General features: G+C 59.3%; 61 protein-coding genes and 2 pseudogenes (1 of these 63 running past the window's edge). 5 read left to right on the forward strand and 58 right to left on the reverse strand.

What is annotated here, in order from left to right:
* Positions 1-519: 519 nt before the first annotated feature.
* From ugpQ to pilM, 13 genes are all read right to left on the reverse strand, one after another.
* Positions 520-1263: a glycerophosphodiester phosphodiesterase gene (gene ugpQ / locus FH08_RS0128030; protein ID WP_031361532.1), complete on the reverse strand. Its 744-nt coding sequence runs from the start codon at positions 1261-1263 to the stop codon at positions 520-522.
* Between the two features lie 23 nt (positions 1264-1286).
* Entirely contained in the window at positions 1287-2369 is a 1083-nt protein-coding gene (locus tag FH08_RS0128035) for a sn-glycerol-3-phosphate import ATP-binding protein UgpC (protein WP_031361533.1), read from the reverse strand.
* A 10-nt stretch (positions 2370-2379) separates the two neighbouring features.
* Positions 2380-2688, reverse strand: a complete 309-nt coding sequence (locus FH08_RS0128040; RefSeq protein WP_031361534.1) for an antibiotic biosynthesis monooxygenase family protein — start codon at positions 2686-2688, stop codon at positions 2380-2382.
* A gap of 14 nt (positions 2689-2702) precedes the next feature.
* Positions 2703-3548 (reverse strand): sn-glycerol-3-phosphate ABC transporter permease UgpE, encoded by an 846-nt coding sequence (ugpE, locus tag FH08_RS0128045; RefSeq protein ID WP_031361535.1) that lies wholly within the window; start codon positions 3546-3548, stop codon positions 2703-2705.
* The gene (gene ugpA / locus FH08_RS0128050) at positions 3545-4429 is read right to left on the reverse strand and encodes a sn-glycerol-3-phosphate ABC transporter permease UgpA (RefSeq protein ID WP_031361536.1); all 885 of its coding nucleotides are present in this window, start codon (positions 4427-4429) and stop codon (positions 3545-3547) included. The genes ugpE and ugpA overlap by 4 nt, the downstream gene beginning before the upstream one ends.
* Before the next feature lie 7 nt (positions 4430-4436).
* Entirely contained in the window at positions 4437-5759 is a 1323-nt protein-coding gene (ugpB, locus tag FH08_RS0128055; protein ID WP_031361537.1) for a sn-glycerol-3-phosphate ABC transporter substrate-binding protein UgpB, read from the reverse strand.
* Between the two features lie 75 nt (positions 5760-5834).
* Positions 5835-7061, reverse strand: coding sequence for a deoxyguanosinetriphosphate triphosphohydrolase (locus FH08_RS0128060; protein ID WP_031361538.1), 1227 nt, complete (start codon positions 7059-7061; stop codon positions 5835-5837).
* Positions 7062-7421: 360 nt separating this feature from the next.
* A complete protein-coding gene (aroB, locus tag FH08_RS0128065) occupies positions 7422-8498 on the reverse strand; it encodes a 3-dehydroquinate synthase (protein WP_081889597.1) in 1077 nt (358 codons plus the stop codon).
* Between the two features lie 8 nt (positions 8499-8506).
* The gene (locus tag FH08_RS0128070; protein WP_419178028.1) at positions 8507-9013 is read right to left on the reverse strand and encodes a shikimate kinase; all 507 of its coding nucleotides are present in this window, start codon (positions 9011-9013) and stop codon (positions 8507-8509) included.
* 152 nt (positions 9014-9165) lie between these two features.
* Positions 9166-10800, reverse strand: coding sequence for a type IV pilus secretin PilQ (locus tag FH08_RS0128075; RefSeq protein ID WP_081889596.1), 1635 nt, complete (start codon positions 10798-10800; stop codon positions 9166-9168).
* Positions 10797-11627 (reverse strand): type 4a pilus biogenesis protein PilO, encoded by an 831-nt coding sequence (gene pilO, locus FH08_RS0128080; protein WP_031361542.1) that lies wholly within the window; start codon positions 11625-11627, stop codon positions 10797-10799. Before pilO ends, FH08_RS0128075 begins: the two co-directional genes overlap by 4 nt.
* Positions 11624-12325, reverse strand: a complete 702-nt coding sequence (locus tag FH08_RS48660; RefSeq protein ID WP_051888604.1) for a hypothetical protein — start codon at positions 12323-12325, stop codon at positions 11624-11626. The genes pilO and FH08_RS48660 overlap by 4 nt, the downstream gene beginning before the upstream one ends.
* Positions 12322-13326 (reverse strand): type IV pilus biogenesis protein PilM, encoded by a 1005-nt coding sequence (gene pilM, locus FH08_RS0128090; RefSeq protein WP_051888605.1) that lies wholly within the window; start codon positions 13324-13326, stop codon positions 12322-12324. The genes FH08_RS48660 and pilM overlap by 4 nt, the downstream gene beginning before the upstream one ends.
* A gap of 324 nt (positions 13327-13650) precedes the next feature.
* On the opposite strand from pilM, the gene FH08_RS0128095 reads away from it, so the two are divergent.
* A complete protein-coding gene (locus FH08_RS0128095) occupies positions 13651-16059 on the forward strand; it encodes a penicillin-binding protein 1A (protein WP_031361545.1) in 2409 nt (802 codons plus the stop codon).
* Between the two features lie 68 nt (positions 16060-16127).
* On the opposite strand, the gene cyaY is transcribed toward FH08_RS0128095, so the two are convergent.
* Positions 16128-16445 carry an iron donor protein CyaY gene (gene cyaY, locus FH08_RS0128100; protein ID WP_031361546.1) on the reverse strand — a complete coding sequence of 106 codons (318 nt, stop codon included), beginning with the start codon at positions 16443-16445 and terminating at the stop codon, positions 16128-16130.
* Positions 16446-16498: 53 nt separating this feature from the next.
* Here cyaY and FH08_RS54175 point away from each other — a divergent pair.
* A pseudogene (locus tag FH08_RS54175) lies at positions 16499-16552 on the forward strand (hypothetical protein); the annotation flags it as partial.
* A gap of 20 nt (positions 16553-16572) precedes the next feature.
* Here the strand turns inward: FH08_RS54175 and FH08_RS54180 are convergent.
* Complete coding sequence (locus tag FH08_RS54180; RefSeq protein ID WP_031361547.1) at positions 16573-16857, reverse strand: hypothetical protein; 285 nt, start codon at positions 16855-16857, stop codon at positions 16573-16575.
* Here FH08_RS54180 and lysA point away from each other — a divergent pair.
* Positions 16856-18118, forward strand: a complete 1263-nt coding sequence (gene lysA / locus FH08_RS0128110; RefSeq protein ID WP_031361548.1) for a diaminopimelate decarboxylase — start codon at positions 16856-16858, stop codon at positions 18116-18118. The genes FH08_RS54180 and lysA overlap by 2 nt on opposite strands.
* 82 nt (positions 18119-18200) lie before the next feature.
* Here the strand turns inward: lysA and msrQ are convergent, their stop codons facing one another.
* From msrQ to FH08_RS0128135, 5 genes are all read right to left on the reverse strand, one after another.
* Positions 18201-18866, reverse strand: a complete 666-nt coding sequence (gene msrQ, locus FH08_RS0128115) for a protein-methionine-sulfoxide reductase heme-binding subunit MsrQ (protein ID WP_031361549.1) — start codon at positions 18864-18866, stop codon at positions 18201-18203.
* Between the two features lie 16 nt (positions 18867-18882).
* Entirely contained in the window at positions 18883-19866 is a 984-nt protein-coding gene (gene msrP, locus FH08_RS0128120) for a protein-methionine-sulfoxide reductase catalytic subunit MsrP (RefSeq protein WP_419178027.1), read from the reverse strand.
* A gap of 170 nt (positions 19867-20036) precedes the next feature.
* On the reverse strand, positions 20037-21239 hold the full coding sequence (ccsB, locus tag FH08_RS0128125) for a c-type cytochrome biogenesis protein CcsB (RefSeq protein ID WP_031361551.1): 1203 nt from the start codon (positions 21237-21239) through the stop codon (positions 20037-20039).
* 4 nt (positions 21240-21243) lie between these two features.
* Complete coding sequence (locus FH08_RS0128130; protein ID WP_031361552.1) at positions 21244-23472, reverse strand: cytochrome c biogenesis protein ResB; 2229 nt, start codon at positions 23470-23472, stop codon at positions 21244-21246.
* A 235-nt stretch (positions 23473-23707) separates the two neighbouring features.
* Entirely contained in the window at positions 23708-24385 is a 678-nt protein-coding gene (locus FH08_RS0128135; protein ID WP_031361553.1) for a c-type cytochrome, read from the reverse strand.
* Between the two features lie 311 nt (positions 24386-24696).
* On the opposite strand from FH08_RS0128135, the gene yihA reads away from it, so the two are divergent.
* A complete protein-coding gene (gene yihA / locus FH08_RS0128140) occupies positions 24697-25362 on the forward strand; it encodes a ribosome biogenesis GTP-binding protein YihA/YsxC (protein WP_031361554.1) in 666 nt (221 codons plus the stop codon).
* Between the two features lie 315 nt (positions 25363-25677).
* Entirely contained in the window at positions 25678-26679 is a 1002-nt protein-coding gene (gene hemB, locus FH08_RS0128150) for a porphobilinogen synthase (protein ID WP_031361555.1), read from the forward strand.
* A 325-nt stretch (positions 26680-27004) separates the two neighbouring features.
* Here hemB and FH08_RS0128155 read toward each other — a convergent pair whose 3' ends face one another.
* The 38 genes and pseudogenes from FH08_RS0128155 to rpoC form a co-directional block, all read right to left on the reverse strand.
* Positions 27005-27859, reverse strand: coding sequence for an AraC family transcriptional regulator (locus FH08_RS0128155; protein ID WP_031361556.1), 855 nt, complete (start codon positions 27857-27859; stop codon positions 27005-27007).
* 340 nt (positions 27860-28199) lie between these two features.
* A complete protein-coding gene (gene dsbD / locus FH08_RS0128160; RefSeq protein ID WP_031361557.1) occupies positions 28200-30053 on the reverse strand; it encodes a protein-disulfide reductase DsbD in 1854 nt (617 codons plus the stop codon).
* Positions 30046-30378, reverse strand: coding sequence for a divalent-cation tolerance protein CutA (gene cutA / locus FH08_RS0128165; protein ID WP_031361558.1), 333 nt, complete (start codon positions 30376-30378; stop codon positions 30046-30048). The genes dsbD and cutA overlap by 8 nt, the downstream gene beginning before the upstream one ends.
* Before the next feature lie 181 nt (positions 30379-30559).
* Entirely contained in the window at positions 30560-30955 is a 396-nt protein-coding gene (gene rplQ, locus FH08_RS0128170; RefSeq protein ID WP_031361559.1) for a 50S ribosomal protein L17, read from the reverse strand.
* A 142-nt stretch (positions 30956-31097) separates the two neighbouring features.
* Positions 31098-32075, reverse strand: a complete 978-nt coding sequence (locus FH08_RS0128175; protein WP_031361560.1) for a DNA-directed RNA polymerase subunit alpha — start codon at positions 32073-32075, stop codon at positions 31098-31100.
* A gap of 125 nt (positions 32076-32200) precedes the next feature.
* Complete coding sequence (gene rpsD, locus FH08_RS0128180; protein WP_031361561.1) at positions 32201-32824, reverse strand: 30S ribosomal protein S4; 624 nt, start codon at positions 32822-32824, stop codon at positions 32201-32203.
* Positions 32825-32982: 158 nt separating this feature from the next.
* Complete coding sequence (gene rpsK, locus FH08_RS0128185; protein WP_006052224.1) at positions 32983-33387, reverse strand: 30S ribosomal protein S11; 405 nt, start codon at positions 33385-33387, stop codon at positions 32983-32985.
* Between the two features lie 28 nt (positions 33388-33415).
* Positions 33416-33781: a 30S ribosomal protein S13 gene (rpsM, locus tag FH08_RS0128190; RefSeq protein WP_031361562.1), complete on the reverse strand. Its 366-nt coding sequence runs from the start codon at positions 33779-33781 to the stop codon at positions 33416-33418.
* 41 nt (positions 33782-33822) lie between these two features.
* Entirely contained in the window at positions 33823-33939 is a 117-nt protein-coding gene (gene rpmJ, locus FH08_RS0128195; RefSeq protein WP_004199844.1) for a 50S ribosomal protein L36, read from the reverse strand.
* 20 nt (positions 33940-33959) lie between these two features.
* A pseudogene (infA, locus tag FH08_RS54450) lies at positions 33960-34048 on the reverse strand (translation initiation factor IF-1); the annotation flags it as partial.
* A gap of 23 nt (positions 34049-34071) precedes the next feature.
* Complete coding sequence (secY, locus tag FH08_RS0128200; RefSeq protein WP_031361563.1) at positions 34072-35418, reverse strand: preprotein translocase subunit SecY; 1347 nt, start codon at positions 35416-35418, stop codon at positions 34072-34074.
* Positions 35419-35462: 44 nt separating this feature from the next.
* Positions 35463-35897, reverse strand: coding sequence for a 50S ribosomal protein L15 (rplO, locus tag FH08_RS0128205; RefSeq protein WP_031361564.1), 435 nt, complete (start codon positions 35895-35897; stop codon positions 35463-35465).
* 29 nt (positions 35898-35926) lie between these two features.
* On the reverse strand, positions 35927-36109 hold the full coding sequence (gene rpmD, locus FH08_RS0128210) for a 50S ribosomal protein L30 (RefSeq protein WP_031361565.1): 183 nt from the start codon (positions 36107-36109) through the stop codon (positions 35927-35929).
* A gap of 14 nt (positions 36110-36123) precedes the next feature.
* Complete coding sequence (rpsE, locus tag FH08_RS0128215; RefSeq protein WP_031361566.1) at positions 36124-36642, reverse strand: 30S ribosomal protein S5; 519 nt, start codon at positions 36640-36642, stop codon at positions 36124-36126.
* Between the two features lie 14 nt (positions 36643-36656).
* Positions 36657-37022: a 50S ribosomal protein L18 gene (gene rplR / locus FH08_RS0128220; RefSeq protein WP_031361567.1), complete on the reverse strand. Its 366-nt coding sequence runs from the start codon at positions 37020-37022 to the stop codon at positions 36657-36659.
* A gap of 12 nt (positions 37023-37034) precedes the next feature.
* Complete coding sequence (gene rplF / locus FH08_RS0128225; protein ID WP_031361568.1) at positions 37035-37568, reverse strand: 50S ribosomal protein L6; 534 nt, start codon at positions 37566-37568, stop codon at positions 37035-37037.
* A gap of 19 nt (positions 37569-37587) precedes the next feature.
* A complete protein-coding gene (gene rpsH / locus FH08_RS0128230) occupies positions 37588-37983 on the reverse strand; it encodes a 30S ribosomal protein S8 (RefSeq protein ID WP_031361569.1) in 396 nt (131 codons plus the stop codon).
* A gap of 14 nt (positions 37984-37997) precedes the next feature.
* Positions 37998-38303 carry a 30S ribosomal protein S14 gene (gene rpsN, locus FH08_RS0128235; RefSeq protein WP_031361570.1) on the reverse strand — a complete coding sequence of 102 codons (306 nt, stop codon included), beginning with the start codon at positions 38301-38303 and terminating at the stop codon, positions 37998-38000.
* 7 nt (positions 38304-38310) lie between these two features.
* Positions 38311-38850 (reverse strand): 50S ribosomal protein L5, encoded by a 540-nt coding sequence (gene rplE, locus FH08_RS0128240; protein WP_031361571.1) that lies wholly within the window; start codon positions 38848-38850, stop codon positions 38311-38313.
* A gap of 13 nt (positions 38851-38863) precedes the next feature.
* Entirely contained in the window at positions 38864-39172 is a 309-nt protein-coding gene (gene rplX / locus FH08_RS0128245; RefSeq protein ID WP_031361572.1) for a 50S ribosomal protein L24, read from the reverse strand.
* Positions 39173-39181: 9 nt separating this feature from the next.
* Complete coding sequence (rplN, locus tag FH08_RS0128250) at positions 39182-39550, reverse strand: 50S ribosomal protein L14 (RefSeq protein WP_031361573.1); 369 nt, start codon at positions 39548-39550, stop codon at positions 39182-39184.
* Positions 39551-39849: 299 nt separating this feature from the next.
* Positions 39850-40122, reverse strand: a complete 273-nt coding sequence (gene rpsQ / locus FH08_RS0128255; RefSeq protein ID WP_031361574.1) for a 30S ribosomal protein S17 — start codon at positions 40120-40122, stop codon at positions 39850-39852.
* Positions 40119-40313 (reverse strand): 50S ribosomal protein L29, encoded by a 195-nt coding sequence (gene rpmC, locus FH08_RS0128260; RefSeq protein ID WP_031361575.1) that lies wholly within the window; start codon positions 40311-40313, stop codon positions 40119-40121. The genes rpsQ and rpmC overlap by 4 nt, the downstream gene beginning before the upstream one ends.
* A gap of 9 nt (positions 40314-40322) precedes the next feature.
* Positions 40323-40739, reverse strand: a complete 417-nt coding sequence (rplP, locus tag FH08_RS0128265) for a 50S ribosomal protein L16 (protein ID WP_031361576.1) — start codon at positions 40737-40739, stop codon at positions 40323-40325.
* Between the two features lie 2 nt (positions 40740-40741).
* Entirely contained in the window at positions 40742-41560 is an 819-nt protein-coding gene (rpsC, locus tag FH08_RS0128270) for a 30S ribosomal protein S3 (RefSeq protein ID WP_031361577.1), read from the reverse strand.
* Between the two features lie 11 nt (positions 41561-41571).
* Complete coding sequence (rplV, locus tag FH08_RS0128275; protein WP_031361578.1) at positions 41572-41901, reverse strand: 50S ribosomal protein L22; 330 nt, start codon at positions 41899-41901, stop codon at positions 41572-41574.
* Between the two features lie 12 nt (positions 41902-41913).
* Positions 41914-42189, reverse strand: a complete 276-nt coding sequence (rpsS, locus tag FH08_RS0128280; RefSeq protein WP_031361579.1) for a 30S ribosomal protein S19 — start codon at positions 42187-42189, stop codon at positions 41914-41916.
* A 10-nt stretch (positions 42190-42199) separates the two neighbouring features.
* Positions 42200-43027, reverse strand: a complete 828-nt coding sequence (rplB, locus tag FH08_RS0128285; RefSeq protein WP_031361580.1) for a 50S ribosomal protein L2 — start codon at positions 43025-43027, stop codon at positions 42200-42202.
* Positions 43028-43029: 2 nt separating this feature from the next.
* Entirely contained in the window at positions 43030-43344 is a 315-nt protein-coding gene (gene rplW, locus FH08_RS0128290) for a 50S ribosomal protein L23 (protein ID WP_031361581.1), read from the reverse strand.
* Positions 43341-43961 (reverse strand): 50S ribosomal protein L4, encoded by a 621-nt coding sequence (rplD, locus tag FH08_RS0128295; RefSeq protein ID WP_031361582.1) that lies wholly within the window; start codon positions 43959-43961, stop codon positions 43341-43343. Before rplD ends, rplW begins: the two co-directional genes overlap by 4 nt.
* Positions 43961-44620 (reverse strand): 50S ribosomal protein L3, encoded by a 660-nt coding sequence (gene rplC, locus FH08_RS0128300; protein WP_031361583.1) that lies wholly within the window; start codon positions 44618-44620, stop codon positions 43961-43963. The genes rplD and rplC overlap by 1 nt, the downstream gene beginning before the upstream one ends.
* A gap of 186 nt (positions 44621-44806) precedes the next feature.
* Positions 44807-45118 carry a 30S ribosomal protein S10 gene (gene rpsJ / locus FH08_RS0128305; RefSeq protein WP_031361584.1) on the reverse strand — a complete coding sequence of 104 codons (312 nt, stop codon included), beginning with the start codon at positions 45116-45118 and terminating at the stop codon, positions 44807-44809.
* Between the two features lie 138 nt (positions 45119-45256).
* The gene (gene tuf / locus FH08_RS0128310; protein WP_031361585.1) at positions 45257-46447 is read right to left on the reverse strand and encodes an elongation factor Tu; all 1191 of its coding nucleotides are present in this window, start codon (positions 46445-46447) and stop codon (positions 45257-45259) included.
* Positions 46448-46499: 52 nt separating this feature from the next.
* A complete protein-coding gene (gene fusA / locus FH08_RS0128315) occupies positions 46500-48602 on the reverse strand; it encodes an elongation factor G (protein WP_031361586.1) in 2103 nt (700 codons plus the stop codon).
* Positions 48603-48736: 134 nt separating this feature from the next.
* Positions 48737-49207, reverse strand: coding sequence for a 30S ribosomal protein S7 (gene rpsG / locus FH08_RS0128320; protein WP_031361587.1), 471 nt, complete (start codon positions 49205-49207; stop codon positions 48737-48739).
* A gap of 239 nt (positions 49208-49446) precedes the next feature.
* Positions 49447-49824, reverse strand: a complete 378-nt coding sequence (gene rpsL / locus FH08_RS0128325; protein WP_031361588.1) for a 30S ribosomal protein S12 — start codon at positions 49822-49824, stop codon at positions 49447-49449.
* Positions 49825-50039: 215 nt separating this feature from the next.
* Entirely contained in the window at positions 50040-51887 is a 1848-nt protein-coding gene (gene recQ, locus FH08_RS0128330; RefSeq protein ID WP_031361589.1) for a DNA helicase RecQ, read from the reverse strand.
* Positions 51888-52078: 191 nt separating this feature from the next.
* Positions 52079-55514, reverse strand: partial view of a DNA-directed RNA polymerase subunit beta' gene (gene rpoC, locus FH08_RS0128335; protein WP_031361590.1) — the 3' portion only. The gene runs 812 nt beyond the window's last position; 3436 of the gene's 4248 nt are visible here — the last part of the coding sequence; the start codon falls outside the window, past its right edge; its stop codon occupies positions 52079-52081.

The following is a 55514-nucleotide window of genomic DNA, read 5'->3' on the forward strand; positions in this document are numbered from 1 at the left end:
CTACTCCCGCTTGCCCCGTTTGCACGGGCATCTGACGCAATGCCTGCCACATCGACATGACGCTGAACACTCCTTCTCGTTCGGCCCTTCGTCCCTAGCTTCAGCCTTACCGGCCTATCCTGTGACTAATATGGCCTCTGCTGACTTCTCGCTCCGGCTCGACACCGTCGCCCTTTCAAGCATGAGGCGAGATCTCCCCAGGTAAGAACGCAATCCTTCACCGCACAACCGCCGGATCTACAGCACCTGATCCTTGACCACGAGAGCTTCGCAGTTTCGTGCCCGCTCGCCCTGATCGGCACTGCCTTCTATCCGGTTCTTGTTCATCGGCTCACGGTTTTGATCCACGCTTCCTTCCCACGCTCGGTCACCCTCACGCAGTTGCGCTTCACTTCGTTCGCTGTGGTCAACTCACGGGAGGACTTGCACCTCCAAGATTGCGCCCATGCTGGGCGCACATGAAAAACGCGCGCCGGAATTGCTTCCGGCGCGCGTTTTTACATGGTCGCTTGCTTCAGCTCAATCCAGAAAATCAGCACCGATCACGTCAATTCGGTCCGTGCAGATCGCGTCCACGCCCCATTCTGCGAGTTCACGCGCCCGCTCGGGGTCGTTGACGGTGTAGGCCAGGATCCGCAAGCCGGAATCCTTGATCTCTGCGACCAGACGCTCGTCCAGCGTCTTGTGGTCCGCATGCAGCGATACGCACGACAACGCCGCGGTCTGGGCGCGCCAGTCGCCAGGAACGGCTCCGTAGAGCAGACCGCGCGGCAGATCGGATGCGGCCCCGGCGGCGGCCTCGAGCGCAGCGTAGGAAAACGACGACAGCAACGGCGCCGGTTCTGCGCCCGTCCATAACCGCGCCGCTTCCTGCGCCACTAAAACGCCCGTTTCAACATCGCGCCCTTCGCACGGCTTGATTTCGATATTCGCCGCCAATCCGTGCGCAAAACACCGTTCCGCGACCTGAGCGAGCGTTGGCATGCGCGCACCGGCGAAGCTCGGATCGAACCAGCTTCCGGCATCGAGTTGCTCGAGTTCTTCGTAGCGAAGGTTTTTCGCGAGGCCACGCCCGTTCGATGTACGGTCGACGAGGTCATCATGTAGCAAAAACACAACGTTATCCGCGGATAACTTCGCATCGAATTCGATCATTTTCAGACCGAGTCGCGCGCCGGTATCAATACCGTCGAGCGTGTTTTCCGGCGCGACTTTGCCGCCGCCGCGATGCGCGACGATGCGCGGGTAAGGCCAGATTTTCATGTTTTGGGACCCTCTTTCTTCCTTTAGTTAACGCGCAAGCCCGTCGCCGGATCGAAAATGTGCAGACGGTGTGCCGGAAGCGCCACTTCCAGCGCCTCGCCGCGCGCCGGACGATGCTCGTGCGGCAAACGCACCGCAACGTCGTGTTTGCCCCATCGGCCGTGCGCCAGGTTGTCGGCGCCGAGGAGTTCGCAGGAATCGACCATCAACGTGACATGCGCGCTCTGCTGCTCCGGCAGCATGTGTTCCGGCCGAATGCCCAGCACCCACTCACGGCCCTTCAGATCCTGCTGCAGCGACTGCATGCCCGTGAGTGGCAGGCGTGGCCCGTTACCCGCGACATCGAAGCCCAAACCGTCGTCCGAGACACGGCCTTCCAGCAGATTCATCGCCGGCGAGCCGATAAAGCTTGCCACGAACACCGTCGCCGGCCGCTCGTAGACTTCGGTCGGCGGCCCGATCTGCTCGGCGCGGCCACGATTCATCACGATCACGCGCTGCGCGAGCGTCATTGCCTCGATCTGGTCGTGCGTGACGTACAGGCTCGTGGTTGCAAGACGCGCGTGCAGCCGCTGGATTTCCAGGCGCATTTGGACGCGCAGCTTGGCGTCGAGGTTGGACAGCGGTTCGTCGAACAGGAACACGGCCGGTTCGCGCACGATCGCGCGGCCCATCGCCACGCGTTGCCGCTGGCCGCCCGACAACTCGCGCGGCTTGCGTGCGAGCAACGGTTCGAGTTCCAGGATCTTCGCGGCATTCTGAACGCGCTGGTCGATTTCCGATTTGCTGACACCGCCGATCTTCAACGCGTACGCCATGTTCTGCGCGACGCTCATGTGCGGATACAGCGCATAGTTCTGGAACACCATCGCGATGTCCCGGTCCTTCGGCTCGAGCGTGTTCACCACTTTCTCGCCAATGGAAATCTTCCCTTCGGACACGCTTTCCAGCCCCGCGACCATGCGCAGCAACGTCGATTTCCCGCAGCCGGACGGACCGACCATCACGACGAATTCGCCGTCCGTCACTTCCACGTCGATGCCGTGCAATACGAACTGCTTGCTGTCGTAGGTTTTCTTGACGCCTTGAAGGCTTAGTGCAGCCATCGACCCGCCTTCATTTAAGGGCGCCCGCGATCGTCGCAAAATGCGCGACCGCGACACCCGGTTCATAGAATTTATGCAGCAACTCGCGCCACGCCTGGTAGTCGGCCGAGCCACGGAAACCTTCCTCATGCGCCGCGACGGTCTCCCACCGAACGAGCAGCACGTACTGCGAACCATTGTCCGCGTCGGCGCCACGCACCAGTTCGTGCGAAAGATAACCCGGCTGCGCCGAGATGATCTTCTCGGCTTCGGCAAATGCCGCTTCGAACGCAGCCTCTTCGCCCGCCTTCACCGGCAATTGAGCAACTTCAAGGATCATTGAATGAGCCTCCGTTATTTTTCGGAATCGACAAGACCGCGCACGAACCAGCGCTGCATCGTCAATACAACCGCGAGCGGCGGCAACATCGCCAGCAGCGTTGCGGTCATGACCAGATGCCATTCGGTGGCGGTGTCTCCAGAAGCGATCATGCTCTTGATGCCGACCACCGCCGTTTGCAGCGACTGGTCGCTGGTGATCAGGATCGGCCACAAATACTGATTCCAGCCATAGATGAACGTGATCACGAACAGCGCGGCAATGTTCGTCTTCGACAGCGGCAGCACCACGTCCCACAAGAACCGCAATGCACCGGCGCCATCGATGCGCGCCGCCTCCATCAACTCATCGGGCAGCGTCATGAAGAACTGGCGGAACAGGAACGTCGCCGTCGCCGATGCGATCAGCGGCAACGTCAGGCCGGCGTACGTGTTGCTGAGGTGCATCGATGAAACGACCTGGACCGTCGGAAAAATCCGCACTTCCACCGGCAGCATCAACGTGATGAAGATTAGCCAGAAGGCCAGGTTTTTAAACGGGAAGCGGAAGAACACAATGGCGTAGGCCGACAGCATCGAGATAGCGATCTTGCCGATCGAAATCACGAGCGCCATGACCAGGCTGTTCAGCAACATATGACCGAACGGCGCCGCCGCGTTGCCGCTGCCGTGGGTCCAGATATTCGCTACGTTCTCGAACAAGTGCGTGCTCGGAACCAGTGAAAGCGGCACTCTGAATACTTCCGCTTCGCTCATCGTGGCGGCGCAGAAAGCGATGTACACCGGAAACACGACCAGCACCACGCCCAGGATCAGCACCGCGTGGCAAAACAGGTCGAAACCGCGACGGTTCTCGATCATGAGTACTGCACCCGACGTTCAATAAAGCGGAATTGCACAACCGTCAGCGCCACCACGATCACCATCAGCACGACCGACTGAGCGCCGGAACTGCCGATATCGAGCCCCTGGAAGCCTTCGGCGAAGATTTTGTAGATGAGAGTTTTTGTGGACTGCGCGGGACCGCCGCCGGTGGCGGCATCGATCACCGGGAAGGTATCGAAGAAGGCGTAGACCACGTTCACGGTCAGCAGGAAGAAACTGGTTGGCGAGAGCAACGGCAGCGCGATCCCGAAGAACCGCCGCACGGGCCCGGCGCCGTCAATGGCCGCCGCCTCGATCAGCGAACGCGGGATGGCCTGCAGCCCGGCGTAGAAGAACAGGAAGTTGTAGCTGACCTGCTTCCACACCGACGCCAATACGACCAGGAACATCGCCTGTGAACCGTTGAGCGCGTGGTTCCAGACAATGCCGTATTTCGCGAGCGCATAAGTCACCAAACCGATGCTCGGATTGAACAGGAACGACCACAGCACAGCGGCAATAGCCGGCGCAACCGCGTACGGCCAGATCAACAGCGTCTGATAAACCTTCCTGCCCCTTGTCACCCGATCAGCACACGCCGCCAGCAGCAGCGAGATCACGAGACCCGATACGGTGACGAGCGTGCAGAAGATAATGGTCGTGTTGAACGACGCGAGGTAAAGCGGATCGGTGAAAATCTGCTTGAAATTCGCCAGTCCGACAAACTCGCTCGATGTACCGAACGCGTCCTGGGTCTGCGTGGCCTGCCACAGCGCCTCGCCGGCCGGCCACAGAAAAAAGAGCGCGGTGATGGCGAGTTGCGGCGCGACCAGCAGATAAGGCAGCAGGCTCGTATTGAACCGCGATCGTTTTTCCATGGCGAGTTTAGTTCCCAGCCTTTTCGAAGCGGCGCAGCAGGTCGTCGCCGCGCGATGCAGCCGAGTCAAGCGCGTCCTTCGGCGTTTTCTTGCCCGCCCAGACCTGCTCGAGTTCTTCGTCAACAATCGTACGGATCTGCGGCATGTTGCCCAGACGCAAGCCCTTCGTGAACGGCAAAGGCGGCTTGTTCAGCATCTGTTTGATGGCGGTATCGGCGCCGGGATTCTTTTCATAGAAGCCCTGCTTTTGCGTCAGTTCGTAAGCGGCGGTCGTGACCGGCAAATAACCCGTGTCCTGATGCCACTTGGCGGCAACCGCCGGCGAGGTCAGGTAAGCCAGGAACTTGGCGACACCCTTGTACGTGGCCGGATCTTTGCCCGAAAGAACCCACAGACTCGCGCCGCCGATAATCGCGTTTTGCGGTGCGCCCTTCACGCTCTGGTCGTACGGCATCATGCCCGTGCCGAAACTGAACTTCGCGTACTTCTTGATGTTGGCAAGCGAGCCCGACGAGTTGGTCAGGATGGCACAATCGCCGCTGTAGAACTTCGATACCGGTTCGTCTTTCCGGCCGACATACGTGAACGTGCCGTCCTTCGCCATGTTCTGCAGGCGCTCGATGTGCGCGATCTGCAGCGGTTTGTTGAATTCGAGCACTGCGTTGGTGCCATCGAAGCCGTTATTCTCCGATGCAAACGGCTGGCCGTGCCATGCGCTGTAGTTCTCCAACTGAATCCAGCTTTGCCAGCCCGACGTATAACCGCACATGCCCGCCGCCTTCAGCTTTTTCGCATCGGCTTCGAGTTCGTCCCAGGTTTTCGGCGGCTGGGTCGGATCAATGCCGGCTTTCTTGAACGCGTCCTTGTTGTAATAAAGGACTGGCGTCGAACTGTTGAACGGCATCGAAATCAGGTGGCCGGTCTTCGAGTCGCTGTAATAACTTGCGATGGTCGGCACGAACGCCTTTTCGTCGAGCGGGACGCCGGCTTGCTTGAACACGTCGGAGACCGGAATGACTGCCTTCTTGGCCTGGATCATCGTGGCCGTGCCCACTTCGTACACCTGCAGGATGGCCGGCGCGTTGCCGCTGCGATACGCGGCAATACCTGCAGCCATCGTCTGGTCGTAGCTGCCCTTGAAGACAGGCACGATCTTGTAGTCGCTCTGCGACGCGTTGAAGTCGTTTGCGATGTCGTTCACGCGCTCACCGAGCGCAGATTCCATCGCGTGCCAGAACTGGATTTCAGTGGCGGCCTGTGCCTGGCTGGCGCCAAAGGCGAATACAGCGGCAATGGAAAAGGCGCTGGCCAATAACTTGCGACTACTCATGAGTAACCTCTCCTTGAACCCCGACGGAGTTTTTCTGATTGGGACAAACGCAGAACGCGTCTGGAACGCGGGATTCTAATTGTCGTCTATGACGAACAGACGTCCATATTCTTTTAATGCGTAACGATCGGTCATGCCCGCGATGTAATGCGCGATCAGGCGCGCCTGCGTGCTGCCGGATGCACTCTCGCTGCCGCGGGGGTCGTTGGCGGACTCTTCCGCGATCGGTCCGCGCGCCTGGTAGGCCGGCGGCAGCAGGCGCGGGTCGTCGTTGAACGCCTTGAACAGGCCGCTCACCACGCGGCCCGCTTTGTTAGCCATCCGCATGACCTGGTAATGGCGATACAGGTTCTTGTAAAGAAAGCGCTTGAGTTCGGTCGCCTGGGCGGCGACTGCCTCGCTGTGAGTGACCAGAGCGGGTGCTTCGCGCACGTCGTCGACCGATTGCGGATTCAAGCGCCCCAGGTTCCCGCTTGTCGACTCGATCAGATCCACGATCAGCGTATTGATGATCCGGCGGATGGTCTCGTGAATCAGCCTTCGCCCTTCAATATTCGGATATTCGCCGCGCGCCGCTTCGTAGTGCGTCTGCCACAACGCGACATCGGCCAGTTGATCGAGCGTGATCAGGCCGGAGCGCAGGCCGTCGTCGACGTCATGATTGTTGTAGGCGATTTCGTCGGCGACGTTCGCAATCTGGGCTTCTATGGACGGCTGCTTGCGATTCAGAAACCGCTCGCCCAGCGCGCCGAGCTTCAGCGCGTTTTCATGCGAACAGTGTTTAAGAATGCCTTCGCGGGTTTCGAAGCAGAGATTCAGGCCGTCGAACGCGCCGTAGTGTTCTTCGAGTTCATCGACGACCACAAGGCTCTGCAGGTTGTGCTCGAAGCCGCCGTGATCGTGCATGCATTCATTCAGTGCATCCTGTCCGGCATGGCCGAACGGCGTATGGCCAAGATCGTGCGCCAGCGAAATGGCTTCGACCAGATCCTCGTTCACGCGCAGGTTGCGCGCCACGGAACGGGCGATCTGCGCGACTTCCAGGCTGTGCGTCAGGCGCGTGCGAAACAGGTCACCCTCGTGATTCACGAAAACCTGCGTCTTGTATTCGAGACGGCGGAACGCCGTGGAGTGAACAATGCGGTCACGGTCGCGCTGGAACTCGGTGCGTGCAACGGGCGGTTTTTCCTCGAAGCGGCGGCCACGCGACTCGGCCGAATGCGCGGCATACGGGGCAAGATGTGCCTCTAGCGCGAAGGACGTCGGCGTGATGCTGGAAAACTCGAATGTCTTGTCGCTCACCGGCTGCTCCGAATCGTCGTTGCTTTGTTGTTTTGGCTTGGTCGTGTTTTCCGCGGCAGCGGCTTTGCTTCGCCGCAGCGGCAAGGAGTGTCAGCGCGATGCCAGAATTTTTCATCTCTTGCGGCTTGGCACCGGGTCCGAATCACCGTCGCCTTTTTCACGGCGGCGGCCGCGCCTCAAAACAGCGTCGCCGAAGCCAGCGCGAGTCGCTTCAACATCTGGAATCTCTTGCGGCTCAGCCGTTGCCGTGAGCGATCGTGTTCTTCGCCTCCCTGGTCACGGACGACATTCAGCGCATTAGTGACCGGGACGTCTCGTGACCAAGCTTCGTCGCAGCACTCTCCTGCCGAACGCAGTTGCTCAGATGCTGGCCGCGAGCGTTGCTCGCACTGCCGCGTCCGGTGCACCCGTGATCTTTGTTTGACCGAAACGCTCGAGCAGGATGAATTTGATCTCACCCGCTTCGGCTTTCTTGTCGACCTTCATCAAGTCGATATACCGGTCCGCGCCAAGCGCCGGCGCCTTGACCGGCAGCTTCGCCGCGGCGATCGACCGCGTCAGGCGCGCACGTGACGTTTCATCGAGCCGCCCGAGCCGCACCGACAGATCCGCCGCCATCACCATGCCGCAACCGACTGCCTCGCCATGCAGCCATTCCCCGTAACCCAGGCCAGCCTCGATTGCATGACCGAATGTATGGCCAAAATTGAGAATGGCGCGCAAGCCGCCTTCGCGTTCGTCGGCAGCGACTACATAAGCCTTCACCTCGCACGAGCGCTTCACCGCATGCGCGAGCGCGGTCGGATCGCAATCGTTCAAAGCCGGGATGTTCGCCTCGATCCAGTCGAAGAATTCGCTGTCGGCAATGGCGCCCGTCTTGATCACTTCCGCGATACCCGCGGCAAGCTCACGCGGCGGCAGCGTCTGAAGCGCTGCAATATCAGCGATAACGGCCTGCGGCTGATAAAACGCGCCGATCATGTTCTTGCCGAGCGGATGATTGATGCCGGTCTTTCCACCCACAGACGAATCGACCTGCGCGAGCAGCGTGGTCGGCACCTGGATAAAGGGCACGCCACGCATATAACTGGCAGCGGCAAAACCCGTCATGTCGCCGATCACCCCGCCTCCCAGCGCAATCAGCGTGGTCTTGCGGTCGGCGCGGTCAGCGAGCAGCGCGGTGAAAATCTGGTTGAGCGTCTCGAGATTCTTGTGCGCCTCGCCATCGGGCAGAACGATGGTCGTGACTTTCTTGCCGAGCGGCGCGAGGGCAGCGCGGAGTGCGTCGCCGTAGAGCGGGTCCACGGTCGCGTTCGTGACAATGGCCACCGACGAGCCCGCAATATGCGGCGCGTACAGGTCGGTCCGGCCAATCAACCCGGCGCCGATATGGATGGGGTAGGCGCGATCGCCCAGTTCGACGTTGACGGTAATCATGGCGGACATTATGACGTAGCCGGCTTGGCGATGCCGGCCATCTCCAGTTGCATCAACACCATGTTGACGAGGTTATTCACGGTCGGCCGGCCGGTTTCCACGATGAAATGCGCGCACTCCTGATACAGCGGATCGCGCGTCTTGTAGAGCGATTCCAGCTTGCCGCGCGGGTCGTCGGTCTGCAGCAGCGGCCGGTTTTTATCGCGCCGCGTGCGCTGCCACAATTCGTGCGGCGTGGCGCGCAGGTAGATCACCAGCCCGCGACTCTTCAGATGTTCCCGATTCTCCGGCCGGAGAATCGCACCGCCGCCGGTTGCCAGCACAATATTCTCGCGCCGCGACAAGTCGTCGATCACATCCGCTTCGCGCTGCCTGAAGCCTTCCTCGCCCTCGACCTCCCAGATCACCGGGATGCGCGCACCGGTACGCACCTCGATTTCGTGGTCGGAATCCATGAAAGACCGCTGTAAACGGCGCGCGACCGCCCGCCCCACGGTGGTCTTTCCAGCCCCCATGAGTCCGACAAAAAATACGTTCGCGTTCGCTTGCCCGGCTTCCAACTCGCTTCCTTGTGCATTGATTCCGGTCCCGATTCTGGTCCCGTTCGTGCGGGAGCTTAAGGGCAAAAGGGCCGCTTTGTCGAGTCGGAAAGGCTTGCCGGCGGCCCTCACAGGCGCACCGGAACGATATGGGGCGTGATGAAAATGACCAGTTCGCTGCGTGAATTGCGGCGCGCGGTGTGACGAAAAAGCCAGCCCAATACCGGGATTTTACCGAGCAGCGGGACCCTCGTGACATCTTCGCGCTCATCGGTGGAATATATCCCGCCGATTGCCACCGTGCCGCCGTCCTCCACCTCCACGCGCGTCTGGACGTGCTTGGTGTTGATCGCCGGGCCGGCTGCCGTCTGCTCGCCGACGCTGTCCTTCGATACATCGAGATCAAGGATGACGTGGCCGTGCGGCGTAATTTGGGGTTCGACTTCCAGTTTCAGCGCGGCCCGGCGGAACTGGACGCCCGACACGCCGTTGCCGACTTTCGCCTGATACGGCAATTCCGTGCCCTGCTCGACCACCGCCTTCACGCGATCCGCCGTGATCACGCGGGGACTCGAGACTATCTCGCCGCGACCTTCGTTTTCGAGCGCGCTCAGCTCGACGTTCAGCAAGCGCGTAGCCTGCGCGGCGAATAGCGTCAGCCCGGCGGTCGCGGCGTCGAACCCGCCAATCGGCCGCGCCGATAAATCGAATACCGCGCCGTCTGCGCCCGCAACAAGGCCGCGCGCGGTGGCGTCGCCGGTGGGTGTCATCGATAGTTTCACCCCCAGATTGCGCGAAAAGCCGGTATCGCCCTCCACAATGCGCGCCTCGATCATGACTTGCGGCGTCGGCTGGTCGATCCTCGCGATCAGCTCGGCGATCTGCGTGACGCGGGCCTCCAGGTCGGTAACGAACAGCAGGTTGGTACGGGCATCGGCCATGACAGAACCGCGCTTCGATAACACCCGCTGGCTACCCGAGCCCGTCAGGAGCTTACGAACGTCGTCGGCGCGAGGATAGCGCAGAACGAACGTGCGGCTGGCGAGCGGCTCAAGATCGGCTGCACGGGCATGCGCTTCGTAGCGAAGGCGCTCGCGCGCTGCCAGTTCGCTAAGCGGCGCAACCCAGATGACCTCGCCATGGCGCTCCATCGCCAGGCCGTGGACGTCGAGCAGCGTGTCGAACGCGCGCCGCCACGGCACTTCGACGAGATTCAGCGAGACCACCCCTCGGATCTTCTCGCTCGCGACTATGTTGACGCCCGAAAACTTCGCGAAAGTTTGCAGCACGGCGCTCAAGTCGGCATTTTTCAGGTTCAGGGAGATCGGCTTGCCGTCGTCGAGTTGCGTGGCTGCAGGGTCCGCCGGCGCTCGGCTCATGCGCTCGATTGGCGGCAAAGGCGTCGGCGGGCCTTCCAGCGCAGGCGTGGCGTCAGGTGCGGGCGCTGGAGCGGACGTAGCGGTCGTTGTGGCTGGCGTCAGCCAGCCTGTGTCCTCATCGGGCGCTTGCGCAACCACGGGCTCAGGAACCTCAACCGCGAACTGATCCGTAGGCAGCGTCTCGGGAAACGGCTCGGGCAAGGGCGGCAAAGGCGCGATTGCCGCGTGGGCCGTGACAGTCCTCAGCAGTAACGCGGTCGCGATGCCGCACGCGCAAACTCGCCACCGCAACGAGAACCGGCCGGCGATCGCGGGCCCAAGCGCAACCCGGAGCACAACGCTCGCCGAACGGCATAACAAGCGCAAAAACCGCAGCGTTCTCATGGCCGCTCATCCGCGAAGCCAATCGTCCGCACGGCCCCGTCAGGGCGACTGAGCTCGATCGAACGCGAACGGACATTGCCAAGCCGCTCGTCGCCAATCATTTGGCCTGGCAGAAATCCATCGACGCCCGCCGCCGTCGCTACCAACGCCATCGCTCGACGCCGAGCACGCAAGGTGCCGACCAGAAGCATCGCGCCGCCATCGCCCACGCTGGTGCCGTTCTTCACACCAAACGGATCGATAGCAAATGCGTCCCGGCGCGACGGCTCCGGCCGCGCGATCGCCGGCAAGTCCTCGAATACTCGGAGCGTCGCTTCCAGGGCAAGCGCATTCGCTGCTCGTTTCATTTGCACATCTGCCGGAACGACGAGTCTCGGCAGCCCTTCCAGCGCGTCGAGAAACCGCCGTATCTCGCCGAACGAACCATCGGCGCGAAATTTCAGCGGCCGCTCGATCTCGAGCCCTTCGCCCTTCTGCGCAGACGGTTCGATCATGCCGATCCGCAAACCGCTCTGAGCGGCGAGCGCGGTCAACTCGTGAAGTGCGTCGGCGACGGTCCAACGGGCGAGCGGCGCACCATCGCCTGAAAGCGCACGCATCCCAGGTAACTCGGCAGCCATCGCTCGCGCCCGATCCAGGCGTTGCTGCACGTCATGCAATGCCGAACGGCTCGCCTCCGTGCCGCTTAGATCGGAGGAACGCCACAGCCACACGCCCGCGGCAAACACCAGCGCGGCGACCACGACGCCCGTAACTGCGATCCGATAACTACTCCAGGCATCGAGAGGTTGAAGCATCCCGCTGGATGATTTGGCGAACAGGTTCATCGCGCGCTCCGGCTGGCGGCTTTCGGCTTCGACGACGCCTCACGTCTAGCGGCCTTAAGAAGCTTGGGCGCGGTTTCCCCGGCGGCGCCTTGCGTCCAACGCACGACCGCGATGAAATCGTAAGGGCTCGTCTTGCCTGGCAAATTCACCGTGCCGGACGGCGGAACTGCCTTGGCCGAGGGCTGCGCAGCAACCACCCGCCGGCGCATTTCCACGATCTCCACGGCTCGCACGCCCGTCACGTTTTCAAGCGCTTTAAGCCACGCGGCGGCGGTATGCGAATCCGGCGCACTGGCGGCGAGCTCCACCTCGCTCGCGCGCTGCGTCACCCGCTGCAAACCGATATTCCCCTGCGACGTAACCCGAGCGAGCGCGTCGAGCAAACCAAGAAACCGGGCACGCGGCTCGGCAATCGGCGCGGCGGCGCTCTGTGCTCGCCGCTCCAGCGCTTGGCGCTCGACCAGGCGCGCATGCTCGGCGACCGGCGCACTCAATCGCCGCAGCGCCACGTCGAACGAGTCTCGTTTCTCTTCTATATGCACCCGCTCCAACGCGTCCCAGCCCGCCACAGCGCCGACCGCAGCACATCCGGCCAGACCCGCGCCCGCGAGCACCGCCAGCGCCCGGTTGCGAGCCCGACGCCGCGCACCCGACCGGTACGGCAGCAGATTGAACGCATGCAAACTGACTGCGCTCATGGCAACACCTCGCGCAGCGCAAGTCCCATTGCCACAGCAAACAGCGGCGAATGCGCGAGACGTTCATCCACTCGTTGCGCGCCGTTGCAGAACGGTGCGCACTCAAACGGCATGACCGGGCAGCCAAACAGCCCGGCCAGCATGGACATGGAAACACCTGCGCGATCGAGCAGGTCAATATCTCCACCGATATAAATCCATTGCACGTCTGGATCGTCGCCGGCCAGATCGGTCAGCGCTTCAGTCGCGCTCGAATACTCCGGCGCCGGATAACGCACCTCGTTCTCCACGCCGTCCTCACCCACAAACCACGCATGCAGCCCTGCGCTTTCCACCCAGCAAGCGACGAAACGTTCCTGCGGATCAATCTCCATGGCGGCCGAATAACGCAAGGCGCGCAGCGCCGCGCACGGTTCACCCTCGATTGCGCTCAACACGATGTTCGCGGTCGCCGCCGTCTCCATGCGCGCCTCCACGTATTGCCGCCCTGTGGCAGCAATCGTCACCTCAGCGCCGCCGTTCTCGAGCGCCTGGATAGACCAGTCGACCGCCAGCGCGCCACGTTCGATGCCCGACACGCGTTCAGCTTCGGCCAGCACCGCCGGCTCGAGCAAACCGCGCAGATCACGCCCCGCCACTCCGGAAATGGACACTTGACCTGCCTGAGTAAGCCGGGCGAGCGGCACTCGTGCGATGAGCGTAGCCGACGCCGGCAACGCCATTGCACAGCGTAGCGAGCGCAGTGCGCCCCGCGCGGGCAGCCGTGAAAACGCTTCTTGCAGCGCCGCCGAGATAGCCATCCGATCGATGAAATCCCCGCCCATGACCACGCCCGGTTCAAGCAGAACCTCCTCCAGCCGCTCGACGCAAACCGGCCGGTTTGCATGCAGCCGCTTGCTGACAACGGCCAGCCTCAACGCCCCTTCTGTAATGTCGATACCCGCCGCGAACCGGCGCGTAACGGTCAAGACCGATCCGCGCAATAGTGTTTCCGTACCCATGCTCACCCTCTCTTTCCAGGCCGCGCGCCGAACTGTTCGGGCGCTGGCAATGAAACGATTGTGAGCAGCGGCGCTAGTTGCCACCATTCGTCCAAGTGGCTAACGTAAAGGAGAACGGGCTTAAAAAGCGCCGATAGAAGCAGGCACGAAACGAGCGTGGAAAAGTCTCAAAAGCAGCGATGCAAACGTTAGGCATCTAAGTCCGTCAACGCTTATCGTGACGAAAGAGGTGCCGCCGAACCCTGCGCGCAACACCCTAAGTAAGCAAGACGAAAGCCGTAAAGTTGGGCAGCTATAATCGCGGGACCGTTTTTTGGTGGTGCCATGCAATCTCAGTCTCCGTCGTCCCCTCCGTCCCGTCGTCCCGATTCCCCAAAGCGTGTTCGCCCGCTCTGGATCAGGCTTCTGCTCGGATTGTTAATTTGTATTGTCGGGCTGATTATCAGCGCGGGGCTCGTGCTTGGTTACGCGCTGGTGGTGGCCCAGCCCAACCTGCCGTCGCTCGAAGCGCTCACCGACTACCGCCCGAAAGTACCGCTGCGGGTCTACACCGCAGACCATGTGCTGATCGGTGAATTCGGCGAAGAACGGCGCAGTGTGGTGCGTATCCAGGACGTGCCGGATTACCTCAAGAAGGCGGTGCTCGCGATTGAAGACGCGCGTTTCTACGATCACGGCGGTGTCGACCTGACCGGTATCCTCCGCGCCGGCACCGTAGCGTTGACGAACGGCCACGCGTCCCAGGGCGCAAGCACGATCACCATGCAAGTCGCGCGAAATTTCTTCTTGTCGAGTGAAAAGACCTACACCCGCAAGATCTACGAAATGCTGCTCGCCTACAAGATCGAGCGCGCGCTGACGAAAGACCAGATTCTCGAGGTCTATATGAACCAGATTTATCTGGGACAGCGCGCCTATGGATTCGCGAGCGCCGCGCGGGTCTATTTTGGCAAGGACCTGAAGGACATCACGCTTGCCGAAGCCGCCATGCTCGCCGGCTTGCCGAAAGCGCCCTCCGCGTACAACCCGGTCGTCAATCCGAAACGCGCGAAGGTGCGCCAGCAATACATCCTCGAACGGATGCTGGAACTACATTACATCACGCAGCAGCAATATGAAGACGCAGCGAAACAACCGCTCGTGGTGAAGGGCGCCGGACGCGAGTTCAGCGTGCACGCCGAGTACGTGGCGGAAATGGTGCGCCAGATGATGTACACGCAATATCGCGAAGAGGCTTATACGCTGGGCCTGAACGTGGTGACGACCATCGATTCGGCCGATCAGGACGCGGCGTATCGCGCCGTGCGCAAAGGCCTGATGGACTATGAACACCGGCACGGGTATCGCGGGCCGGAAGCGTATATCGATCTGCCTGCGGATCTCGACGATCGCGAACAGGCTATCGACGACGCCCTGGTCGACCATCCCGACAACGGCGAGATCGTCGCGGCGGTCGTCACCGAGGCTAGCCCTAAGCAAGTGAAGGCGAGTTTTATCGATGGCAACGTGGCGGTCGTTGAAGGCAACGATCTGCGTTTTGTCGCGAGCGCGCTCAGCACGCGGGCGCAGCCGAACCAGCGCATCCGGCCGGGCGCGATCGTGCGCCTGATGAAAAACGACGACGACACCTGGGTCATCACGCAACTGCCGCAAGTGGAAGGCGCGTTTGTTTCCATCGTGCCGCAGGACGGCGCGATCCGCGCGCTGGTGGGCGGCTTCGACTTCAACAAGAACAAGTTCAACCACGTCACTCAGGCGTGGCGCCAACCGGGTTCGAGCTTCAAGCCGTTCATCTATTCGGCATCGCTGGAAAAAGGCTTGTCGCCGGCGACCATCATCAACGACGCGCCGCTCTACTTCAGCGCCGCTGAAACCGGCGGCCAGGCATGGGAGCCGAAGAACTACGGCGGCGGTTTCGATGGCCCCATGGCAATGCGTACAGCGCTGATGAAATCGAAGAACCTAGTCTCCATCCGGATCCTGAACAACATCGGTCCGAAGTACGCGCAAGGCTATGTGACGAAGTTCGGCTTCGATGCGTCGCGTCAGCCCGCGTATCTGCCGATGGCGCTCGGTGCCGGTCAGGTCACGCCGCTGCAAATGGCGACGGGGTATTCGGTGTTCGCGAACGGCGGATACCGCGTGAATCCCTATCTCATCGCCGATATCACCGATCCGCGCGGTGCCGTGGTCTCGCATCCGCAGCCGCTGATCGCCGCCGATACCGCGCCGCTAGCCATTACGCCGCGCAACGCCTATGTGATGAACAGCCTGCTTCAAAGCGTGGCGCAACGCGGAACGGGCGCCCGAACGAACCAGTTGAAGCGGACCGATCTTGCAGGCAAGACCGGCACGACGAACGACTCGCACGACGCGTGGTTCGCCGGATACCAGCATTCGCTGGTGGCCATTGCATGGATTGGGTACGACTCGCCGCGCACTCTCGGCGATAAGGAAACGGGCGGCGGGCTCGCGCTGCCGGTGTGGATGGACTACATGAGCCGGGCGTTGCGCGGCGTGCCGGAATACAAGTCGACCATGCCGCCCGATGTGGTGTCGCTGGGCGGTGAACTCTATTTCGACGACATGACGCCGGGTCACGGATTCGTGGCAACGATCGGTGTCAGTCAGGCTGTGCCGGAAGACGTCAGCGGCGGGACGCCTTCTGCGCCCGCGCCGCAGGTCGGCGAGCAGGAAAAGCAGGACATCATGAATCTGTTCAAAGGACAGTAAGTCCTGATTCGGGCCCCTGCAGCACGGGGCCCGAGCGGCAAATCAAGCGGCAGATAACAAACTGTAGATCAAGCCGAAAAGCGGATCGGCTCGCCGGCTTGTTCGCTGGCGTACTGGCTGAGCGCTTCGAAAAACTCGCTGCCGTCACGCGTGTTGCGCCATGCGCCGTCCACATACCGGTAGTGAAAACCACCCGCCTTGGCCGCAAGCCAGAGCTCGTGCATTGGCGGCTGCAAGTTGATTATCAGCTTCGTCCGGTTCTCGAATTCGAGCGTTAAAACATTACCGCTGCGTTCGAATTCGACATCGGCTTCGAGGCTGTCCACGTCCCGCTCGATGGCCGCCAGCGCAGCCTCGGCGAGGGTCAGGTATTCGTTGTCGGTCATGCTAAACTCCATCGATTAATTAGTCAGGGACAGTGATGCAAGTCGTCTTCCGGATGAGCGCGATTGTAGCGGCTTTGGCCATTTCCGCCGGCACGCTGCTCGCCGCCTGTGGTCAGCGTGGACCGCTCTATATGCCCGTCGCACCGCCACTCCCGGCTCGTCCCGCCAGCATGCCGCCGTTGCCGGAAAGTGGAGCGAGCGCGCCTGCTGCTGCGTCGTCTGCCTCCTCTGTCGAGAGCACCGGCGACATTCCCGACACGTCCGGCACGCCGCTTTCGCTCTCCCCTGACGACAACATGAAATCGCCCGAGTCGGCATCGGCACCCAAAGCCGCTTCCTCCGGCGAATAATCGTCGCCATACCGCGCTTGGAGCCAACCGGCCAAGCGCGTCAGCAAAACCAGAAAACTCATGACTCAATCCGCATTCTCGCGCGCCGACGGCGTGCTGCAGGTCGAAGGCGTTTCGGCCGCGTCGCTCGCCGAGCAATTCGGCACACCGCTCTACGTGTATTCGCGCAGCGCGTTGACCGACGCATATAAAGCTTACGCCGATGCTTGCAGCGGCCGCCGCGCCACGATCCACGTGGCCGTGAAAGCCAACAGCAACCTCGCGGTGCTGAACGTATTCGCGCGATTGGGCGCAGGCTTTGACATCGTCTCGTCGGGTGAACTGGCGCGTGTGCTGGCCGCGGGAGGCAAGGCCGAAAACACCGTGTTCTCCGGCGTCGGCAAGTCAACGGCGGAAATGCGCGAAGCACTCGATGCCGGCGTGAAATGCTTTAACGTCGAATCGATTCCCGAATTGCATGCGCTGAACGAAGTGGCCAAGGCGGCGGGCAAACAAGCGCCGGTGTCGCTGCGCGTGAATCCCGACGTCGATGCCAAGACGCATCCGTATATTTCCACGGGCCTGAAGTCGAACAAGTTCGGCGTGGCTTTCGCCGATGCCCGAGCGACCTACGCGCAAGCCGCGGCCATGTCGAATCTCGACGTGATCGGGATCGACTGCCATATTGGTTCGCAGATCACCGAAGTGAGCCCGTATCTCGACGCCGTCGACAAATTGCTGGACCTGGTCGAGCAGATCGAAGCGGACGGTACGAACATTCATCACGTCGATGTCGGTGGTGGACTCGGGATTACATACGACGACGAAACGCCACCGGCTATCGGAGAATTCGTGCGTGCGGTGCTCGCCCATATCGATCACCGCGGGCACGGTCATCGCGAAGTGTATTTCGAGCCGGGCCGCTCGCTGGTCGGCAATGCGGGCGTATTGCTGACGCGCGTGGAGTACCTGAAGCCGGGTGAAGAGAAAAATTTCGCCATCGTCGACGCCGGCATGAACGACCTTGCGCGTCCCGCGATGTATCAAGCGTTTCATCGCATGGAAGCGGTGGAAAAGCGCGCGACGAAAGCGCAGCTCTACGACGTGGTCGGCCCTGTTTGCGAAAGCGGCGACTGGCTCGGCAAGGATAGGGAGCTTGCCATCGAACAAGGCGATCTGATCGCGATCTTCTCGGCGGGCGCTTACGGTTTCGTGATGAGCTCGAACTACAACACGCGCCCGCGCGCCGCCGAAGTGATGGTCGATCGCGAACGTGCACGGCGAGTGCGTGAACGTGAAGAAGTGAAGCAGTTGTTTGCGGGCGAATCGATTTTCCCGGACTGAATTCAACCGGTCTGGTCGGCATAAAAAATGGCGACGTCATTCAAGCGTCGCCTTTTTTATTGGTGTCCTGGTTAAAAATCAGCTAAACCGCGCGAGTCCTCGTCATCCGCGACCGCAGCCAAACCACCACCCGCCACGCCAATAACACCACCACGATCGCGCCATAGATTTTCGGCAAGATGAGATCGTGCTTGCCCGCTTTCATCCACCAGAAGTGCAGGATCGCGAGCACGGCGATTGGATAGATCAGCTTATGCAGCGTTTGCCAGCGACGACCCAGCTTCTTGACCATCGCTTTCGGCGACGTCACGGCGAGCGGGATCAGCAGCACGAACGCCGAGAAACCCACCAGGATGAATGGCCGCTTGACGATGTCCTTCAGGATGGCGAAGACATCGAACCATTTGTCGAACCAGATGTACGTGGTGAAGTGCAGCACGACATAGAAGAACGCAAATAGCCCGAGCATCCGCCGAAAACGCAGCAGCGCGTTCAGGCCGGTCAGCCGACGAACTGGCGTGACGGCAAGCGTGATGCACAGGAACACGAGCGTCCACAGGCCGGTCGAGCGCGTAATGAATTCGATTGGATTTGCACCCAAGCCGCCCGTGAAACCGAGCAGAACGATACGCGCGAGCGGATACAAACCGCCAAGAAATACAGCCACTTTCGCCGGCACGATCCAGTTCGTACCGCCTGCGGCAGCACGTGTTACCGGCTTTGTTTTGACATTGGAAGCCACAGCCATCCTCGTCTCCTAAACCCTAAAAATTGGCCTTGAGATCCATGCCCCGATACAGCGACGCAACCTGATCGCCGTACCCATTGAACATCAGCGTCTTGCGCTTTGGCGTGAAGAAACCGTCCTCGCCAATGCGACGTTCCGTTGCCTGGCTCCAGCGCGGATGATCGACCTCCGGATTCACGTTCGAGTAAAAGCCGTACTCTTTCGGCGCATATTCGCTCCAGCTCGTTTTCGGCTGTTGCTCGACAAAACGGATCTTCACCAGCGATTTCGCGCTCTTGAAACCGTATTTCCAGGGCACCACGATACGCACCGGCGCGCCGTTCTGATTCGGCAGCACTTCACCGTACAAACCGACGGTCAGCAGCGCCAGCGGATTCATCGCCTCGTCCATGCGCAGACCTTCGGAATACGGCCAGTCAAGAATGGGATCGGACAGCCCGGGCATTTGCGATGGATCGGCTAGCGTGATGAACTGCACGTACTTCGCGTTGCCTGTCGGCTGCGCGCGCTTGATGATTTCGGACAGCGGAATGCCGATCCACGGAATCACCATCGACCACCCTTCCACGCACCGCAGCCGATAAATACGCTCCTCGAGCGGCGCGAGTTTCACGATTTCATCGATGTCATACACCTTGGCGTTCTTGATCTCGCCTTCCACCGATATCTTCCACGGCCGTGGCCGCAGCGTATGCGCGTTTTGCGCCGGCTCGCCCTTGTCGGTGCCGAACTCGTAGAAGTTGTTGTAGCTCGTGATGTCCTTGAACGGCGTCACCTTGTCCAGCGCGACGAACTTCGTGTTCGTGGCCGCGGCGAGCTTCTGCCCCTTTGCATCGGGCGATGTCATCGCGGCGAGCGCTTCGCCGTTCACGCCGACAAGCCCCGTCGCGGCCAGCGCACCCGCGGCCCGCAACACGCGCCTGCGGTTCTCGAAGAACGCGCGCGGAGTGATCTCGCTTCGGGCGATGTCGTCGCCGAAAAGCTGGCGTGTGTGTTTCATAACCATTTCGATGCTCCTGAAATCCTTGTTGCGGCCCGCGTGAACGTCGCCGCCGCTCTACCTATATTCGTGGCAAACACCGAATCGGTTTCAGCTATTCCGCTCAGACAATAAAAAAACCGCCAGCAAAGCTTGCATGGCGGTTCTTAAACAGCGCTTAGACGCGAATCTTACAGCTTGCCGTAGCTATGCAGGCCCGACAGGAACATGTTCACGCCCAGAAACGCGAACGTGGTGACCAGCAAACCGGTCAATGCCCACCACGCCGCCACCGAACCGCGCAGCCCCTTCATCAGGCGCATGTGCAGCCACGCAGCGTAATTCAGCCACACGATCAAAGCCCACGTTTCTTTCGGATCCCAGCTCCAGTAACCGCCCCACGCTTCGGCGGCCCACAGCGCACCAAGAATGGTCGCGATGGTGAAGAACGCGAAACCGACCGCGATCGACTTGTACATCACGTCGTCGAGCACTTCGAGCGACGGGAGGCGATCCGCCAGAATGCCCCGCTCCTTGACCAGATAGGTCACCCCGACCATGGCCGCCAGCGCAAAGCTGCCGTACCCGATGAAATTCGCCGGCACGTGGATTTTCATCCACCAGCTTTGCAGCGCGGGCACGAGCGGCTGGATCTGCTGGGCATCGCGGGCGATGGAATACCACATCAGGAAGCCAACGGCGGCGCTGATCACCAGCAACACGAACGCGCCCATGGCGCGCGTGCTGTAGTGCTGCTCGTAATACAAATAAAACAGCGACGTAATCAGGCAGAACAGTACGAAAACTTCATACAAGTTCGAGATGGGGATATGACCCACGTCCGAGCCGATCAGGTACGACTCGTACCAGCGCACCATCAAGCCGGTGAAGCCCATCAAAACGGCCGCCCAGGTCATCTTCGAGCCGATCGCGCCGCCCGTGGGCGAACGCGAAAGCAGGCCGATCCAGTAGAACACCGTTGCCAGCACGAGCAGTGCGCTCATCCACAAGATGGCCGACTGGCTGGACAGGAAATATTTGAGGAAGAAGTTGGTGTCTGCGCGCGCGAGATCCGAGTGATAAAGCTGCAACGACGACAGCGACAACACCGCAATACACGCAATCAGCAGCCGCACCGGCTTCCAGCGCCAACCGAGCACCACGAACGTCGGCACGGCGCAGCAAAGCACCAGCTTGTCGTAGTAGTTCATGAACGGGTAATACCGGAACAGCGCGAACCCCGCGCCGGCGACCATTGCCAACGCGAACAGCCAGTCAGTCGGGCCTAGACGCTTCAGGAACGGACGTTCGTCGAACAGGTTCGGATCGACGGGCACTTTGCCCGCGCGCTGCTGCGCCGAGGTCGATTGCGAGGAGGCTTGTGTGAGGTCCATGTTCTTACCGAGTTGAATCTTGCGAGCCGGTGGACTTGCTGTCCGCGGGCGTTTCCGGTGATGACGATACCGGCTGAGACTTGACGCCCAGCATGGCGCCGATCGCGTCGCGCGTTTGCGCGAATTCCTTCTCGAAGTCGAGCGTGCGGCGCGCGGTGGACATTGCCATCAACACGTTCGTACCGCCCTCTGATGTGTCTTTGAGCCAGAACCAGAGACGGCGTTCACGCACGTAAAACATCGAGAAAATGCCGAGCACGAGCAGGAGGCTGCCAAGATACACCACTTTTTTGCCCGGTGCGCGTGTCAACTGGAACACGGAAGCCTGGATCTGCTTGAACGAATCGAGTTGCAGAAACACGGGCGACCCGTACAGAAAGCTGTCCGAAAGTGCATTAATCGACGATTGCACGAACTGCGTGTTTTTCGCGTCCGGCTGCGCTTCCGGCATGCCGTTCTGGGCACGCGAGATCTGCCACAGATCCCAAGTCGCGCCTTCAAGCATGCGCAGCAATAAACCCGCCGCCTTTTCCTGCTCGCCCTTAGGCACGGATTTGTCGATAAAACCTGCTATTGCCTGGAAACCACCCAGCGTGGCGCCCGGTTGCCCAGGAACCGCCGCGACGCCACTTTCGTCCGCGCCGGCAAACAGGTTCAGCACCCGCGACGCGCTTTCCTCCAGATGTTTCTGCAATTCCGCGTTCGCTTCCGGCACCGAGCGCTTCGCAAAACGACGCGCCGCTTCGTCACGCATCGCGGGCGTTTCCAGCGCGGCGCGCAGGTTCATCCACTGTTTGATGGAGCTTTGCTCGTCGGCGGGAATGCGCAAATAGCGGAACGGATCGTTGGGGCTCAAGCGCATGCCGGCGAGGAACATCGGCTGGCCTTGTACATCGACGGGCAGCATGTAGTTGTTGAACTCACGCGCCTGGCCGTCGGTGCCCCGCACCTTGTATTGCACCGATGGACCTACGTTACGCAGATCAGTCGGCTTCGACGTCTTCGCGCCGGACCCCAGCCGTTCATCGAAGGCCTGCTTCAACGTCTGCGTCTGACCGACGCCGCGGGTATCGATCGAGCCGTTGCCGTCGGTGACGTTTTCAACGTTGATCGCGCGGAAATCGGTGAATTCAACGGTTTCGCCGTTCCCGCCGATGATCTGCGGATTCATCGGCTGCGTGCCGCCAATGGCGCCGTCGAACGGCGTGGTTTTCGCGCTGCCGCCGGACATGGGCCACGCGGTCATCGACATCTTTGAACCGCCGTCCTGGAAACTCGATTGGTAGATCGAAATGCCATCGTAGGTGAACGGCTTGTTCACTTCCACGCGTGCGGGGATGCGCTTTCCGGTCGCATGATCGATCACGACGATATCGCTCGCAAACAGCTTCGGCATACCCGTCGAGTAATAGTCGACGATGAATTTATTGAGCTGGATCGAGAACGGGAGGTCCTGGATCAACGAACCGTCCTGCTGATTCAGGATGGCGGTTGCGACGTGCTGCCCTTCCGGCACCCAGGCGTAACCGCGGAACGTGGGATTCGACGTCGGCAGCCGGTGATTCGGCGCAATGTCGTTGATGACTTCATTCGATGCAATCGGCGTCTTGTTGAAGAGCAACATTTGCAGCTTGATCGGCAGATTGCTGTCCAGCAAGCCGCCAATGCAGATGATCACGAACGCCAGATGCGCCGAGATATAACCAAGCTTCGTCAGCGCGCCACGCTTGGCCGCGATCAGCGTCGCGCCGCTGTCCGTCTCGCGTGTGACGAACTTGTAGCCCATCTTGCCGGCGAGGCGTTGCAGATTGGCGGCGGTCTCGGCACGCGATCCGGGCACCTGCGGGAATTCGCCCTTGTGATGGAACGCGCGCAGGCTGCCTTCGTGCACCCGATCCTTCCAGCTCTTCATGTCCGCGATCATCTTCGGGCCATTGCGGATCACGCACAGTGACACCGAAATTACCAGGAACGCCAGGATCAGCAAGAACCACCACGCGCTATACACGTTGTAGAGGCTCACGCCACGGAAGATGTCGGCCCAGAACGGGCCGAACTGATTGACGTAATTCGGGTACGGATCCTCTTGCGTAAGAACCGTACCAATGATGCTAGCTATCGCGAGAATGACGAGCAACGAGATGGCGAAGCGCATCGAACTGATCGTTTCGATGGCATGACGCACACTGCTACGGCTCGACTTCGACTGCAATCCCGACGTGGTGACGCTCATTCAAACTCCGGCTGAACAGCAAAAAAGGGTGGAGACGCACGCGGTCTTTGACCGGCGTCCCACCCTTTTTTCTTATTTTGCGCGCCGGCCTTGTAGGACCGGCTTCATGACACGTTCGACTATGACCCGCGCATATGACGTCCGGGCGACGCTGCGCGCATCTTAAAGCAGACCCGCACTTGCTGCAGGCGGGTCATGCGGACGATTACAGACCGTTAGCGACGCTCGGCGACCGTCAATGCAGGCCTGCAATGTAGTCTGACACTGCCTTCACTTCCGCCTCATTCAGGCGCAGCGCGATGGTGTGCATTGGCTCACTGTTGTTGCGCGTGCCCTGCGCAAACGCAGTGAGTTGCGCGGCCGTGTAATCGGACCATTGCCCCGACAAGCGCGGATACTGCACCGGCACGCCCATGCCCGTTGCACCATGACACGCGGCACACGCCGGGACGCCCCTGTCCGCAATGCCACCGCGGTAAATCTTCTGCCCAACCGGCACCGTGTTCTTGTCACGTGCGTAGCCTGGCTTGGCCTTCTGTGTCTCAAAATACGCAGCCACGTTGACCATATCCTGATCGTTCAGCGCGCCCGCAATGCCCGCCATGATGGCGTTCTTGCGCGCCGGCTCTTTCGCGCCCGGCTGCGTCTTGTAATCCTTCAACTGCTTGACGATGTACTCGGCGTGCTGGCCTGCGAGCTTCGGAAACGCGCCGCCGGCACTGTTGCCGTCTGCTCCGTGACACGATGCGCAAACTTGGGTGGCAATTGCCTGGCCCCTCGTCACGTCGGGCTTGGCGGGGGCTCCGGGAGCACCCGCATCTGCCGCTTGCGCTGTGACTGTCCAGCCTACCAACCCCGCTCCTAATGCTGCTGCTACTTCCAGGACCATCAGAGTCTTGTACAGTCGGTTCATTCGCGTACCCTGTTTTTCGTCTTGTGAGAATGTGAGGTTCTGCAAAAAACGACGGTTACCGATGCACAGCAAGACACCCGACAGAGGACTCGATACGGGATAAAAAGTTACCCGGCGCGCGCCCTGAAATCTGTCTTCAAACCTGTCTCACTCCTTATCCCGCTTGGGTCTTGCGTGCCCTGGCTGGTCTTCGTACAACCGTCGTATTGTACAATAACTCGCTAAACGCAAAGACGCCAGTCGGGGCAAGCCCAGTATTCAGTGGCTCCTTACAGCTCGAGTTTCCACAGAATTTCACTTTCGGTCTTCCCATGTCGTCATTTCTGCTCCACCAAGCCCGTTTCTTTACGACGGTCAACCACCTGAAGGACCTGCCGCCCACGCCCCAGCCGGAGATCGCATTCGCGGGCCGGTCGAACGCGGGCAAGTCCACGGCCATCAATTTGCTGTGCAACCAGAAGCGGCTGGCGTTCGCCAGCAAGACGCCGGGGCGCACGCAGCACATCAACTACTTCGCCATCGGCCCGGCCGACCAGCCCAGGGCGCATGTGGTCGATTTGCCGGGGTATGGATACGCTGAAGTTTCAGGTAACGCCAAGCTGCATTGGCAGCAATTGCTGTCCACGTATTTGCAGAGCCGCGCGCAGCTCGTCGGCATGATCCTGATGATGGATTCGCGCCGCCCGCTGACCGAACTCGACAAGATCATGCTTGACTGGTTTGCGCCCACGGGAAAGCCGATTCACGCTTTATTGACCAAATGCGACAAATTGACGCGGCAGGAAAGCATCAACACGTTGCGCGCGACCAAGAAAGCATTCGAAGAGTACACGGCGGCCGGATATCGCGGCGAATTGACGCTGCAGCTCTTCTCGGCGCTCAAGCGCGTCGGGCTCGATGAAGCCCACGAGAAGATCGAAAGCTGGTTGATTCCGAAGTCAACTGAAGAAATCGCTCCGGAAGACGAAGCGCAGTGAAGTCACTCTGATGCTGCCTGGAGACAGGCTTATGGCGCAGACGTCGAAGTTGACTCGTGTCGCCCGGCATAAAAAAACCCGCCGCATGACGGCGGGTCAAACAGCCTGATCGAATCCTTCGATCATCACAGGCACCCGCTCAGGGAGGAGAAGCGGGGAGCTCGGCGCCAAGCGCCTACCTCGATCGCTATGATATACCATTGTCTCGAAAAGGTTCTGGAGGCGGTCCCGCCCCATGTCTGCAGCGGTTGCGGCAGTTGAGCCGGCAGCCATTCCCCTTGTCGCATTACCCATCATCCCCCCACAAGCAAAGCCATGAGCTTCTATCCGCATCATCGTCCGCGCCGCATGCGCCGCGACGACTTTTCGCGCCGCCTGATGCGCGAAAACCTCCTGACCACAAACGATCTGATCTATCCCGTTTTCATTGTCGAGGGATCGAATGTGCGTCAGGCCGTTCCGTCCATGCCTGGCGTCGAGCGCACATCAGTCGATTTGCTGATGAAAGTGGCCGAGCAATGCGTCGAACTCGGCGTGCCGGTCATCTCGCTGTTCCCGGCTATTGAGCCTTCGTTGAAAACGCCCGATGGCCGTGAAGCGACGAATCCCGAGGGCCTGATTCCGCGTGCCGTGCGTGAGTTGAAGAAGCACTTCCCCGAACTGGGCGTGCTCACCGATGTCGCGCTCGACCCGTACACCAGTCACGGCCAAGACGGTGTCCTGGACGAACAAGGCTATGTCATCAACGATGAAACCAGCGAGATTCTCGTTGACCAGGCGCGTGCGCAGGCCGAAGCGGGCGTGGATATCGTGGCGCCATCGGACATGATGGACGGCCGGATTGGCGCAATTCGCGAAATGCTCGAGAGCGATGGACATATCCACACGCGAATCATGGCGTACGCCGCGAAGTACGCGTCGGCGTTCTACGGCCCGTTCCGCGATGCTGTGGGCTCCGCTGCGAACCTGGGCAAGAGCAACAAGATGACCTATCAGATGGACCCGTCGAATTCCGATGAAGCCCTGCGCGAAGTGCGGATGGATATCGAGGAAGGCGCGGACATGGTGATGGTCAAACCCGGCATGCCGTATCTGGATATTGTGTATCGCGTGAAGGAAGAGTTTCGCTTTCCGACCTACGTGTACCAGGTCAGCGGCGAGTACGCGATGATCAAGGCCGCCACGCAAAACGGCTGGCTCGATCACGACAAGGCGGTGATGGAGTCGCTGCTGGCATTCAAGCGCGCCGGGGCCGATGGCGTGCTCACGTATTTCGCGCTGGATGCCGCGCGGCTTTTGCGGGAGGCTGCGAAGTAAAGGGATTGGGGGGTTGCGGGGTTTTGAGGCGCCAGTGTGGTTGATTGATCGTGCCGACGCCCGACCGCGGGGCGTCGCGGCGTCGTTAAAGTTGTGGCAGGAGGCGGCAAACCCTTCGCGCACCCCGTTCCTGCGACGGATGGTTGTCCAAGCTCCTCGACACCGCTTGTCCGACCTGCGCTGCCGGACCCTCGGCCAGAGGGGAGTTGTCCGACCCGCTCTGCCGGAAGTCCGGCTAACTCGGGGCGAACATTCTCCAGCAAAGTAGTCGGTCGAGTAGCGCGCCCGCCGCGTCGCCAAGTCGAGCGGCCCGCGCCACAAACGCTCACACCAGCGGCAGACAGATCTCGGTCAGCAAGTCGGCCGGCGCTGTTTCCTTGGGGCTGTTCAGGTATTCCTCGAATGCTGGCGCATCGGCGGCTTCACGGCCGGACTGCACAAGCCACGTTCCATATAGCCATTGATAGGCCGCGTGCATATCGCTATATGGCCCTTTATGGCGGAGCACCGCATACTGGCCGCCGCGCAACTGCGTCACACCAACCGGCGCGGCAACGTCGATATCCGCCGGCAACACGGCCCCCGCCTTCGACCTCAACTCCGCTTCAGGCACAACGCCCGGATCGTCATAGAAGATGCCGATCATCCGTGCCTCGGCCGACAACAAATTCCTGCTGGCCAGCCAGCCAAACAGCGAATCGAACGCCTTGCCAATCTGCATATACGACCCGACGTGATCGAGAGTCAGAACATTCATCGCCGGTACGTCACGAATCACCACTTCACGCATCACCATTTGATCGTCTCCTGATAGCGCCGGCCGAAACCGGCTGTGAGTGCCCTGCTTGCGGTACTGCGCCGGCGGCATGCCGAACGCAGCCCTGAACGTGCGCGAAAACGACTGCAAGCTGCTATACCCGGAACGCTCGGCGATCTCCGAGATCGGCATCGATCCATTAGCCAGGTAACCGCCCGCGCGATGCAGTCGCAACCTGCGCACGGTCGCAGCGATGGTCTCGCCGTACATCGCCTGATAGATCCGATGCCAGTGGTACGGCGACAAACACGCAATCTCAGCCAACCTGTCGATATCGAGAGGCTCGTCGAGATGATCGTAGATATGGTCGAGCACGCGGCTCAATCGCGCTTCGTAACGGGCTTGATAGGTCAGATCGTTCATGAGCGTCTCGGTGAGAGCGAGCGTTGAGTGCGGACAAAAGTATCACGACGCCATTTACCAAATCCTGCGGACTTGATCGCGGAGCGATTGGCACTTCAGTGGAGGTCGGCGGTGATGTCGGGGTGAACCGCCGCTCGGGTGTTGATGGGGCTCGGTTTATACAGCGACGGTTTGAGGGCCGGGGTCCCCCCACACAAGTGATCCGCGAGAGAAGACGCCTGTTTGCATAGCCCGGGCGCTACTACTCTGCCATCCAGCGTGCCAAGATCGAATCACTGATCGCGGAGAAACGCGACGTACGTCCGCATTCCGAACGCACGTCAAGTTCCTCACAACGAAATCAAGTCGTGGGTGCGGAGAGTTTGTCCAGGCTCTTCAAGAACGTGTCCGCCGACTCGTACCCGACGACGCGCACCACTTCGTTGCCTTGCGCATCGAAGAAGATGATGCCCGGCGGCCCGAACAGCCTGAAGCGCTTGAGCAACGCCTGATCGTCGGGATTATTTGCCGTGACGTCAGCGCGCAGCAGGTTGAGTTGCACCAGGCGCGCACGTACCCGTGGATCGCTGAACGTGAGGTGTTCCATCTCCTTGCACGACACGCACCAGTCCGCGTAGAAATCGAGCATGGCCGGACGGCCGGCGGCCTTGAGCGCCAGATCCAGTTCCCCCGACGATCTTACCAGGGCGAAGGTTTCCCCCGGCGCGGACTGCGGCTGCGCGCTAGCCTCTGTTCCGGAACCCATGCGCGCAGTAAATACGGCGAGTGGCTGAAGTGGATCGGTCGAACCCGCGGCGAGCCCAACCAGCAACGTAGCGCCCCAGATAGCGAGCGCGGCGCCGAGTCCGCGACCCAGCTTGCGCCATATCGACAGCGCCGAAGCACTCGATGTAAAGAGCCCCAGCGCCGCAGCGGCTATGAGCAGCCACAACGCCGCTAAAGCCATCTGCGCGACAGTACTTAGCACCGGCCACACAATCCACAGTGCCGCCGCGAGCAACACGACGCCGAAGAACACCTTCACGCCGTCCATCCAATTCCCCGCGCGCGGCAGCAGCGTCCCTGCGCCAAGCCCGATAATCAGCAGCGGCACGCCGAGCCCAACGCCCATGGAAAACAACGCCGCACCGCCGAGCAGCGCGTTGCCTGTATGCGCGATGAATGCGAGCACGGCGAAGAGCGGCGCGGTCATGCACGCACCGACCACGAGCGCCGACAATGCACCCATCACGACGACCGCCGCGACCTTCCCACCGGATCGCTTCTGCGATGCCTCGTTGACGCTGTTTTGCCAGCGCGCAGGCAATGCGATATCGACCCCGGCAATCAGCGTGAGCGAGAACACCGCCAGCAGCACACCGAACGCGCCGAGCACCCAGGGGTTCTGGAGCCACGCGCCGAGACTCTGCCCGATAATCGCGGCGAGCACGCCTAGCGCCGTGTAGACAAGCGCCATGCCGAACACATACGCAGCCGATAATCCAAATCCTCGCGACCGCGTCACACGCGCGCCTTCACCAATGATGATCGCCGAGAGAATGGGAATCATCGGATAAGAGCAAGGCAGCAAGCTCAACACCATGCCTGCTACGAAGAACAAGCCGACGATCGCGAAAAAACCCCCGCTTTCGAGCAAGGATTGCGCGTAATCGGCGTTGGTCGCGCGGTCGTACCAAGGCACGTCACTGATGCTCGCCGATGGCGTTTGACCACTGGCACTAGCGGCTTGCAGCGCTGCGCCACTGACGTGGTACACGCGCTCCATCGGCGGATAACAGATGCCCTGATCGGCACAACCCTGCGACGTGACGGCGATATCGAAAGGACCGGAAGCCTGCTTCACCGGAATCCGAATCATGAGTTCGCCGCGATACGTTTCCACGTCCTTGTTAAACGTCTGATCGAAGTGAACCTTGCCCGCGGGCAATTGCGGTTCGCCCAGCGTCGCCGTGCCATTTTTCACCGCAAATGCAAAACGCTCGCGGTACATGTAGTAGCCGTCTGCGACCTTATATCGCACGTCGACTTCGCCCGGCTTTTCGGACGCGCTGAATTTGAACGCGACCGCGGGGTCGAGAAAATCGTCGGCGGCGTGACTTGGCGAGATCGAGCAGAGCAGCAACACGAAGCACGACACCAGCATGAGAACTGCGTCGAGCGGCCGGCGCGCGGAGAAGGCGAAGGACTTAAACATTAAAAGGACGTTGAGTTTCCGCGGTGATCCATTGCCCGTAAGCCGCCGATGCATCGGCCTGCCACGAGACAATTTCAGGTGTGTCATAAGGATGATTCGCTTCGATAAAGCGCGCCAGCTCATCGCCGCGCGCGAGACTCGTCTTGAACAGGAGCTGAAGCTCCTCGGCAGCCTCTACCTTACCTTTCCACCGATACCGCGACTTGATCGTGCCCAGCTCCGTGACACAGGCGGCAAGCCGTGCGTCGATGGCTTGCTGCGCAAGCGTTGACGCGGCCTCGCTGTCCGGCAACGTTGTTAACACCAGCACAACGGGCGTATTCACGGAAAGCTCCGATACGGTGGATATGCATGCAATCCTAGCACTGGACGTCGATAACCCGCATTCAGCCAATCGGCCTATGACTTGAGACGCGAGCCGTGGCCATCAGCAGCTCAAACCCGCCGCGCAAATAGAAAAAAGGCCAAGCAGAGCTTGGCCTTTTTTCGATCAACAGCGTGCCAGCTTATTCAGCTTCTTGCACGTCGTCGCCGTCAGCGAGTTCCGGACGATCCATCAGCATGACCAGAGCCATCGGCGCATTGTCGCCTTGGCGAAAGCCGAACTTCAGGATGCTCAGATATCCACCCGGGCGCTTTTCAAAGCGCGGGCCGAGCACTTCAAACAGCTTCGCGACGGAGTCACGATCGCGCAGGCGGTTGAACGCCAGACGACGATTTGCCAGCGACGGCTTCTTGCCGAGCGTGATCAGGGGCTCAACGACTTTACGGAGTTCTTTAGCTTTCGGCAGCGTGGTCTTGATGACTTCGTGCGCGATCAGCGAGTTCGACATATTACGGAGCATAGCCAGACGGTGGCTGCTCGTGCGGTTCAGTTTCCGCAAACCATGTTTATGGCGCATTTTGAATTTCCTAATTAACCAAGTTTAGATCCAGCTCTTCTATTGCGTCTCTTTTGAGCGCACGGGCCGGTCGTAGAAAAAGCAAGATGCGGATTTTAAAGGAAAATCCGCATCTTTGCCAGTCAAGCGTACTGCTTGAAACTTACTTGTCGAGACCAGCCGGCGGCCAGTTTTCGAGCTTCATACCCAACGTCAAGCCACGCGAAGCCAGGACTTCCTTGATCTCGTTCAGCGACTTGCGACCGAGGTTAGGCGTCTTGAGCAACTCGTTTTCCGTGCGCTGGATCAAATCACCGATGTAATAGATGTTCTCGGCCTTCAGGCAGTTCGCGGAACGAACCGTCAGTTCGAGATCGTCCACCGGACGCAGCAGGATCGGATCGATCTGCGGCGCGCGCGACGGTGCTTCTGCCGCTGCTTCCGTGCCTTCCAGTGCGGCGAAAACCGACAACTGGTCGACCAGGATACGAGCCGATTGACGAATTGCTTCCTCGGGCGAAATCACGCCGTTGGTTTCAATGTTCATCACGAGCTTGTCGAGGTCGGTACGCTGCTCAACGCGAGCGCTTTCAACGGCGTAGCTCACGCGGAGAACCGGCGAGAACGACGCGTCCAGCACGATACGGCCAATGATCTTCGCCGAATCTTCGCCATAACGACGCACATTGCCCGGCACATAACCGCGGCCTTTTTCAATCTTGATCTGAACGTCGAGCTTGCCGCCCTTCGACAGATGCGCAATCACGTGATCCGGATTGATGACTTCGCAATCGTGAGCGAGTTCGATATCGCCGGCCGTGACAACGCCTTCGCCTTCCTTGCGCAGCGTGACCGTGACTTCGTCGCGGTTATGCAGCTTGAAAACGACGCCCTTCAAATTCAACAGCAGGTTGACCACATCTTCTTGCACGCCGTCGAGAGTAGAGTACTCATGCACGACGCCAGCAATCGTCACTTCGGTCGGTGCATAACCAATCATCGACGACAACAGCACACGCCGAAGCGCGTTACCCAAGGTGTGACCATAACCGCGTTCGAACGGCTCCATGACCACTTTCGCGTGACTGTCGCCAAGCGATTCAACTGCAATAATCTTGGGCTTCAACAAACTGGTTTGCATAGGTTTTCCTTTTCAATACCCTCGGCTCGTTACGCCGATAAGGCTGACCGGTGACAACCCGAAAATAGACAGCCGAGGTAGCCCCTTGCCTTCGGCAATCTGGGCTCCCCGGCCGTTAATCCGACTTACCGCGAATACAATTCGACGATCAGGCTTTCGTTGATGTCGCCAGCGATATCGCTGCGTTCCGGCATCGACTTGAACGTGCCTTCGAACTTCTTGGCATCAACAGCAACCCAGCTCGGCATTCCGCCTTGCTCAGCCAGATTCAGCGCTTCCAGAATCCGCACTTGCTTCTTCGACTGTTCGCGAACAGCAACCACATCACCGGCCTTAACTTGCATAGACGGGATATTGTTCACAACGCCATTCACCGTGATCGACTTGTGGCCAACCAGCTGACGCGCTTCAGCGCGCGTTGAGCCGAAGCCCATGCGATACACGACGTTGTCGAGACGCGACTCGAGCAATTGCAGCAGGTTTTCGCCCGTCGGGCCCTTGCGGCGATCGGCTTCAGCGAAGTAACGGCGGAACTGACGTTCGAGCACGCCGTAAATACGCTTAACTTTTTGCTTTTCACGCAATTGCGTGCCGTAGTCGGACGTACGAGCGCCCGACGTGCGGCCATGCTGACCCGGCTTGCTATCGAGCTTGCACTTGTCAGCGAGGGAGCGGCGTGCGCTCTTCAGGAAAAGATCAGTACCTTCACGGCGGGACAGCTTTGCTTTAGGACCGGTATAACGTGCCACTTTGCATCCTTAATAATTGATCACGCGAAGAACGTTCGCGCTAGTTCGAACTCGATGGCTCGAACGGTGGGCTTAGTCAGTATTCTTAACGCTGATTCCATAACGCAAGCAACCTGTCGACGCGCGAGCGTCAACAGGTCAAGGCGTTACGCGACGTCTTAGATACGACGACGCTTCGGCGGACGGCAACCGTTGTGCGGAACCGGTGTCACGTCGGAGATTGCGGTGATCTTGATGCCAAGACCATGCAGCGCACGCACCGCCGATTCACGGCCAGGACCGGGGCCCTTGATCCGCACTTCGAGGTTCTTCACGCCGTATTCCATCGCCACGCGACCAGCCGATTCGGCTGCGACCTGAGCAGCAAAGGGAGTCGATTTACGCGAACCCTTGAAGCCCTGGCCACCCGACGTTGCCCAGGCGAGTGCATTGCCTTGGCGATCGGTGATCGTGATGATGGTGTTGTTGAACGACGCGTGAACGTGAACTACGCCCTCGGCGACGTTCTTCTTTACCTTCTTGCGAACGCGTTGCGCCGCGGAGTTGTTCGAAGCCTTAGCCATTACGTTTTCCTGTAACTATCAATTCCGCTTACTTCTTCAGCGATTGCGCTGCACGACGCGGACCCTTACGGGTACGGGCATTCGTACGTGTGCGTTGACCACGCATGGGCAAGCCCTTGCGATGGCGTACGCCACGATAGCAGCCCAAGTCCATCAGGCGCTTGATGTTCATCGTCACTTCACGACGCAGGTCGCCTTCGACGATGAACTTACCCACTTCTTCTCGCAGCTTTTCGAGGTCTGCGTCAGTGAGGTCTTTGACCTTCTTCGAAAATTCCACACCAGACGCCACGCAAATGTCGCGAGCGCGCGTGCGACCTACACCGAAAATTGCCGTGAGGCCGATTTCAGTATGCTGGTGATTCGGGATGTTAACCCCTGCGATACGAGCCATTGTTTTTCCTCAAACAAAAAGCGCAAGCAAAAGCGCGGCGTTCAGCCTTGACGCTGTTTGTGGCGCGGATCAGAGCTGCAAATCACGCGCACAACGCCCTTGCGCTTGATGATCTTGCAATTGCGGCAAATGCGCTTAACCGATGCCATCACTTTCATGATATTACCCTTTTTTCAAATCACTTCGCCCGGAACACGATCCGTGCACGAGACAGATCGTAAGGCGTCATTCAACCGTTACCTTGTCGCCCGGAAGAATGCAGATAAACATTCATCTGCGTCCTTCCCTGATTAGCGCATCGGGACGTTGCTGCCTTTGAAGTTCGCCTTCTTGAGCAGCGATTCATACTGTTGCGACATAACGTAGGACTGAACCTGCGCCATGAAATCCATCGTGACCACGACAATGATCAGCAGCGACGTTCCACCAAAATAAAACGGTACGTTCCAACGCAGCACCAGAAACTCCGGCAGCAAGCAAACGAACACGATGTAGATCGCACCGGCCAGCGTCAAACGCGTGAGGATCCGATCAATGTACCGAGCCGTCTGGTCACCAGGACGAATCCCGGGAACGAAGGCACCGCTTTTCTTCAGGTTGTCGGCCGTCTCCCTGCTGTTGAACACCAACGCGGTGTAGAAGAAGCAGAAGAAAACGATCGCCATTGCGTACAACAACACGTAGACCGGTTGACCAGGCTTCAGAGCCTCGGCAACACCGTGCAGCGTGTTTGCAAACCAACCGGTCCGCGTACCCGAACTAAACCAGTTCAGGATAGTTGCCGGGAACAGGATGATCGACGACGCGAAAATCGGCGGAATCACACCCGACATATTCAACTTCAGCGGCAAATGCGAAGACTGGCCGCCGTAAATCTTGTTTCCGACCTGACGCTTGGCGTAGTTCACCAGGATCTTGCGCTGACCGCGTTCGATGAACACCACCACGAACGTGACCGCCGCAATCAGCAGGACCACAATAATCGCCGAAATGATGCTCATGGAGCCGGTGCGAACCAGTTCGAAGAGACCACCAATTGCGTTCGGGAAACCCGCCGCAATACCGCCGAAAATGATGATCGAGATACCGTTACCCAGTCCGCGCTCCGTGATCTGCTCACCCAGCCACATCAGGAACATCGTGCCGGTCACCAGCGTCACGACTGTCGTCAACCGGAACACCATGCCTGGATCGATAACGAGCCCAGCCTGATTTTCCAGCGCCACCGCAATACCGAATGCTTGAAACGTAGCCAGAACAACCGTGAAGTAACGCGTGTACTGCGTAATCTTCCGCTGCCCTGCCTGCCCTTCTTTCTTCAGCGCTTCCATTTGCGGCGAAACGATCGACAGCAGCTGCATGATGATCGACGCCGAGATGTACGGCATGATCCCAAGCGCGAAGATCGTGAACCTGGACAGTGCGCCACCCGAGAACATGTTGAACATGCCAAGAATGCCGCCTGACTGGCTCTGGAAAAGCTTCGCCAGCTGATCCGGGTCGATACCCGGCACCGGAATATGCGCACCGATACGGTAGACGATCAGCGCCAGCAGCAAGAACATTGCACGCCGACGCAGATCGCCGAACTTCGCAGCGCTTCGACCGGATTTTGCGAGACTCGGGCTATTAGCCAAGAACCTTCTCCGATGCTTTCGCTAACAACGACAACACGCGTTCGTTACTCAGAGACCGAGCCGCCGGCGGCTTCGATCGCAGCACGGGCACCCTTCGTAGCGACGAGGCCCTTAACCGTGATCTTGCGCGTCAGTTCGCCCGTCTTGATGATCCGTGCGCTCGTAAAGAGCACGCCGAGCAGACCGGCTTGCTTCAAAGCCAGCAAATCGATTTCGTCGACCGGCAGCTTCTCGAGATCCGACAAACGCACTTCACCAACGAACTCATGCGTCAGCGAGCTGAAACCACGCTTCGGCAGACGACGTTGCAAAGGCATCTGACCGCCTTCGAAGCCGACTTTATGAAAGCCGCCCGAACGCGATTTCTGACCCTTGTGACCACGACCTGCAGTCTTGCCCAGGCCGGAACCGATACCGCGGCCAACGCGACGCTTTGCATGCTTCGCGCCTTCTGCCGGCTTAAGGTTATTCAAATCCATATTCAACTCCTTGATCCCTGGTCAGCCGCTTAGCTGAGGACTTTGACAAGGTAAGAAACCTTGTTGATCATCCCGCGCACTGCCGGCGTGTCCTGCAGTTCGCTAACCGAGTTGATTCGGCGCAGGCCCAGACCACGCACCGTTGCACGATGCGTTTCACGGGTCCCAATCAGGCTCTTGACGAGCTGAACCTTGACAGTTTTATCAGACATGGTGACCACCTGGCTTAGCCCAAAATATCTTCGACGGACTTGCCGCGCTTCGCCGCGATATCACCCGGCGTGGACTGCTTGCGCAGACCGTCGAGCGTTGCACGAACGAGGTTGTACGGATTCGTCGAACCGTGGCTCTTCGCCACAACGTTTTGAACGCCCATCACGTCGAACACTGCGCGCATCGGGCCGCCGGCGATAACACCCGTACCGTCCTTGGCCGGAGCCAGGAGAACTGCGGATGCGCCATGCTTACCATGCACTTCGTGTTGCAGCGTACCGTTCTTCAACGGCACCTTGAACATGTTGCGGCGTGCTTGTTCCATTGCCTTTTGAACAGCAACCGGAACTTCCTTCGCTTTGCCCTTGCCCATGCCGATGCGGCCGTCGCCATCGCCAACCACGGTCAGTGCGGCAAAACCGAGAATCCGGCCGCCCTTCACCACCTTGGTCACGCGATTGACGGCGATCATCTTTTCACGGAGGCCGTCGTCGCGTTCTTCAGCCTTCACATTCGCTTGCATCTTTGCCATGACGAATTCTTCCCTTAGAACTTGAGTCCGGCTTCGCGTGCCGCATCAGCCAGCGCTTTCACGCGGCCGTGGTAACGGAAACCTGAACGGTCGAAGGCGACGGATTCGACGCCGGCTGCCTTGGCTTTTTCAGCAATACGCTTACCGACAGCGATCGCAGCGTTGACGTTGCCGCCCTTGCCGGACTTGTCGGCCAGTTCGGCACGCACTTCAGCTTCGAGCGTCGACGCGCTTGCCAGCACCTTGGTGCCGCATGCCGAGAACACTTGCGCATAGATATGCGTGTTCGTGCGATGCACAGCCAGACGTGCGACCTGCAGCTCAGCGATCTTGACGCGCGTCTGTTTAGCGCGGCGCAGGCGAGATTGAGTCTTATCCATGATTGCGCACCCTTACTTCTTCTTCGTTTCTTTGAGGATGACGACTTCGCCGAAGTAGCGCACGCCCTTGCCCTTGTAGGGCTCCGGCGGACGGTAACCGCGAACTTCCGCAGCGACCTGGCCAACTTTCTGCTTGTCGATCCCCTTGATCACGATTTCGGTTTGCGTCGGGGTTTCAACTTTGACGCCTTCCGGCATCGCATGCACCACGGGGTGCGAGAAACCCAGCGACAGATTCAGCTTGTCGCCCTGCGCCTGCGCGCGATAACCAACGCCAACCAGCGTCAGCTTGCGCTCGAAACCCTTCGTAACGCCATTCACCATGTTCGCCACGAGGGCGCGCATCGTGCCCGACATCGCATTCGCTTCACGGCTTTCATCAGCCGGGGCGAAGTTGAGCGTGCCGTTGTCGTTTGCTACCGTAACAAGCGGATTAGCCGCTTGCGTAACCGTACCCAGCGGGCCCTTGACGGTGATTACTTCGCCGCTAAAGGCCACTTCCGCGCCTTGCGGCAGCGTAATCGGGCTTTTACCTACTCGAGACATGTTTCTTCTCCTTTTCGGCTTAAGCGACGTAGCAGAGGACTTCGCCGCCGACGCCGGTCTGGCGCGCCTTGCGGTCGGTCATCACACCCTGGGGCGTCGACACGATTGCAACGCCAAGACCGTTCATCACAACCGGAATGTCGTTACGACCGCGATACACACGCAGACCAGGCTTCGAAACGCGTTCAATGCGCTCGATAACCGGACGGCCAGCGTAGTACTTCAACGCGATATTTAATTCCGACTTCGCACCTTCAGACTTCACTGCGAAATCGTCGATATAACCTTCGTCCTTCAAAACCTGCGCAATCGCAACCTTGACTTTTGACGAGGGCATTGTCACCGACACTTTCTCAACCATCTGCGCATTGCGGATGCGAGTCAGCATATCGGCGATAGGATCACTCATACTCATTTAGATATCTCCTATTACCAGCTCGCCTTGGTCAGGCCAGGGATTTCGCCGCGGAAAGCGATTTCGCGAATCTTGCTGCGTGCCAATCCGAATTTGCGGAACGTGCCACGCGGACGACCCGTGATCGCGCAACGGTTACGCTTGCGAGTGGGGTTCGAGTTGCGGGGCAGTTGTTGCAGTTCGAGACGAGCGGCATAACGCTCTTCGTCCGACTTGCTCGCGTCATCAATGACCGCCTTCAGCGCCGTACGCTTGGGAGCGTACTTTGCAGCCAGGCGAGCACGCTTCTTTTCACGTTCGATCAGTGCCAGTTTAGCCACGGTAACCTCAGTTTCTGAACGGGAACTTGAAGCTGGCGAGCAGTGCCTTTGCTTCATCGTCAGTCTTCGCGGTCGTCGTGATGCTGATGTTCAGCCCACGAAGCGCGTCGATCTTGTCGTAATCGATCTCGGGGAAAATGATCTGCTCTTTCACACCGATGTTGTAGTTGCCGCGACCGTCGAACGCCCGACCCGATACACCGCGGAAGTCACGAACCCGGGGGAGCGCAACCGTCACGAAACGATCGAGAAATTCGTACATGGCCTGGCCGCGCAGCGTAACCATCGCGCCGATCGGGTAGCCCTGACGAATCTTGAAGCCAGCGATAGCCTTGCGTGCCTTCGTGATAACCGGCTTTTGGCCGGCAATCTTCGTCAGGTCGCCAACGGCGTTTTCGATGATCTTCTTGTCGGCGACGGCTTCGCCAAGACCCATGTTCAGGGTGATCTTGGTGATGCGCGGCACTTCCATTACGGACTTGTAGCCGAACTTCTCAACGAGGCCGGGTACAACTTTCTCTTTATAAAACTCATGCAGACGTGCCATTTATTACTCCGCGTCAGACGCTAAGCGTGGCACCGGTCGACTTCAAGAAGCGTACCTTCTTGTCGTTCTCGACCTTGATGCCCACACGCGACGCCTTGCCATTCGCGTCGACCAATGCGACGTTCGAAATATGCAAGGGCATCGTCTTGGCTTCTACGCCACCCGTCGTACCCTTCATCGGGTTCGGCTTGACGTGCTTCTTGACGAGGTTGATACCCTCGACCGTCACACGATCTTCGCCAACGAGCAGCACGATACCGCGCTTGCCTTTGTCTTTGCCAGTGATGACGAGAACCTCGTCACCTTTGCGAATCTTGTTCATCGCGACTCCTTACAGCACTTCCGGCGCGAGCGAAACGATCTTCATAAATCGTTCACTACGCAATTCACGCGTAACCGGTCCGAAAATACGCGTACCGATAGGCTCGAGCTTGGCATTCAAAAGTACGGCGGCATTACCGTCGAACTTGATCAGCGAGCCGTCCTGGCGGCGCACGCCCTTGGCCGTACGAACGACCACGGCGTTGTAGATTTCGCCCTTCTTCACGCGTCCGCGCGGCGTTGCTTCTTTGACGGTCACCTTGATGATGTCGCCAATGCTAGCGTAACGACGCTTCGAGCCGCCGAGCACCTTGATGCACAACACTTCACGTGCACCCGTGTTGTCGGCAACTTCAAGCCGAGTTTCGGTCTGAATCATGGTTTTTCATTCCCAACTTAATCCAGTTACGCCACCATGGCGCACCCGGTCAGTCTTGGTCCCGTCAGCCTGGTGGCTGCTTGGGTTAGAACAGGCAGCGAGGGCAGACGAAACCCGCCATCGCAATCCGGTGAATCTGTCAGCACAAGCTTGGCGCCTGCACTGGCTTCCCCCACCAACTTCGCCCGCGATGGGGCTCCCACAAAGAGGGAAGACCGAAATTATAACGCATAATTTCGGTCTGGCAAGCGAAAGTTACTGCGATACTTCTTTTACCGCTTCTGCACTGCTTTTGACGCTTAGATGACGCGCGCCGACTCAAGCAACTTCGACACAACCCAGGCCTTCGTCTTGGAAATCGGACGCGTTTCCTGGATCTCGACGAGATCACCTTCGTTGTACGTGTTCGCGTCGTCGTGAGCGTGGTACTTCTTCGACCGCACGACATACTTGCCGTAGATCGGGTGCTTTACGCGATGCTCGACCAGCACGGTGACCGTCTTTTCCATCTTGTTGCTGACGACCTTGCCGACCAGCGTCCGCTTGAGCGAGGTTTTTACGCTATCGTTCATTTCTGGTTCGCCTTCTCAGTCAGGACGGTCCGCACACGAGCGATGTCGCGACGAACCTTCTTCAATTGACTGTTGTTGGTCAATTGCTGGGTCGCGAGTTGCATGCGCAGGCCGAATTGCGCCTTCAGCAGGTCCGTCAGCTCTTGATTGAGCCCAGCCTGGTCTTTCTGGTGAAGTTCGGAAGCCTTCATCATTGCTCCTTAGGCGCCGAGCTGGCGTGAAACGAAGTACGTCTTCAGCGGCAGCTTAGCTGCAGCCAGACGGAACGCTTCACGTGCCAACTCTTCAGTAACACCGTCCATTTCATACAACATCTTGCCCGGTTGAATCTCTGCGACGTAGTACTCAGGGTTACCTTTACCGTTACCCATCCGTACTTCAGCCGGCTTTTGCGAGATCGGCTTGTCCGGGAAAATGCGGATCCAGATACGGCCGCCACGTTTAATGTGACGCGTCATTGCACGACGCGCCGCTTCGATTTGGCGCGCGGTCAAACGGCCGCGACCGATAGCTTTCAGACCATATTCACCGAACGACACCGCGTTGCCGCGCGTCGCCTTGCCGGTGTTACGACCCTTCTGCTCTTTGCGATACTTTCTGCGTTTCGGTTGCAGCATCGTTATTCTCCAGTCTTCCCGTCGCCGCCGGCACCGCCAGCACGACGGGGAGCGCCTGCGCCACGGCGCGCACCTGCGTTTGCCGGACCACCACCTTCACCATCACGACGCGGACGGCGATCGCCACCCGGACGTGCGTTGCGGCGCGGACGCTTGTCTTCGGCTACTTCTTCGACCACCGGTGCATCGTTGCGGCCCAGCGTGTCGCCCTTGTAGACCCACACTTTCACGCCGATGATGCCGTAGGTCGTCTTCGCTTCCGAGGTCGCGTAGTCGATATCAGCACGCAACGTGTGAAGCGGAACGCGACCTTCGCGATACCATTCCGTACGAGCGATTTCGATACCGTTCAACCGGCCGGCGCTCATGATCTTGATGCCTTGAGCACCCAGACGCATGGCGTTTTGCATCGCACGCTTCATCGCGCGGCGGAACATGATCCGACGCTCGAGTTGTTGCGTGATCGAGTCGGCGATCAGTTGCGCATCGGTTTCCGGCTTACGGATTTCTTCGATGTTGACGTGGACCGGAACGCCCATGCGGCGTTGCAGTTCCGTCTTCAACAGTTCGATATCCTCACCCTTCTTGCCGATCACTACACCCGGACGCGAGCTGTAAATCGTGATACGTGCATTCTTCGCCGGACGCTCGATGACAACCCGACCCACCGAAGCGTTTTTCAGCTTCTTCTTCAGGTATTCACGAACGCCGATGTCTTCCTGCAGCATCGATGCGAAATTGGTGTTGTTCGCGTACCAACGCGACGCCCAATTTCGGCTGACAGCCAGACGGAAGCCTGTCGGATGAATTTTTTGTCCCATCGTATGGCTCCTTAATTCCCGACTGTCACAGTGATGTGACAGGATTGCTTCTCAATGCGGTTACCACGGCCTTTTGCGCGCGCGGTGAATCGCTTCAGGGAAGCGGCCTTGTCGACCATGATGCTCGTTACTTTGAGCTCGTCGATGTCGGCGCCTTCGTTGTGTTCCGCATTCGCGATCGCTGACAGCACGACCTTCTTGACAATACCCGCCGCCTTCTTCGGCGAGAACGTAAGAACGTTCAACGCCTTGTCGACCGGCAAACCACGGATCTGGTCAGCCACAAGGCGCGTTTTCTGCGCCGAGATGCGGGCACCGCGATGAATAGCTTTTACTTCCATCTTGATAGCCCCTTATTTCTTGGCCTTCTTGTCGGCTGCATGACCCTTGAACGTACGGGTCAATGCGAACTCGCCAAGTTTGTGGCCGACCATGTTTTCCGAAACATAAACCGGGACGTGTTGACGGCCGTTATGGACGGCGATCGTCAGACCGATAAAGTCCGGGAGGATCGTCGAACGACGCGACCAGGTCTTGATCGGCTTCTTGTCACGCGCAGCTGCGGCAGCCTCAACCTTCTTCAGCAAATGAGCGTCGCAGAACGGACCTTTTTTAACAGAACGTGCCATTGCTTACTCCTTAGCGCTTGTGACGGCGCTGAACGATCATCGTCGTCGTGCGCTTGTTGCTGCGGGTGCGATAACCCTTGGCCGGGGTTCCCCACGGGCTGACCGGATCGCGACCTGCTGCCGTCTTACCTTCACCACCACCGTGCGGGTGATCGACCGGGTTCATTGCAACGCCACGCACCGTCGGGCGGATACCGCGCCAGCGGTTAGCACCAGCCTTACCGATTTGACGGAGGCTATGCTCTTCGTTGCCAACTTCACCAATCGTCGCGCGGCACTCAACGTGCACACGGCGAATTTCACCCGAACGCAGGCGAACCTGAGCGTACGTGCCTTCGCGAGCCAGCAGCATCGCGGACGTACCAGCCGAACGCGCCATTTGCGCGCCCTTGCCCGGCAACATCTCGACGCAGTGAATCGTCGTACCGACCGGAATGTTGCGGATCGGCAGGGTGTTACCCGAGCGGATCGGCGCTTCCGAACCAGACATCAACGATTGACCCACCGTCGCGCCCTTCGGAGCGATGATGTACTTGCGCTCGCCGTCTGCGTACAGAACCAGCGCGATGTTCGCGCTACGGTTCGGATCGTACTCAAGACGTTCGATCTTTGCCGGAATGCCGTCCTTGTTGCGACGGAAATCGACCAGACGGTAGTGCTGCTTATGACCGCCACCTTTGTGGCGCGTCGTGATGCGACCGGAGTTGTTCCGGCCGGCGGTCACGGATTGTGCGTCGAGCAGCGCTGCGTGCGGCTTGCCCTTGTACAGATCCTTGTTGACCACCTTGACCATCGCGCGGCGACCCGGCGAAGTCGGCTTAACTTTTACGATTGCCATGATTACTTGGCCTCCGCTTCAAAGTTGATTTCCTGGCCGGGCTTCAGGCAGACATACGCCTTCTTCACGTCCTTGCGCTTGCCCATGAAGCGGCCAAAGCGCTTGGCTTTACCCTTCGTGACCAGCACGTTGACGGAATTGACTTCTACCTTGAACAGCAGCTCGACAGCAGCCTTGACTTCCTGCTTCGTGGCATCGGGCGCGACTTCGAACACAACCTGCTCGTTCTTGTCGGCCACCAGTGTCGCCTTTTCGGAGATCACCGGCGCGAGCAGGACCTGCATCAAACGATGATCGTTCTTGCGAATCTCGCTCATGACAGCAACTCCTCGATCTGGGCGACCGCAGCCTTCGTAATCACGATCTTCTTGAAGTAGATCAACGAGAGCGGGTCGGCGTAACGCGGCTCGACAACGGCCACGTGGGCCAGATTGCGCGACGCGAGGTACAGGTTTTCGTCGACCGTGTCAGTGATAACCAGGACAGACTCCAGACCCATTGCCTTGAATTTTTCGGCCAACAGCTTGGTCTTCGGCGCTTCAAGGGTCATCTCGTCGACGACCACGATGCGACCTTCGCGAGCCAGCTGCGAATAGATCGAGCAGAGACCTGCGCGATGCATCTTCTTGTTGACCTTGTGCGAAAAGTTTTCTTCCGGCGAATTCGGGAAGATCCGGCCACCGCCGCGCCACAACGGGCTCGACGACATACCGGCACGAGCGCGGCCCGTACCCTTTTGACGCCACGGCTTCTTGGTCGTGTGCTTGACTTGCTCACGATCCTTCTGCGCGCGGTTACCGCTACGTGCGTTGGCTTGATAGGCCGTGACGACCTGATGGATCAGGGCTTCGTTGTAATCGCGACCGAACACGACGTCCGATGCGTTAACACCCGTGCCTTCCTGACCATTGGCGCTCAGGAGCTTAAGTTCCATTATTTCGCTCCTTTCACAGCGCGAGCCTTGACAGCCGGCGTCACGAAGACCTTACCGCCCTTGGCACCAGGAACAGCGCCACGGACCAGCAACAGATGACGGTCGGTGTCGATACGAGCGATCACGAGGTTTTGCACCGTAACCGTTTCGTCGCCCATGTGACCCGTCATGCGCTTACCCGGGAAAACACGACCCGGATCCTGCGCCATACCGATCGAACCAGGGACGTTATGCGAACGCGAGTTACCGTGCGAGGCGCGACCAGATTTGAAGTTGTGGCGCTTGATGGTACCGGCGTAGCCCTTACCGATCGACACGCCTTGCACGTCGACTTTCTGGCCCACTTCGAAGATGTCCGTACCGATCACAGTACCGTTCGACAGCTCGGCAGCCTTAGCGGAATCGATTTGGAATTCTTTGAGAACTTCACCAGCTTGTACGCCGGCTTTGGCAAGGTGACCTGCCAGCGGCTTCGTCACGCGCGATGCGCGGCGAGTGCCGAATGCAACTTGAACGGCGATGTATCCATCCGTTTCTACAGACTTGATCTGCGTCACTCGGTTGTCCGACACGTCCAATACGGTGACGGGAATCGAATCCCCTTCAGGCGTAAAGATACGGGTCATGCCAACCTTGCGACCTACGAGTCCAAGGCTCATCGTTTTCTCCATTCCCAACTGCGATTGGTCGGGGCTGATTTACAAAATGCCGGTTGATCCATAAGAATCACACCGACTTTTTTGCGCAAATGCGCGAAAAGCCTTGGAGTATAACAAGGCTTTTCGTTTTCCGCAAGCAATCAAAGACTTAGCGTCGCTCCTCGCGAGCGCAACGCCGGGTGAAACTTATTGCAACTTGATTTCCACATCGACGCCAGCCGGCAGGTCGAGCTTCATCAACGCGTCGACGGTCTTGTCCGTCGGATCGACGATGTCCATCAGGCGTTGGTGAGTGCGGATTTCGAGCTGATCGCGCGACGTCTTGTTGACGTGCGGCGAACGCAGGATGTCAAAACGTTGGATACGGGTCGGCAGCGGCACCGGACCACGTACGATTGCGCCAGTCCGCTTAGCCGTATCGACGATTTCAGCTGCCGATTGATCGATCAGACGATAGTCGAAAGCCTTCAGGCGAATGCGGATTTTCTGGTTTGCCATGACAATTCCTTGAAAGAACGAGACGGTGTTGCACCGTCGATTTGGTAAAAGAGCATGGAGCCGGGCACGCGTAAGGTACGTGCGCCCGGCTCCGGGCACGACTACGAACTACAGCTTTTTTGAAGCAAGCTCAGGATTTTACGCCAGAACCTTGGCCACGACACCAGCGCCGACGGTACGACCGCCTTCACGGATAGCGAAGCGCAGACCTTCTTCCATCGCGATCGGAGCGATCAGCTTCACCGTGATCGACACGTTGTCGCCCGGCATGACCATTTCCTTGTCCTTCGGCAACTCGATCGAACCCGTTACGTCCGTGGTACGGAAGTAGAACTGCGGGCGATAGTTGTTGAAGAACGGCGTGTGACGACCGCCTTCGTCCTTGCTCAACACATACACTTCAGCCGTGAAGTGCGTGTGCGGCGTGATCGAACCCGGCTTGGCCAACACCTGGCCACGTTCCACGTCTTCACGCTTCGTGCCGCGCAGCAAAATACCCACGTTGTCGCCCGCTTGACCTTGGTCCAGGAGCTTCCGGAACATTTCCACGCCCGTGCACGTCGTCTTCACCGTCGGCTTGATGCCGATGATTTCGATTTCTTCGCCAACCTTCACCACACCGCGCTCGATACGACCCGTCACCACCGTGCCGCGACCCGAGATCGAGAACACGTCTTCCACCGGCATCAGGAACGAACCGTCAATTGCGCGTTCCGGCGTCGGGATGTACGTGTCCAGTGCGTCGGCCAGGTTCATGATCGCCACTTCGCCCAGTTCGCCCGTGTCGCCTTCCAGCGCCAGTTTGGCCGAACCCTTGATGATCGGCGTTTCGTCGCCCGGGAAGTCATACTTCACCAGAAGCTCACGCACTTCCATTTCAACCAGTTCCAGCAACTCGGCGTCGTCCACCATGTCGCACTTGTTCAGGAACACGATGATGTACGGCACGCCAACCTGACGAGCCAACAGGATGTGCTCACGCGTTTGCGGCATCGGGCCGTCGGCCGCCGAACACACCAGGATCGCGCCGTCCATCTGCGCTGCACCCGTAATCATGTTCTTCACATAGTCGGCGTGTCCCGGGCAGTCAACGTGCGCGTAGTGACGCGCTGCCGTTTCGTACTCGACGTGGGCCGTGTTGATCGTAATGCCACGTGCCTTTTCTTCCGGCGCCGCATCGATCTGGTCATACGCCTTCGCTTCGCCGCCGAACTTCTTCGACAACACCGTCGCGATTGCTGCCGTCAGCGTGGTCTTGCCATGGTCGACGTGACCAATCGTGCCTACGTTGACGTGCGGCTTGGTCCGTTCGAATTTACCTTTTGCCATGATTACCTTCTTTCAAATATGTTGATCGGTTAAAGACTTTTGGCTTACCGAATTACTTGGATTTCGCGTTGATGATCGCTTCTGCCACGTTTCGCGGAGCTTCAGAATAGTGCTTGAATTCCATCGTGTACGTAGCGCGACCTTGCGTCGCCGAACGCAGCGACGTCGAGTAGCCGAACATTTCCGACAGCGGGACTTCAGCGCGCACGATCTTGCCGCCGCCAATCATGTCTTCCATACCCTGGACGATACCGCGACGGCTCGACAGGTCGCCCATCACGTTGCCCATGTAGTCTTCCGGCGTTTCGACTTCGACAGCCATCATCGGTTCGAGGATGACCGGGCTCGCCTTGCGCATTGCGTCCTTGAACGCCATCGAACCGGCCATGCGGAACGCATTTTCGTTCGAGTCAACGTCGTGGTACGAACCGAACGTCAGGTGAACCTTGACGTCCACCACCGGGAAGCCTGCCAGCACGCCAGCCTTCAGCGTTTCAATAATGCCCTTGTCCACCGCCGGGATGTACTCGCGCGGAATCACGCCGCCCTTGATCTCGTCCAGGAACTCGTAGCCTTTGCCCTGCTCATTCGGCTCAAGTGTAATGACAACGTGGCCATACTGGCCGCGTCCGCCCGACTGCTTGACGAACTTGCCATCGACGTCTTCCGCCTTGCCACGGATCGTTTCACGATACGCGACTTGCGGCTTGCCAACGGTTGCTTCAACGCCGAACTCACGACGCATGCGGTCAACCAGGATTTCCAGGTGCAGCTCGCCCATACCCGAAATGATGGTCTGGCCCGACTCTTCGTCGGTCTGAACGCGGAACGACGGGTCTTCCTGAGCCAGGCGGTTGAGCGCGAGGCCCATCTTTTCCTGGTCAGGTTTCGTCTTCGGTTCCACTGCCTGCGAAATCACCGGCTCCGGGAAAATCATCCGTTCCAGAACGATCGGATGTGCCGGATCGCACAGCGTGTCGCCCGTGGTTGCGTCTTTCAAGCCAACCGCAGCGGCGATGTCGCCGGCGTGCACTTCCTTGATTTCTTCGCGCTGGTTTGCGTGCATCAGCAGAATACGGCCGAGACGTTCTTTCTTGTCCTTGGTCGCGTTCAGTAGCGTTTCGCCCGACTTGGTCGTACCCGAGTACACGCGGAAGAAGATCAACTGGCCGACAAACGGGTCCGTCATGATCTTGAACGCGAGTGCTGAGAACTTTTCGTCGTCAGCTGCACGACGCTCTTCGCGCGCGCCGTCTTCCAGTTCGCCCAAAACCGGCGGAATGTCGATAGGTGACGGCAGGAAGTCGAGCACAGCATCCAACATGCGTTGCACGCCCTTGTTCTTGAACGCGGTGCCGCACAGCATTGGCTGGATTTCGCAAGCAATCGTACGATCACGAAGACCCTTCACAATTTCCTCTTCGGACAATTCGCCCGTTTCGAGGTACTTGTTCATCATTTCTTCGTTGGCTTCAGCCGCGGCTTCAACCATCTTTTCACGCCATTCGTCGCACGTATCCTTCAGCTCAGCCGGGATTTCTTCGTACGAGAACTTGGTGCCTTGGGACGCTTCATCCCAAATGATCGCCTTCATCTTGATCAGGTCGACCACGCCCGTGAACGTCTCTTCCGCGCCAATTGGCACTACGACAGGAACGGGGTTCGCCTTCAGACGCAGCTTGAGCTGGTCATAGACCTTGAAGAAGTTCGCGCCGGTACGGTCCATCTTGTTGATGAACGCGAGACGGGGAACCTTGTACTTGTTAGCCTGGCGCCATACGGTTTCCGACTGGGGCTGAACGCCGCCCACAGCGCAATAAACCATGCACGCACCGTCGAGCACACGCATGGAACGCTCAACTTCAATGGTGAAGTCAACGTGTCCCGGGGTGTCGATGATGTTGATGCGGTGCTCGGGGCGGTCGCCAGCCATGCCTTTCCAGAAGGCCGTCGTTGCTGCCGACGTGATGGTGATGCCGCGCTCCTGCTCCTGCTCCATCCAGTCCATCGTTGCTGCGCCGTCGTGAACTTCACCGATTTTGTGGTTCACGCCCGTATAAAACAGGATGCGCTCGGTCGTCGTCGTTTTGCCGGCGTCGATGTGAGCGCTAATACCGATATTACGGTAGCGCTCGATAGGTGTCTTGCGAGCCACTTTGAATCCTTAATTGGGTCGACGCGACCGACACATGCCGGTTGCGCCCTAACACAAACGGGCGAGGCGCTTTGTAAGCGCACCCGCCCGGAGGTTTTTCCGTTCGTCCCAGGTCGGGAGGCCTAAAAACAGCCTTAGAAGCGGAAGTGCGAGAACGCCTTATTGGCTTCTGCCATCCGGTGAACTTCGTCGCGCTTCTTCATCGCGCCGCCACGGCCTTCCGCGGCTTCCGAAAGCTCACCTGCGAGACGCAGGGCCATCGACTTCTCGCTGCGCTTCTTCGCAGCTTCGCGCAACCAACGCATCGCCAATGCCATACGACGCGACGGACGCACTTCGACTGGAACTTGATAGTTCGCACCACCAACGCGACGGCTCTTCACTTCGACCACCGGCTTCACGTTGTTGAGCGCACCCGTGAACACTTCCAGCGGGTCCTTGCCACCCTTGGTCTGGATCTGTTCAAAAGCACCATAAACGATACGCTCGGCAACCGACTTCTTGCCCGACAGCATGATCACGTTCATGAACTTGGCTACATCTACGTTGCCGAATTTCGGATCCGGCAAAATGTCCCGTTTGGGGACTTCGCGACGACGCGGCATGTTTCTTCCTTTGATTTTTCAGTTGGAGCCGTGCTTTTTTTGCACAAGCCCCGCGGTCACCAACAAACCCGATCCATCTAAACGCGCAATTTCGTGCGTACTGCTCTGCGCATTGCTACGACTAACCAGCTTGGCCGGGTGACCACTTACTCGACAGCACCGGCACTTCCGGCACCACCGCTTGAACGCCCCGTTAAGGGCAACCTGTATGAATCACGTACAACTCGACCAGCAAAAATTTACTTGGCCTTAGCGCGCTTCGCACCATACTTCGAGCGAGCTTGCTTACGGTCCTTGACGCCCTGGGTATCCAGCGAGCCGCGAACCATGTGGTAACGCACACCCGGCAAGTCTTTCACACGACCGCCGCGAATCAGCACGACCGAGTGTTCCTGCAGGTTGTGGCCTTCACCACCGATGTACGAAATAACTTCGAAACCGTTCGTCAGACGAACTTTTGCAACTTTACGAAGTGCCGAGTTCGGCTTCTTCGGCGTCGTCGTGTACACGCGAGTGCACACGCCGCGACGCTGCGGGCAGTCCTGCAAAGCCGGCGACTTGCTCTTCACTGTTTCTGAAGCGCGGCCTTTGCGAACCAATTGATTGATGGTTGGCATTGTCTATTCCTGAATTGATAAAAATCGACGCTCCCGTTTCGGGCAAAGCAAAACGGACTGCGCATCGAGCACTCCAGCTCTTGTTCGTGCATGCGAGGAAAACCCGAGGGCATACCTCTTAGCAGATCCAAGAACGAGAACCTAGCATCATAGTCTGAAATTCCCAATGCGGTCAACAGCTTGGGTGTCGCTCAGGGTGATCAGACCGTTAAAAGTTAGTTCGCGCCAACGACTTCGAGCAATTCGTCGCCGAAACGCTCGAGTTTCCGCGCACCGATCCCCGGGATCTGGCTGAGATCTTCAATGGAATCGGGCTCATTGCGCGCGATCTCGGCGAGCGTCGCGTCGTGGAAAATAACGTAGGCTGGCACGCCATCGCTTTTCGCCATGCTCGCGCGCCAAGCGCGCAAGCGTTCCCAGCGCGCCTTGATGCGTGGCGACATGCCCGCCGTGGGATCCGCACGTTCGCCGGTTCGGCTCGACGACTGCCTCGTGCGCGTCGGCTTCACGTACTTTCGGAGCGTCACGTTCTGCTCGCCCTTGAGCACGGCCTTGCTTGCCTCAGTGAGGATCAGCGCACCGAATCCGTCATGGTCGACAGCGAGGTAGCCGAACGCGACCAATTGGCGAAACACCGCGCGCCATTCCTGCTCGGACAACGCCGCGCCCAGTCCGAACGTAGACAATTTTTCATGACCGCGCTGAAGCAGTTTCTCAGACCGGCTACCACGCAGAATGTCGATTAGATGACCCGCGCCGAAATGGTACCCACTGGCTTTATGCGCCCGGTACACGCAAGACAGCGCCATCTGCGCCTCGCGGGTCGCATCCCACGATTCAGGCGGCTCGAGGCAGGTATCGCAATTGCCGCACGGCTGGCTGGCCTCACCAAAATAACCCAGCAAGCGCACACGCCGGCACGACGCCGCTTCGCAAAGACCAAGCAGCGCGTCGAGCTTGCCGCCTTGCACGCGCTTGTGGGTATCGTCCGCGTCGGACTCGTCGATCATCTTGCGCTGCTGCACCACGTCGCCAAGGCCGTACGCCATCCACGCGTTCGCCGGCATGCCGTCACGGCCCGCGCGCCCGGTTTCCTGGTAATAGCCTTCCACGCTCTTCGGTAGATCCAGATGCGCCACGAACCGCACGTCCGGTTTATCGATACCCATGCCGAAAGCGATCGTCGCGCACATCACGATGCCCTCTTCGCGCTTGAACATTTCCTGATGCCGCTGGCGGATTTCGTACTCCATGCCCGCGTGATACGGGAGCGCACGCACGCCTTGGCTCTTAAGCCAGTCCGCGGTTTCCTCCACCTTGCGCCGCGACAGGCAATAGATCACGCCAGCGTCAGTGGTTTTGTCCGGGTTCGTATGCTCGGCGCGAATGAAATCCAGCAATTGCGCCCGCGCGTTGTCCTTCTCCACGATCCGATACCGAATGTTCGGACGGTCAAAGCTGGAGACGAAAATGCGGGCATCATCCAACGCCAGGCGATGCACGATTTCATCGCGCGTGATGGCGTCGGCGGTGGCCGTCAGCGCGATCCGCGGCACCGATGGAAACCGCTCATGCAGCACTGACAGCTGGATATATTCCGGCCGGAAATCGTGCCCCCATTGCGACACGCAATGCGCTTCGTCGATGGCAAACAAGCCAATGCGCACGCTCTCGATCAACTCGAGGAAACGGGGCGTCATCAGGCGCTCCGGTGCGACATACAGCAGGTCGATTTCCCCGTTACGTAACGCGCGCTCAGTTGCAGCAGCTTCGGCGCCAGTGAGCGTGGAATTCAGGCACGCAGCACGCACACCGACTTCTCTCAAGGCTGCCACCTGATCCTGCATTAACGCAATCAATGGCGACACAACTATCCCAGCGCCGAAACCGGCTTCACGCCTTAACAAAGCGGGAATCTGATAACACAGCGACTTACCGCCGCCGGTCGGCATGAGCACGAGCGAGTCCCCGCCAGCGGCCACATGATCGACGATATCACCCTGCTGCCCTCGGAAAACGGGGTAGCCAAATACTTCCTTGAGAATTTCGAGCGAACGGGACATGGGGAAGACGGAGTGCGCCAGAGCGTGAGTGCCCCGATTTTACCAACGACCGCGCCGTAAGACCGCCGAATGCCTCAACGTTAGCCAATCGATAGAGCAAAAAAAGCCGCCCGGTATAACCCGGGCGGCTTCTCGTACTAGCAGATCAGTCGTTAAAGCCCGGACCTGGAAAAAGGCCCGAACTCCAGAACTTACTCCGCTGGATGTTGCTGTTCTGCAGGTGCGACAGGTGCAGCCTCAGGCGTGCCGAAATCGAACGATTCTTCCGCTGCAATCTGGTCGAAGCGTTGACGATCCGACAACTCGCGGCTCTTGCGTGCCTTGTGGAACGCGAGACCTGTACCGGCCGGAATCAGACGGCCGACGATCACGTTTTCCTTCAGACCGCGCAAATCGTCGCGCTTGCCCATGATGGCCGCTTCGGTCAACACGCGCGTCGTTTCCTGGAACGAAGCTGCCGAGATGAACGAATCGGTCGAGAGCGATGCCTTCGTAATACCCAGCAGCACGTTCTCGTAGGTCGCAGGGATCTTGTCTTCGGCAGCCATCCGGTCGTTCTCGTCCAGCATGTCCGAACGCTCAACTTGTTCGCCCATGATGAAACGCGTATCGCCGTTATCGGAGATCTGCACGCGGCGCAACATCTGACGCACGATCACTTCGATATGCTTGTCGTTGATCTTCACGCCCTGCAGACGGTACACGTCCTGCACTTCGTCCACGATGTAGCGAGCCAGCGCTTCAATACCCTGCAAACGCAGAATGTCGTGCGGATCGGCCGGGCCATCAACAATCATTTCGCCCTTGTTGACGACCTGACCATCGTGCACCAGCACCTGCTTTTCCTTCGTGATCAGGAACTCGTGCTGTTCCCCTTCCACGTCGGTAATAACGAGACGCTGCTTGCCCTTCGTGTCCTTACCAAACGACGTCGTACCCGTGACTTCCGCCAAAATGCCGGCGTCCTTCGGCGAGCGCGCTTCGAACAGTTCGGCCACACGCGGCAGACCACCGGTAATGTCACGCGTCTTCTGCGCTTCAACCGGGATACGTGCCAGCACTTCACCCACCTGCACTTGCTGACCGTCCTTCACGGTGATCAGTGCGCCGACCTGGAAGCCGATCTGCACCGAATGCTCGGTGTTCGGGATCTTGACTTCTTCGCCTTGCGCATCGAGCAGCTTCACTTGCGGACGAACGCTCTTCGCCGCTTGCGAACCGCGACGCTTCACGTCGATCACGACGAGCGTTGAAAGCCCCGTCACATCGTCGATCTGCTTCGCCACCGTCACGCCTTCTTCGACGTTTTCGAACTTCACCGTACCGCCCCACTCGGTGATGATCGGACGGGTCAACGGATCCCATTGAGCCAGTTGTGCACCAGCCTTGATCTGCGCGCCGTCCAGTTGCAGCAACGTTGCGCCGTACGGGATTTTGTGACGTTCGCGCTCACGACCGAGGTCGTCGGCAATGATCGCCTCGCCCGAACGCGAGATGACGATCTGCTCGCCCTTCGCATTCGTGACGTAACGCATCGTTGCCGTGAAACGCACCGTACCGTTCGACTTCGCTTCCACCGACGAAGCGATCGCCGCACGTGACGCCGCGCCACCGATGTGGAACGTACGCATGGTCAGCTGCGTGCCCGGCTCACCAATCGACTGAGCAGCGATCACACCCACCGCTTCGCCGACGTTCACCCGCGAGCCACGACCCAGGTCGCGGCCATAGCACGAAGCGCACAGGCCGTAACGCGTTTCGCAGGTCAACGGCGTGCGCACGCGCACTTCGTCGATACCCAGGCGTTCGATTTCATCGACCATGTCTTCGTCGAGCAACGTGCCCGATTCGTACAGCGTTTCCTGCGATTCCGGATTGACGACGTCCGCCACCGTCACGCGGCCGAGAATCCGGTCACGCAAGGCTTCGACAACTTCGCCGCCTTCAACCAACGCCTTCATTGCCACGCCGTTCGTCGTGCCGCAATCGTCTTCGACCACGACCAGATCCTGCGTCACGTCAACGAGACGACGCGTCAGGTAACCCGAGTTCGCCGTCTTCAACGCCGTATCGGCCAGGCCTTTACGTGCACCGTGCGTCGAGATGAAGTACTGCAACACGTTCAAGCCTTCACGGAAATTCGCCGTGATAGGCGTCTCGATAATCGAGCCGTCCGGCTTCGCCATCAGGCCACGCATACCGGCCAGCTGACGAATCTGAACAGCGGATCCACGAGCGCCCGAGTCGGCCATCATGTAGATCGAGTTGAACGATTCCTGCTTCGTCTGATTACCGTCGCGGTCGACCACGGGTTCCGTAGCCAACTGCTCCATCATCGCCTTGCCGACCGCTTCCGACGTTGCCGACCAAATGTCGACCACATTGTTGTAGCGCTCTTGCGAGGTAACGAGACCCGACATGTACTGACGGTCGTATTCCTTCACCTTCTTGGCAGCATCGCCGACGATCTGTTCTTTCTGCGGCGGCACGAGCATGTCGTCGACGCAAATCGAAATACCGGCGCGCGTAGCAAGACGGAAACCCATCTGCATCAGCTGGTCGGCGAAGATCACCGTTTCGCGCAGACCGCACTTGCGGAATGCCGTGTTGATCAGGCGCGAAATTTCCTTCTTCTTAAGCGGTCGATTCAGCACCGAGAACGGCAGTCCTGGCGGCAGAATTTCCGAAAGAATGGAACGTCCAACGGTGGTTGCGTACAGCGTGATCTTCGGCACGAACTTCGGTGCACCTTCGCTTTGATCCGGGTTGTGAATGTTTTCCGTAATCCGGACATTCACCCGCGACGCCAGCTCGACTTCCTTGTTTTCGTACGCGCGGATCGCTTCCGACACGCCCGTGAACGTCATGCCTTCGCCCTTGCCATTCACCGCTTCACGCGATGCGTAGTAAAGACCCAGCACAATATCCTGCGACGGCACGATCGACGGATCGCCGTTGGCCGGGAACAGGACGTTGTTCGACGCCAGCATCAGCGTGCGCGCTTCCATCTGCGCTTCCAGCGACAGCGGCACGTGAACAGCCATCTGGTCACCGTCGAAGTCGGCGTTGAACGCCGCGCAAACGAGCGGATGCAGCTGAATAGCCTTACCTTCGATCAGCACCGGCTCGAAAGCCTGAATGCCAAGACGGTGAAGGGTAGGCGCGCGGTTCAGCATCACCGGATGTTCGCGGATCACTTCTTCCAAAATATCCCACACAACAGCCGTCTGGTTCTCGACTTCCTTCTTCGCAGCCTTGATGGTGGTAGCAACACCCATCACTTCCAGCTTGTTGAAGATGAAAGGCTTGAACAGTTCGAGTGCCATCAGCTTCGGCAGGCCGCACTGATGCAGCTTGAGCGTCGGGCCCACCACGATCACCGAACGGCCCGAATAGTCAACGCGCTTACCGAGCAAGTTCTGACGGAAACGACCGCCCTTACCCTTGATCATGTCAGCGAGCGACTTCAGCGGACGCTTGTTCGCGCCGGTCATTGCCTTACCGCGACGACCGTTGTCGAGCAGCGAATCGACGGCTTCCTGCAGCATCCGCTTTTCGTTACGGACGATGATTTCAGGCGCCTTCAACTCGAGCAGACGCTTCAACCGGTTGTTACGGTTGATCACG

This window comes from Caballeronia sordidicola, from assembly GCF_000729995.1.
In the GTDB taxonomy this organism is placed as follows: domain Bacteria; phylum Pseudomonadota; class Gammaproteobacteria; order Burkholderiales; family Burkholderiaceae; genus Caballeronia; species Caballeronia sordidicola_A.

Excerpts from the sequence above, each read along its gene's own strand:
- rplD (WP_031361582.1), bottom strand. The coding sequence starts at position 43,961 with ATGGAACTTAAGCTCCTGAGCGCCAATGGTCAGGAAGGCACGGGTGTT.
- aroB (WP_081889597.1), bottom strand. The coding sequence starts at position 8,498 with ATGATTACCGTCAACGTCGAACTGGGCGATCGCGCCTACCCCATCCAT.
- FH08_RS54180 (WP_031361547.1), bottom strand. The coding sequence starts at position 16,857 with ATGAGTTTTCTGGTTTTGCTGACGCGCTTGGCCGGTTGGCTCCAAGCG.
- FH08_RS0128095 (WP_031361545.1), top strand. The coding sequence starts at position 13,651 with ATGCAATCTCAGTCTCCGTCGTCCCCTCCGTCCCGTCGTCCCGATTCC.
- pilM (WP_051888605.1), bottom strand. The coding sequence starts at position 13,326 with ATGGGTACGGAAACACTATTGCGCGGATCGGTCTTGACCGTTACGCGC.
- ugpB (WP_031361537.1), bottom strand. The coding sequence starts at position 5,759 with ATGAGTAGTCGCAAGTTATTGGCCAGCGCCTTTTCCATTGCCGCTGTA.
- rpmD (WP_031361565.1), bottom strand. The coding sequence starts at position 36,109 with ATGTCTGATAAAACTGTCAAGGTTCAGCTCGTCAAGAGCCTGATTGGG.
- recQ (WP_031361589.1), bottom strand. The coding sequence starts at position 51,887 with ATGTCCCGTTCGCTCGAAATTCTCAAGGAAGTATTTGGCTACCCCGTT.
- lysA (WP_031361548.1), top strand. The coding sequence starts at position 16,856 with ATGACTCAATCCGCATTCTCGCGCGCCGACGGCGTGCTGCAGGTCGAA.
- rpsQ (WP_031361574.1), bottom strand. The coding sequence starts at position 40,122 with ATGAACGATAGCGTAAAAACCTCGCTCAAGCGGACGCTGGTCGGCAAG.
- rplN (WP_031361573.1), bottom strand. The coding sequence starts at position 39,550 with ATGATTCAGACCGAAACTCGGCTTGAAGTTGCCGACAACACGGGTGCA.
- rplE (WP_031361571.1), bottom strand. The coding sequence starts at position 38,850 with ATGGCACGTCTGCATGAGTTTTATAAAGAGAAAGTTGTACCCGGCCTC.
- ugpE (WP_031361535.1), bottom strand. The coding sequence starts at position 3,548 with ATGATCGAGAACCGTCGCGGTTTCGACCTGTTTTGCCACGCGGTGCTG.
- rplV (WP_031361578.1), bottom strand. The coding sequence starts at position 41,901 with ATGGAAGTAAAAGCTATTCATCGCGGTGCCCGCATCTCGGCGCAGAAA.
- rplQ (WP_031361559.1), bottom strand. The coding sequence starts at position 30,955 with ATGCGCCATAAACATGGTTTGCGGAAACTGAACCGCACGAGCAGCCAC.
- msrQ (WP_031361549.1), bottom strand. The coding sequence starts at position 18,866 with ATGGCTGTGGCTTCCAATGTCAAAACAAAGCCGGTAACACGTGCTGCC.
- rpmC (WP_031361575.1), bottom strand. The coding sequence starts at position 40,313 with ATGAAGGCTTCCGAACTTCACCAGAAAGACCAGGCTGGGCTCAATCAA.
- FH08_RS0128175 (WP_031361560.1), bottom strand. The coding sequence starts at position 32,075 with ATGCAAACCAGTTTGTTGAAGCCCAAGATTATTGCAGTTGAATCGCTT.
- hemB (WP_031361555.1), top strand. The coding sequence starts at position 25,678 with ATGAGCTTCTATCCGCATCATCGTCCGCGCCGCATGCGCCGCGACGAC.
- rpmJ (WP_004199844.1), bottom strand. The coding sequence starts at position 33,939 with ATGAAAGTGATGGCATCGGTTAAGCGCATTTGCCGCAATTGCAAGATC.
- rpsS (WP_031361579.1), bottom strand. The coding sequence starts at position 42,189 with ATGGCACGTTCTGTTAAAAAAGGTCCGTTCTGCGACGCTCATTTGCTG.
- rplO (WP_031361564.1), bottom strand. The coding sequence starts at position 35,897 with ATGGATTTGAATAACCTTAAGCCGGCAGAAGGCGCGAAGCATGCAAAG.
- yihA (WP_031361554.1), top strand. The coding sequence starts at position 24,697 with ATGTCGTCATTTCTGCTCCACCAAGCCCGTTTCTTTACGACGGTCAAC.
- rpsM (WP_031361562.1), bottom strand. The coding sequence starts at position 33,781 with ATGGCTCGTATCGCAGGGGTTAACATCCCGAATCACCAGCATACTGAA.
- FH08_RS0128035 (WP_031361533.1), bottom strand. The coding sequence starts at position 2,369 with ATGGCTGCACTAAGCCTTCAAGGCGTCAAGAAAACCTACGACAGCAAG.
- FH08_RS0128130 (WP_031361552.1), bottom strand. The coding sequence starts at position 23,472 with ATGAGCGTCACCACGTCGGGATTGCAGTCGAAGTCGAGCCGTAGCAGT.
- rplF (WP_031361568.1), bottom strand. The coding sequence starts at position 37,568 with ATGTCTCGAGTAGGTAAAAGCCCGATTACGCTGCCGCAAGGCGCGGAA.
- rpsL (WP_031361588.1), bottom strand. The coding sequence starts at position 49,824 with ATGCCAACCATCAATCAATTGGTTCGCAAAGGCCGCGCTTCAGAAACA.
- rplP (WP_031361576.1), bottom strand. The coding sequence starts at position 40,739 with ATGCTGCAACCGAAACGCAGAAAGTATCGCAAAGAGCAGAAGGGTCGT.
- dsbD (WP_031361557.1), bottom strand. The coding sequence starts at position 30,053 with ATGTTTAAGTCCTTCGCCTTCTCCGCGCGCCGGCCGCTCGACGCAGTT.
- FH08_RS0128040 (WP_031361534.1), bottom strand. The coding sequence starts at position 2,688 with ATGATCCTTGAAGTTGCTCAATTGCCGGTGAAGGCGGGCGAAGAGGCT.
- rpsG (WP_031361587.1), bottom strand. The coding sequence starts at position 49,207 with ATGCCGCGTCGTCGCGAAGTCCCCAAACGGGACATTTTGCCGGATCCG.
- cyaY (WP_031361546.1), bottom strand. The coding sequence starts at position 16,445 with ATGACCGACAACGAATACCTGACCCTCGCCGAGGCTGCGCTGGCGGCC.
- rpsJ (WP_031361584.1), bottom strand. The coding sequence starts at position 45,118 with ATGGCAAACCAGAAAATCCGCATTCGCCTGAAGGCTTTCGACTATCGT.
- FH08_RS48660 (WP_051888604.1), bottom strand. The coding sequence starts at position 12,325 with ATGAGCGCAGTCAGTTTGCATGCGTTCAATCTGCTGCCGTACCGGTCG.
- rplW (WP_031361581.1), bottom strand. The coding sequence starts at position 43,344 with ATGAGCGAGATTCGCAAGAACGATCATCGTTTGATGCAGGTCCTGCTC.
- rpsK (WP_006052224.1), bottom strand. The coding sequence starts at position 33,387 with ATGGCTAAGGCTTCGAACAACTCCGCGGCGCAACGCGTTCGCAAGAAG.
- ugpA (WP_031361536.1), bottom strand. The coding sequence starts at position 4,429 with ATGGAAAAACGATCGCGGTTCAATACGAGCCTGCTGCCTTATCTGCTG.
- FH08_RS0128070 (WP_419178028.1), bottom strand. The coding sequence starts at position 9,013 with ATGGGGGCTGGAAAGACCACCGTGGGGCGGGCGGTCGCGCGCCGTTTA.
- rplX (WP_031361572.1), bottom strand. The coding sequence starts at position 39,172 with ATGAACAAGATTCGCAAAGGTGACGAGGTTCTCGTCATCACTGGCAAA.
- ccsB (WP_031361551.1), bottom strand. The coding sequence starts at position 21,239 with ATGGACCTCACACAAGCCTCCTCGCAATCGACCTCGGCGCAGCAGCGC.
- FH08_RS0128155 (WP_031361556.1), bottom strand. The coding sequence starts at position 27,859 with ATGAACGATCTGACCTATCAAGCCCGTTACGAAGCGCGATTGAGCCGC.
- msrP (WP_419178027.1), bottom strand. The coding sequence starts at position 19,866 with ATGAAACACACACGCCAGCTTTTCGGCGACGACATCGCCCGAAGCGAG.
- FH08_RS0128075 (WP_081889596.1), bottom strand. The coding sequence starts at position 10,800 with ATGAGAACGCTGCGGTTTTTGCGCTTGTTATGCCGTTCGGCGAGCGTT.
- rpsE (WP_031361566.1), bottom strand. The coding sequence starts at position 36,642 with ATGGCAAAGATGCAAGCGAATGTGAAGGCTGAAGAACGCGACGACGGC.
- tuf (WP_031361585.1), bottom strand. The coding sequence starts at position 46,447 with ATGGCAAAAGGTAAATTCGAACGGACCAAGCCGCACGTCAACGTAGGC.
- rplR (WP_031361567.1), bottom strand. The coding sequence starts at position 37,022 with ATGGATAAGACTCAATCTCGCCTGCGCCGCGCTAAACAGACGCGCGTC.
- rpsC (WP_031361577.1), bottom strand. The coding sequence starts at position 41,560 with ATGGGACAAAAAATTCATCCGACAGGCTTCCGTCTGGCTGTCAGCCGA.
- ugpQ (WP_031361532.1), bottom strand. The coding sequence starts at position 1,263 with ATGAAAATCTGGCCTTACCCGCGCATCGTCGCGCATCGCGGCGGCGGC.
- rplC (WP_031361583.1), bottom strand. The coding sequence starts at position 44,620 with ATGAGCCTTGGACTCGTAGGTCGCAAGGTTGGCATGACCCGTATCTTT.
- pilO (WP_031361542.1), bottom strand. The coding sequence starts at position 11,627 with ATGAACCTGTTCGCCAAATCATCCAGCGGGATGCTTCAACCTCTCGAT.
- rpsH (WP_031361569.1), bottom strand. The coding sequence starts at position 37,983 with ATGAGTATGAGTGATCCTATCGCCGATATGCTGACTCGCATCCGCAAT.
- FH08_RS0128135 (WP_031361553.1), bottom strand. The coding sequence starts at position 24,385 with ATGAACCGACTGTACAAGACTCTGATGGTCCTGGAAGTAGCAGCAGCA.
- rplB (WP_031361580.1), bottom strand. The coding sequence starts at position 43,027 with ATGGCAATCGTAAAAGTTAAGCCGACTTCGCCGGGTCGCCGCGCGATG.